Source organism: Blautia massiliensis (ex Liu et al. 2021) (assembly GCF_052064225.1).
Classification (GTDB): Bacteria; Bacillota; Clostridia; order Lachnospirales; family Lachnospiraceae; genus Blautia_A; species Blautia_A fusiformis.
On the sequence record NZ_JBQHWA010000008.1, the window covers coordinates 57,672 to 115,342 of the forward strand.

At 44.7% G+C, this 57,671-nt stretch carries 53 protein-coding genes, 1 pseudogene and 1 riboswitch (2 of these 55 cut by a window edge); of the genes and pseudogenes, 9 read left to right on the forward strand and 45 right to left on the reverse strand.

Annotation, left to right across the window (positions count from 1 at the left end; translation table 11 throughout):
* The 9 genes and pseudogenes from ACTNDQ_RS04630 to ACTNDQ_RS04670 all read right to left on the reverse strand — a co-directional run.
* Positions 1 to 22: the beginning of a hypothetical protein gene (locus ACTNDQ_RS04630; RefSeq protein ID WP_015525151.1), read on the reverse strand. The gene continues 236 nt to the left of window position 1, outside the view; the window shows 22 of its 258 coding nt (coding positions 1–22); the start codon lies at positions 20 to 22; the stop codon falls past the left edge of the window.
* Between the two features lie 159 nt (positions 23 to 181).
* A complete protein-coding gene (rhaD, locus tag ACTNDQ_RS04635; protein WP_278796596.1) occupies positions 182 to 1,012 on the reverse strand; it encodes a rhamnulose-1-phosphate aldolase in 831 nt (276 codons plus the stop codon).
* 407 nt (positions 1,013 to 1,419) lie between these two features.
* Positions 1,420 to 1,974 (reverse strand): class IV adenylate cyclase, encoded by a 555-nt coding sequence (cyaB, locus tag ACTNDQ_RS04640; protein ID WP_278796597.1) that lies wholly within the window; start codon positions 1,972 to 1,974, stop codon positions 1,420 to 1,422.
* 4 nt (positions 1,975 to 1,978) lie between these two features.
* Positions 1,979 to 2,326, reverse strand: coding sequence for a hypothetical protein (locus ACTNDQ_RS04645; RefSeq protein ID WP_015525145.1), 348 nt, complete (start codon positions 2,324 to 2,326; stop codon positions 1,979 to 1,981).
* 257 nt (positions 2,327 to 2,583) lie between these two features.
* Complete coding sequence (locus tag ACTNDQ_RS04650; protein WP_441063917.1) at positions 2,584 to 2,814, reverse strand: hypothetical protein; 231 nt, start codon at positions 2,812 to 2,814, stop codon at positions 2,584 to 2,586.
* Positions 2,815 to 2,837: 23 nt separating this feature from the next.
* The gene (locus tag ACTNDQ_RS04655) at positions 2,838 to 3,479 is read right to left on the reverse strand and encodes a GNAT family N-acetyltransferase (protein ID WP_148446934.1); all 642 of its coding nucleotides are present in this window, start codon (positions 3,477 to 3,479) and stop codon (positions 2,838 to 2,840) included.
* 200 nt (positions 3,480 to 3,679) lie between these two features.
* Entirely contained in the window at positions 3,680 to 4,690 is a 1,011-nt protein-coding gene (locus ACTNDQ_RS04660; protein ID WP_278796600.1) for a HAMP domain-containing sensor histidine kinase, read from the reverse strand.
* Positions 4,687 to 5,358, reverse strand: a complete 672-nt coding sequence (locus tag ACTNDQ_RS04665) for a response regulator transcription factor (RefSeq protein ID WP_288787062.1) — start codon at positions 5,356 to 5,358, stop codon at positions 4,687 to 4,689. Before ACTNDQ_RS04665 ends, ACTNDQ_RS04660 begins: the two co-directional genes overlap by 4 nt.
* A 10-nt stretch (positions 5,359 to 5,368) precedes the next feature.
* Positions 5,369 to 5,554, reverse strand: a pseudogene (locus ACTNDQ_RS04670) (purine permease); the annotation flags it as partial.
* Between the two features lie 310 nt (positions 5,555 to 5,864).
* Here ACTNDQ_RS04670 and ACTNDQ_RS04675 point away from each other — a divergent pair.
* A complete protein-coding gene (locus ACTNDQ_RS04675) occupies positions 5,865 to 7,247 on the forward strand; it encodes a citrate/2-methylcitrate synthase (RefSeq protein WP_441063930.1) in 1,383 nt (460 codons plus the stop codon).
* 220 nt (positions 7,248 to 7,467) lie between these two features.
* On the opposite strand, the gene ACTNDQ_RS04680 is transcribed toward ACTNDQ_RS04675, so the two are convergent.
* From ACTNDQ_RS04680 to ACTNDQ_RS04705, 6 genes are all read right to left on the reverse strand, one after another.
* Complete coding sequence (locus ACTNDQ_RS04680; RefSeq protein WP_278796603.1) at positions 7,468 to 9,141, reverse strand: alpha-amylase family glycosyl hydrolase; 1,674 nt, start codon at positions 9,139 to 9,141, stop codon at positions 7,468 to 7,470.
* Between the two features lie 174 nt (positions 9,142 to 9,315).
* Positions 9,316 to 9,546 (reverse strand): hypothetical protein, encoded by a 231-nt coding sequence (locus ACTNDQ_RS04685; RefSeq protein ID WP_015525138.1) that lies wholly within the window; start codon positions 9,544 to 9,546, stop codon positions 9,316 to 9,318.
* A gap of 75 nt (positions 9,547 to 9,621) precedes the next feature.
* The gene (locus tag ACTNDQ_RS04690) at positions 9,622 to 10,854 is read right to left on the reverse strand and encodes an MYG1 family protein (RefSeq protein ID WP_278796604.1); all 1,233 of its coding nucleotides are present in this window, start codon (positions 10,852 to 10,854) and stop codon (positions 9,622 to 9,624) included.
* 167 nt (positions 10,855 to 11,021) lie between these two features.
* Positions 11,022 to 11,441: a hypothetical protein gene (locus ACTNDQ_RS04695; protein ID WP_021652042.1), complete on the reverse strand. Its 420-nt coding sequence runs from the start codon at positions 11,439 to 11,441 to the stop codon at positions 11,022 to 11,024.
* 128 nt (positions 11,442 to 11,569) lie between these two features.
* A complete protein-coding gene (locus ACTNDQ_RS04700) occupies positions 11,570 to 12,811 on the reverse strand; it encodes a DNA polymerase Y family protein (RefSeq protein ID WP_278796605.1) in 1,242 nt (413 codons plus the stop codon).
* A gap of 42 nt (positions 12,812 to 12,853) precedes the next feature.
* Positions 12,854 to 13,402 (reverse strand): hypothetical protein, encoded by a 549-nt coding sequence (locus tag ACTNDQ_RS04705; RefSeq protein WP_015525131.1) that lies wholly within the window; start codon positions 13,400 to 13,402, stop codon positions 12,854 to 12,856.
* Between the two features lie 195 nt (positions 13,403 to 13,597).
* On the opposite strand from ACTNDQ_RS04705, the gene ACTNDQ_RS04710 reads away from it, so the two are divergent.
* Positions 13,598 to 14,128 (forward strand): hypothetical protein, encoded by a 531-nt coding sequence (locus ACTNDQ_RS04710; RefSeq protein ID WP_278796606.1) that lies wholly within the window; start codon positions 13,598 to 13,600, stop codon positions 14,126 to 14,128.
* 83 nt (positions 14,129 to 14,211) lie between these two features.
* Here the strand turns inward: ACTNDQ_RS04710 and ACTNDQ_RS04715 are convergent, their stop codons facing one another.
* The 29 genes from ACTNDQ_RS04715 to ACTNDQ_RS04855 form a co-directional block, all read right to left on the reverse strand.
* Positions 14,212 to 15,378 carry a D-alanyl-D-alanine carboxypeptidase family protein gene (locus ACTNDQ_RS04715; protein ID WP_279199789.1) on the reverse strand — a complete coding sequence of 389 codons (1,167 nt, stop codon included), beginning with the start codon at positions 15,376 to 15,378 and terminating at the stop codon, positions 14,212 to 14,214.
* Positions 15,375 to 16,550, reverse strand: coding sequence for an FtsW/RodA/SpoVE family cell cycle protein (locus ACTNDQ_RS04720; protein ID WP_015525128.1), 1,176 nt, complete (start codon positions 16,548 to 16,550; stop codon positions 15,375 to 15,377). Before ACTNDQ_RS04720 ends, ACTNDQ_RS04715 begins: the two co-directional genes overlap by 4 nt.
* 3 nt (positions 16,551 to 16,553) lie before the next feature.
* On the reverse strand, positions 16,554 to 16,793 hold the full coding sequence (gene minE, locus ACTNDQ_RS04725; RefSeq protein ID WP_015525127.1) for a cell division topological specificity factor MinE: 240 nt from the start codon (positions 16,791 to 16,793) through the stop codon (positions 16,554 to 16,556).
* 45 nt (positions 16,794 to 16,838) lie between these two features.
* Positions 16,839 to 17,627: a septum site-determining protein MinD gene (gene minD, locus ACTNDQ_RS04730; protein ID WP_278796609.1), complete on the reverse strand. Its 789-nt coding sequence runs from the start codon at positions 17,625 to 17,627 to the stop codon at positions 16,839 to 16,841.
* Positions 17,628 to 17,684: 57 nt separating this feature from the next.
* On the reverse strand, positions 17,685 to 20,582 hold the full coding sequence (locus ACTNDQ_RS04735; RefSeq protein WP_441063935.1) for a penicillin-binding transpeptidase domain-containing protein: 2,898 nt from the start codon (positions 20,580 to 20,582) through the stop codon (positions 17,685 to 17,687).
* Positions 20,567 to 21,094: a rod shape-determining protein MreD gene (mreD, locus tag ACTNDQ_RS04740; protein WP_021652034.1), complete on the reverse strand. Its 528-nt coding sequence runs from the start codon at positions 21,092 to 21,094 to the stop codon at positions 20,567 to 20,569. Before mreD ends, ACTNDQ_RS04735 begins: the two co-directional genes overlap by 16 nt.
* Positions 21,084 to 21,980 (reverse strand): rod shape-determining protein MreC, encoded by an 897-nt coding sequence (mreC, locus tag ACTNDQ_RS04745; protein ID WP_015525123.1) that lies wholly within the window; start codon positions 21,978 to 21,980, stop codon positions 21,084 to 21,086. Before mreC ends, mreD begins: the two co-directional genes overlap by 11 nt.
* A 13-nt stretch (positions 21,981 to 21,993) precedes the next feature.
* Positions 21,994 to 23,007, reverse strand: coding sequence for a rod shape-determining protein (locus ACTNDQ_RS04750; protein ID WP_021652032.1), 1,014 nt, complete (start codon positions 23,005 to 23,007; stop codon positions 21,994 to 21,996).
* 16 nt (positions 23,008 to 23,023) lie between these two features.
* Positions 23,024 to 23,731: a RadC family protein gene (gene radC, locus ACTNDQ_RS04755; RefSeq protein ID WP_278796613.1), complete on the reverse strand. Its 708-nt coding sequence runs from the start codon at positions 23,729 to 23,731 to the stop codon at positions 23,024 to 23,026.
* A gap of 105 nt (positions 23,732 to 23,836) precedes the next feature.
* On the reverse strand, positions 23,837 to 25,438 hold the full coding sequence (locus ACTNDQ_RS04760) for an NAD(P)/FAD-dependent oxidoreductase (protein WP_441063938.1): 1,602 nt from the start codon (positions 25,436 to 25,438) through the stop codon (positions 23,837 to 23,839).
* Positions 25,435 to 26,640 (reverse strand): NAD(P)/FAD-dependent oxidoreductase, encoded by a 1,206-nt coding sequence (locus ACTNDQ_RS04765; protein WP_441063940.1) that lies wholly within the window; start codon positions 26,638 to 26,640, stop codon positions 25,435 to 25,437. Before ACTNDQ_RS04765 ends, ACTNDQ_RS04760 begins: the two co-directional genes overlap by 4 nt.
* On the reverse strand, positions 26,637 to 27,911 hold the full coding sequence (locus tag ACTNDQ_RS04770; protein ID WP_441063941.1) for an aminotransferase class I/II-fold pyridoxal phosphate-dependent enzyme: 1,275 nt from the start codon (positions 27,909 to 27,911) through the stop codon (positions 26,637 to 26,639). Before ACTNDQ_RS04770 ends, ACTNDQ_RS04765 begins: the two co-directional genes overlap by 4 nt.
* Positions 27,912 to 27,932: 21 nt before the next feature.
* On the reverse strand, positions 27,933 to 28,886 hold the full coding sequence (miaA, locus tag ACTNDQ_RS04775; protein WP_059085844.1) for a tRNA (adenosine(37)-N6)-dimethylallyltransferase MiaA: 954 nt from the start codon (positions 28,884 to 28,886) through the stop codon (positions 27,933 to 27,935).
* Positions 28,887 to 28,913: 27 nt separating this feature from the next.
* Entirely contained in the window at positions 28,914 to 31,028 is a 2,115-nt protein-coding gene (gene mutL / locus ACTNDQ_RS04780; RefSeq protein ID WP_441063943.1) for a DNA mismatch repair endonuclease MutL, read from the reverse strand.
* 5 nt (positions 31,029 to 31,033) lie between these two features.
* A complete protein-coding gene (mutS, locus tag ACTNDQ_RS04785) occupies positions 31,034 to 33,667 on the reverse strand; it encodes a DNA mismatch repair protein MutS (protein ID WP_278796619.1) in 2,634 nt (877 codons plus the stop codon).
* Positions 33,668 to 33,879: 212 nt separating this feature from the next.
* A complete protein-coding gene (gene add / locus ACTNDQ_RS04790) occupies positions 33,880 to 34,878 on the reverse strand; it encodes an adenosine deaminase (protein WP_279200936.1) in 999 nt (332 codons plus the stop codon).
* A 101-nt stretch (positions 34,879 to 34,979) separates the two neighbouring features.
* Positions 34,980 to 36,770, reverse strand: coding sequence for an aminopeptidase P family protein (locus tag ACTNDQ_RS04795; RefSeq protein ID WP_279200937.1), 1,791 nt, complete (start codon positions 36,768 to 36,770; stop codon positions 34,980 to 34,982).
* A gap of 4 nt (positions 36,771 to 36,774) precedes the next feature.
* Positions 36,775 to 37,578, reverse strand: coding sequence for a bifunctional hydroxymethylpyrimidine kinase/phosphomethylpyrimidine kinase (gene thiD / locus ACTNDQ_RS04800; protein WP_441063946.1), 804 nt, complete (start codon positions 37,576 to 37,578; stop codon positions 36,775 to 36,777).
* Positions 37,575 to 38,255: an HAD family hydrolase gene (locus ACTNDQ_RS04805; RefSeq protein ID WP_173741506.1), complete on the reverse strand. Its 681-nt coding sequence runs from the start codon at positions 38,253 to 38,255 to the stop codon at positions 37,575 to 37,577. Before ACTNDQ_RS04805 ends, thiD begins: the two co-directional genes overlap by 4 nt.
* Positions 38,256 to 38,460: 205 nt before the next feature.
* Positions 38,461 to 39,873, reverse strand: a complete 1,413-nt coding sequence (locus ACTNDQ_RS04810; protein WP_021651456.1) for an amidophosphoribosyltransferase — start codon at positions 39,871 to 39,873, stop codon at positions 38,461 to 38,463.
* A 262-nt stretch (positions 39,874 to 40,135) separates the two neighbouring features.
* Positions 40,136 to 42,697, reverse strand: coding sequence for a heavy metal translocating P-type ATPase (locus ACTNDQ_RS04815; protein ID WP_441063949.1), 2,562 nt, complete (start codon positions 42,695 to 42,697; stop codon positions 40,136 to 40,138).
* A gap of 36 nt (positions 42,698 to 42,733) precedes the next feature.
* On the reverse strand, positions 42,734 to 43,045 hold the full coding sequence (locus tag ACTNDQ_RS04820) for a metal-sensing transcriptional repressor (protein ID WP_022427232.1): 312 nt from the start codon (positions 43,043 to 43,045) through the stop codon (positions 42,734 to 42,736).
* Between the two features lie 232 nt (positions 43,046 to 43,277).
* Positions 43,278 to 44,705: a tRNA (N6-isopentenyl adenosine(37)-C2)-methylthiotransferase MiaB gene (miaB, locus tag ACTNDQ_RS04825; protein ID WP_334303515.1), complete on the reverse strand. Its 1,428-nt coding sequence runs from the start codon at positions 44,703 to 44,705 to the stop codon at positions 43,278 to 43,280.
* A gap of 101 nt (positions 44,706 to 44,806) precedes the next feature.
* Positions 44,807 to 46,381, reverse strand: a complete 1,575-nt coding sequence (gene cls / locus ACTNDQ_RS04830) for a cardiolipin synthase (RefSeq protein WP_278797173.1) — start codon at positions 46,379 to 46,381, stop codon at positions 44,807 to 44,809.
* 80 nt (positions 46,382 to 46,461) lie between these two features.
* Entirely contained in the window at positions 46,462 to 46,638 is a 177-nt protein-coding gene (rpsU, locus tag ACTNDQ_RS04835; RefSeq protein WP_004222305.1) for a 30S ribosomal protein S21, read from the reverse strand.
* Between the two features lie 165 nt (positions 46,639 to 46,803).
* Positions 46,804 to 49,446, reverse strand: coding sequence for an alanine--tRNA ligase (gene alaS / locus ACTNDQ_RS04840; RefSeq protein WP_441063953.1), 2,643 nt, complete (start codon positions 49,444 to 49,446; stop codon positions 46,804 to 46,806).
* A gap of 86 nt (positions 49,447 to 49,532) precedes the next feature.
* A complete protein-coding gene (gene tyrS, locus ACTNDQ_RS04845; RefSeq protein ID WP_015524942.1) occupies positions 49,533 to 50,759 on the reverse strand; it encodes a tyrosine--tRNA ligase in 1,227 nt (408 codons plus the stop codon).
* A 612-nt stretch (positions 50,760 to 51,371) separates the two neighbouring features.
* Positions 51,372 to 51,860: a ribonuclease HI gene (rnhA, locus tag ACTNDQ_RS04850; protein WP_278795860.1), complete on the reverse strand. Its 489-nt coding sequence runs from the start codon at positions 51,858 to 51,860 to the stop codon at positions 51,372 to 51,374.
* Positions 51,861 to 51,937: 77 nt separating this feature from the next.
* Entirely contained in the window at positions 51,938 to 53,206 is a 1,269-nt protein-coding gene (locus tag ACTNDQ_RS04855; protein ID WP_441063955.1) for a cell wall hydrolase, read from the reverse strand.
* 174 nt (positions 53,207 to 53,380) lie between these two features.
* On the opposite strand from ACTNDQ_RS04855, the gene ACTNDQ_RS04860 reads away from it, so the two are divergent.
* The gene (locus ACTNDQ_RS04860; RefSeq protein ID WP_092070538.1) at positions 53,381 to 53,680 is read left to right on the forward strand and encodes a hypothetical protein; all 300 of its coding nucleotides are present in this window, start codon (positions 53,381 to 53,383) and stop codon (positions 53,678 to 53,680) included.
* 19 nt (positions 53,681 to 53,699) lie between these two features.
* Here ACTNDQ_RS04860 and ACTNDQ_RS04865 read toward each other — a convergent pair whose 3' ends face one another.
* Complete coding sequence (locus ACTNDQ_RS04865) at positions 53,700 to 53,834, reverse strand: hypothetical protein (protein ID WP_255363762.1); 135 nt, start codon at positions 53,832 to 53,834, stop codon at positions 53,700 to 53,702.
* 105 nt (positions 53,835 to 53,939) lie between these two features.
* On the opposite strand from ACTNDQ_RS04865, the gene ACTNDQ_RS04870 reads away from it, so the two are divergent.
* The 6 genes from ACTNDQ_RS04870 to folK all read left to right on the forward strand — a co-directional run.
* Positions 53,940 to 54,296 carry a hypothetical protein gene (locus tag ACTNDQ_RS04870; protein WP_278795848.1) on the forward strand — a complete coding sequence of 119 codons (357 nt, stop codon included), beginning with the start codon at positions 53,940 to 53,942 and terminating at the stop codon, positions 54,294 to 54,296.
* Positions 54,293 to 54,568, forward strand: coding sequence for a hypothetical protein (locus ACTNDQ_RS04875; RefSeq protein ID WP_015524936.1), 276 nt, complete (start codon positions 54,293 to 54,295; stop codon positions 54,566 to 54,568). Before ACTNDQ_RS04870 ends, ACTNDQ_RS04875 begins: the two co-directional genes overlap by 4 nt.
* A 219-nt stretch (positions 54,569 to 54,787) precedes the next feature.
* Positions 54,788 to 54,884, forward strand: a riboswitch (THF riboswitch).
* Positions 54,885 to 55,028: 144 nt separating this feature from the next.
* Positions 55,029 to 55,586 (forward strand): GTP cyclohydrolase I FolE, encoded by a 558-nt coding sequence (gene folE, locus ACTNDQ_RS04880; protein ID WP_015524935.1) that lies wholly within the window; start codon positions 55,029 to 55,031, stop codon positions 55,584 to 55,586.
* On the forward strand, positions 55,586 to 56,062 hold the full coding sequence (locus ACTNDQ_RS04885) for an HD domain-containing protein (protein WP_441063959.1): 477 nt from the start codon (positions 55,586 to 55,588) through the stop codon (positions 56,060 to 56,062). The genes folE and ACTNDQ_RS04885 overlap by 1 nt, the downstream gene beginning before the upstream one ends.
* A gap of 11 nt (positions 56,063 to 56,073) precedes the next feature.
* Positions 56,074 to 56,880, forward strand: coding sequence for a dihydropteroate synthase (gene folP / locus ACTNDQ_RS04890; protein ID WP_092070547.1), 807 nt, complete (start codon positions 56,074 to 56,076; stop codon positions 56,878 to 56,880).
* Between the two features lie 9 nt (positions 56,881 to 56,889).
* On the forward strand, positions 56,890 to 57,671 hold the 5' portion of the coding sequence (gene folK / locus ACTNDQ_RS04895; RefSeq protein WP_279198814.1) for a 2-amino-4-hydroxy-6-hydroxymethyldihydropteridine diphosphokinase. 49 nt of this gene lie beyond the right edge of the window; only the first 782 of its 831 coding nucleotides appear in the window; its start codon is at positions 56,890 to 56,892; its stop codon lies beyond the right edge, outside the window.

Genomic DNA, 57,671 nt, shown 5'->3' on the forward strand with positions numbered 1-57,671 from the left:
TCGCTTTATATAATTCTTCCATACCTTATCCATATCCTTTCTGAAATTAATTGGCTGATAAACCAGATATGTTTTTATCATACCAGATTTATCAGCAAAAATCAGCAAATATTTGGTTGTTTCTGATAAAGTTTCAGATAGGAGTACAGTTATATAATATAAAACTGTGTAGCCGAAGAATTTATTTTTTCTCGTAAAGGAATTCTTCCGGCAAAGTTACTTTGAAATCTTTTGCAAGAGCACGGAAGTCATTCGGTGTGATGGTCTGCAGTTTCTGCGGAGCCATGGATAAGATCTTAACCAGGATCTCTGCGGATTTTTCAACGGTATGAAGAAGTCCGAAGGTCAGGTCAAAATCCTCGCCTGAGCAGAACATACCATGATGCGCCCAGATAACCACATCATATTTTTTCATCAGTTCAGCGGTTTTGACAGCGATATCTCTTCCGCCTGGAACCATCCATCCGATAACTCCCACACCATCCGGAAATACTACCGGACACTCTGTTGCAGATTCCCAGAGTTCACGGGTGAATACTTTGTCATCCAGAGGAAGAACAAAGGTAAGTGCAATGGTATTGGTGGTATGTGCATGATAAATAACACGATGTCTTCCGTTGGTAAGTTTTTTCTTTACTTCATGGTTCATCAGATGAGTTGGAAGCTCACTGGTCGGACGACCGCCTTCCACAAGACCCCAGCGGATACGGTAGTTGGTTCCTGTCTCATCAAGCTCGATGATCGCAAGACATACTTCCGGGTCAACGATGATATTACGGAAGTATTTTCCGCTTCCTGTTACCAGAAAAAACTCTCCGGCAAGTCCCGGAACCTCAACACCGATAGGGGTCCATTCTCCTGGCGCGTTCAGTCGTGGACGGATCATCTCTACTTCTTCTGCTTTCAGACGATAACTTAAGTTTCCACCGTTTCTCTCGTGCCATCCCTGTTGATATCCATCGTCTGCCATTTTGATAAAGCCCTGTACGAATTTAGATTCAAGAATTTTCATAATATATTTCCTCCGTGTTTAAATGTGGTTTGTTGTTGCGTTTGCGATTGCTTCAATATGCTTTCTTGTTGTTTGTGACTTTATTATATGCCCGATTATGTGGATTTGTAAAGGGCTTTTTTGAAAAAATATCAATAAATCCACATGTAAAATGCAAAAAAACTTGTAAACATTCAATAAACCACATAAAAATAAACATAAAGCAACAAAAAGCACGAGTGGTCAATAGTAATGACATGTACATTGAATGTGGTTTGATGTTGCTTTGTGATGTGGGATTTATAGTATGGTAGATAAACTTGGAACGCCGAAGAATTGTAAGAAAAGAAAAACAGGAACATTTCCGTATTCTGTACCTTAGATACTCACACGAAAATATTCCTGCTGGTTTAAAAAAGATTTTTATTTTATTTTTTCGGAAGCATACTGAGATAAGAAGTCTGTACAGTGTCCGACATGTGATATCCCAATATGGCAAGCAGATCTTCCATTTTGGATAAAATTTCTTTCCGCTCACTTTCCTGCTCTGCGATCACCTCAAGCTCCAGAAAGTCTCCAAGTCCCTCTACCTGATCCAGACAGGCGGTAAATCTGCCACATTTCATATACTTTCGCGTTTTCATGACAGATGCTACCGGAGAAAAATCCAAATGGATGAGAATATTTTTAAGCACTTCTGCATCGGATACTTCTGTTTCCAGTTCCATTCGGGACATGGAGATTTTATCCAGTTTGGGCCCCTTAAAATTAATCTGAGTCTTAGAAATACCGGATCTGCAGTCTGTGCTTGTTCGGATACGCAGTGCTTCATCACGTTTTTTTACATCATGATAGACACTGTTAAAATAGGTATCTTCTTCCTGGATCTGTGCTGTCTCCTGAAATCCCTGATCTGTCAGAAATTTCAGGGTTTCCTTAAGATTCTTTAATGGAAGCTTGATCTCAATTTCAAACTGGGCCATGTGATTACTTCAGAATTTCTGCTTTTTTGTTCAGAAGTGCTTCGCAGGCTGCACATGCTGGGCAGTCACAGTATTTTGCACCGGAAGCTTTGATCTCCTCAGCATGAGCCAGGATCTTTTTTGCGTCATCTGCGCCAAATACCTGTGCGCCCATGTCAGAACCTGCAAAAGAGATCAGTCCGTCGATGGGCATGATATCTGCTTCCAGCTCTTTTACGTAAGCAGTTGCCGCATCTGCTTCTTTCTCAGTTCCTGCCGCATCCAGATAATTCTGTGCCGCTTCTTTTACTTCTTTGCATGCAGATGGTGCCTGAAGAAGATCCTGTGTTAATTCTTTAATTGTTTTTGCCATGATAATTTCTCCCTTCTGATCATAGCACTCCCAGAAATTACTGCATCAAGTTCAGCTGTGCAGAACATGAATGGTTGGAAGTGCTGTAATAACAGATAAAATCTGCCTGTTATGTATTGATAACAATATCATACCACAACCCTGGATTATTTGCAGAAAATATTGAGACGTTTTTTATAAAGGCATGCAGGAACATCCGATTCCCAGTCCGTCCGGGCCAATATGGCAGGAAAGTCCAAGGGAAAGATCATCACACATCACATCCATTCCCGGAAAGCTTTCCCGGATCTGTGAGATCCAGTCTGCGGTAACTTCCGCAGTGCTGCTGGAGGCAGCCATAAGATATACTTTTCCGGCATATCCAGGTCTTCATGAAACAGTTCTCCATTCAGATAAAAAGGCATGGGAAGGACATGAATATCCAGTTCCTCTGCTTCTTGTTTTAAAATGCCACTGTGGCTGTCAGCCATGATTCCAATTTTTTTCATTTTCCATTTATCTCCTGCGTAATTTATGAATGTGTTTCGCAACGCGGTTCTTTTTTATAAAGAGCTACACTTTCCCGGAAGCGTTTTTTGTTCAGCTCCCGCATCTGGGAAACCTCGTTTTTCTTTACGAAACCATGACTTTCCATAAAGGTTCTTTGATCCAGCTGGTCCATATATATGGAATAATCCGTATCCTTCTCTGTTGAAATCTGTTTGAGAAGCCCGGTACCGATTCCGTTTCTGCGGTAATCTTTGCTTACATAAAGAAAGAGGATATTTCCGGGAGTCGGTTTCTCCGGGGAAACAGTCAATTGTTTTTTCATATCCTGAAGTTTGTTAAAATGCTCCAGATTCTTCCGGCCTTCCTTAGTAAACTTCAGGCGCAGGAAATGATAGCCTTTTTTCAAACGGAAAACCGGGGCAAAATGGCCATGAGATTCTTTACCGGTAATGAGCACCCCAACTACCTGATCACGGTAGGTTGCCACGGTAACGCTATCTCTGTATATCATATAGGTGTAAAAGAAAAGTCTGGTCAGACGTTTTTCGGTATGTGTTTCCTCAAACTCCCAGCGGTCTTTATAATTTCTTCGGATAAATTCCCGGATCATTGAAAAATCTTCCTTTTCTGCTTTCCGGTAGGCAGGTGCTTTTTTTAATAACATAGTCCATATCTCCTGTATTTTTTCATAAATAACTATCCTATACTTTAAAAGATGATCTGCAACTTAACATCAACTGTTTCTCAACAATTGTTGAAGTTTATGAAAAAGTTTATATAAAATAAAAAAACAACGGAAGAACCTCATGAAAAATAAGGTGTCCGCTGTTTTTTGGTTTTATGGATATGTGTAAAATATTTGTTTTACAGTATAACAGTAAAACGACAGCCGCTTCCGGGAATATTTTCCACGGAAACGGTTCCCATACACAGGTTCAGGATCTGTTTTACAAGGGCAAGTCCAAGACCGTTTCCCTCCTGTTTATGGGAACTGTCGCCCTGGTAAAATTTGTCAAAGATATGTTTCATGGAGTATTCACTGATCTGGGGGCCTTCGTTTTCTATGGAAAAACGGATCTTTTCTCCTTCCGGCATCATCCGGATATAGATCGTACCACCACAGGGACTGAATTTGATAGCATTGGAAAGCAGATTGTCCCATACATGACAGATGAGATTTTCGTTTCCAAGATACTCCACATCCATCATGTCCACATCAAATTCAATTTCTTTTTCTGACCATTTCGGTTCCATCATAACAATGGATTGTCGGATCTGCTCATCCAGACGATACCAGTTCTGACGGGTCTGGATCGACTGGTGTTCGATCTTGGACAGCAGCAGGATATTTCCTGCCAGGTGGGAAAGCCTTCTGGTGTTAAAAAGGATTTTGTTGATGTACTGCTCCTGCTCTTCTGACATAGGCATGTCATCATCCTGCAGCAGAGTTGCATAACCCTCAATAGCACTGATGGGAGTTTTGAATTCGTGGGAAACATTGGAAACAAAGTCTGTCTGCAGAATCTCCGTTGCTTCCAGTTCCTGGACCATCAGATTGAAATTAGAATAAATATCCCGGATTTCCTTCATTTGCTTTTCCGTTTCCAGTCGGACGGAAAAATCACCTTCAGCAACCTGTTGCATGGCTTTTTTCAGCTTTAGTACAGGACCGAAATACCGGATACTGAGGAAGTTGTTAAGGACACCCCCTGCGGTCACGCTGGCCAGGATGATCCATACGATGTTCGGAACGTCTGAAATATGCAGCACATCCATAACAAGCCAGGATATCAGAGATACACAGACGAGCTCCGACATGATCATAAAGATAAAACGTAAACGAATGCTTAAATTTATGAAGGGTTTCTTTTTCATGCCTTTATCACCTTATATCCAACTCCACGGATCGTCATGATCTTAAAATCCGTATTATCGCGAAAGCGTTCCCGAAGCCTTCCAATGTGGACATCTACTGTGTGGGCATCGCTTGCGGAATCATATCCCCAGATATCATCCATAAGCTGTTGCCGGGTAAAGATTTTTCCCGGAAAAGAAACCATCTTATATAAGAGCATGAATTCTTTCTGAGGAAGTACCATACTTTCCGAGGAGGTGGAGACCGTCAGGGAATCGCACTCCAAAATGGTATCTCCGATTCGCTGTTTCCGCTCATTGCTCATCTGTGCTCTGCGGAGAAGTGCACCTACCCGCAAAACCAGTTCATTGATATTGACCGGTTTCACCATATAATCATCGGTACCGGACAGAAATCCCATACGCATATCATCAAAAGCATCTTTGGCAGTGACCATAAGTACAGGAATGGAATCTCCGGCATCTCTGAGTGAGCGGACCAGTTCATAGCCATCCATGTTGGGCATCATTATGTCCGAAATGATCAGATCGTAATAATCTTTTTCCAGGGCATCCAGCGCTTCCTGTCCGTCAGAGACCCCTTTTACTGTATAACCGTTTTTTAAGAGGACATGCCGGAAAAGCTGGCGGAGTTCCAAGTCATCTTCCGCAATGAGAATTTTAAACATTTTTACATCCCTATTCCTTGATCTTTTCAATGTCCATGTTTTCAGGCAGGATACAGCTTAAAACAATGGATATGATAAATACAACAGCAACTACATTTTGCGCAAAAACGGACTGTATGATCGACGGGAAAATATTCCAGATCCCGCTCTCACTTGCTGTGGTAAATCCGATTCCGACAGCAAGTGAAAGAGATAGGCGGCAGCAGTCCGATGTGAAACAAACTATTATTATAAGAAAAATTACGGAATAATCATAACATAGATTCGTTGTGGAAACCAGACGGATTTTGATGAATAAATGTAATAATAGATGAAATATGTCATATTATGAATATTTATACACGAAAAAAAGAAATACCCTCTTGCATTTTCGGAACTTTTACTGTAGAATTATTAACCAGGTAAACACAAATGTATGCCATACCCGAACACTGATTACAAAGATGTAACCAATCTTAACTGTATCAGTGTTTTTTAATATACAATGGGGAAACGAGGAAAAAATTATGGAAAAAAAGCATGAAATGATGAGTCTGGAGGACTCCGAACAGCTGAAAGGCAGAATGAAATTCTTTGAAAAGGAACTGGTAGAGAATCATCACATCGATCCCAACCTTTATGTGGAATACGATGTAAAAAGAGGACTTCGTGATTCCGCAGGTAAAGGTGTTCTCACAGGTCTTACTGAAATTTCCGATGTTACCGGCTATAAGCTGGTCAATGGCAGACGTATTCCTGCAGATGGTGCATTGTATTACCGGGGAATCGATGTGCAGGATATCGTAAACGGACTGAAGGACAGACGTTTTGGTTTTGAGGAGACGATCTATCTTCTGATTTTCGGTAAGCTTCCCAGCAAGGAAGAGCTTTCCAGCTTTCTTGACCTTCTTTCTGACATGGAGGATCTGGGAGGACGTTTTGTCCGTGACGTTGTCATGAAGGGAACCAATGCCAATATTATGAATGCTATGGAGCGCTGCGTACTTGCTCTCTATACATATGATGATAACCCGGAAGATATTTCTGTGGAGAATGTACTCCGCCAGTCTCTGGAACTGATCGCTAAGCTTCCTGAAATCGCGGTTTACTCCTATCACGCATACCGTCATTTCCGTAAAGACGAGACACTTTTTATCCGCAATCCGCAGAAGGGGCTTTCACTTGCCGAGAATATCCTTCTGATGCTTCGTCCGGACGGCAATTATACAGAGCTTGAGGCCAAGGTCCTTGATATCGCACTTGTACTTCATGCAGAGCACGGCGGTGGTAATAACTCTACTTTTACCACACATGTAGTAACATCTTCCGGAACAGACAGCTACTCTTCTACCTCTGCATCCATTGGTTCACTGAAGGGACCGCGTCATGGTGGTGCCAACCTGAAGGTCCAGAACATGTTTACAGATCTGAAGGCCAATGTAAAGGACTGGGAAAGTGATGAGGAGATCACAGCATATCTGCAGAAAATACTGAATAAAGAAGCATTTGATCATGCAGGTCTGATCTATGGTATGGGACATGCAGTTTATACACTCTCCGATCCGCGAGAAGTGATCCTGAAACGTTTTGCACAGGCTCTTGCAGAGGAAAAAGGAATGATAGATGAATTTAAGCTCTATGATAAGGTTGAGGGTATTGCCGGAAAACTGGTCATGGAACACAGAAAGCTGTTCAAAAATGTTTGCGCAAATGTTGACTTCTACAGTGGCTTCGTTTACTCAATGCTTGGTATTCCGGAAGAACTTTTTACTCCGATCTTTGCCATCGCACGTATGCCTGGCTGGAGTGCACATCGTCTGGAAGAGCTGATCAGTGCCAATAAGATCATCCGTCCTGCTTATAAGTATGTGGGGCATCATGCAGATTTTGTACCTTTTGATGAGAGATAATAAACAGAATGATAAAAGCAGTGGGGATTTCTGACCTATTTAAGTTGGAAATCTCTGCTGTTTTTTTGTTCTCCTAAATTACAGAAAAACAGGATCATAACTATACATAATATATATTATGTAAAATAAATATCTGTTTTCACAAAAAAACAAGGCTCACCGCATAAGATATGATCGGATTGCCTTGTTTTTTATGGAATCTTACTTTATTATTCTTTTCCTATCGGAAGCTTTTCAGCCAGTTTACAAGAGAATCATGCCAGATGTTGTCGTATACGGTCTTTTTCATCTGGTCATCTACGGGTCCGTTTCCTGCCATTTTTGCAAGGATAGCAGCCTGAAGTTCGCCTACTGTCATTTCTTCTGGTGTTTTGTGCGGATTTGGCGCAGTGACCGTTTCCGTTTCCTGTGGATTGGAGGATTCTGCTTCAGGAGTTGACGGAACATCCGCTGAGTTTGCTGTATTGTCAGAAGCTTTATCTGTATTTTCAGCGTTTTCGTTCTCTTTTGCTGCGGCAGTTTCCGGAACATTAGTCTGAACCGGCTTATATTCCGGCATATCTCCTGCAGGAAGCCAGATTTCACCGCTGTTTGCTGCAACACGGACACGGATCCGTCCGCCCTGTGCGGAAACCTTCTGACCTGTGAGGGCACCTACGTATTCCGGAGCACTTCCTGTTGGAAGGTTCATCTCTGAATCACTGTCATCATTATTCACAGTAACGATCACTCGTATGCCTTCCAGATCTCTTGCAAAGGCAAACTGACGGTTTGTAAGAGCCAGTTCTGCATAGGAACCGTAGCTTAATGCAGGAGTTCCCTGGCGGACCTTTCCGAGGGCTGCGATCAGTGCAGTACAGGGGTTCTTTGTTGCAGCATCCGCATAATCGTTAAGATCAAGTGCCGGACGTAAGCTGGCATCGGAAAATTTTTCTTTTTTTCCGTCAATACCAAATTCTGAGCCGTAATAAATGCTTGGAACGCCAGGTAAAGTATAAAGAAGTACATGTACAGGAGCAAAATGTGCTTTGTTCTGCAATTTGGTATGAATTCGCTCTACGTCATGGTTGTCCACGAAATTGTAGAGGTCCAGATCTCCCATATTCTGAAGATATTTTACTGTATGAGCGATTTCAAAATAGTTGTGGTCATTATGTCCGCTGTAAAGTGCCTTGTGAAGGGCATAGTTAGTTACACTGTGAAGAGTCTGTCCGTTTACCCAGCGGCTGTAATCTCCGTGAATGACCTCTCCCATAAGCCAGAAGTCTTTCTTAACCTCATCTGCGGTATGACGTAGAATACGCATGAAATCAAAATCCAGAACATCAGCGGCATCCAGGCGGATTCCATCAATATCAAATTCGGAAACCCAGAAACGGATCACATCACAGATATAGTTCTGTACTTCCGGATTGCGCTGGTTCAGCTTTACAAGAAGATTGTATCCACCCCAGTTTTCATAGGAAAAACCGTCATTATATTCGGTATTTCCGCCGAAATTTACATTACAGTACCAGTTAACGTAAGGGGAATGCTCACGGTTTTTCTGGATATCCTTAAAAGCGAAGAAATCACGGCCTGTATGGTTGAATACACCATCAAAGATCACGCGGATGCCTTTTTCATGGCAGGCTTTTACAAAATTGGTGAGATCTTTATTGGTTCCAAGACGGGAATCCAGTTTTTTGTAATCGGTTGTCTCATAGCCATGTCCGACACTTTCAAAAAGCGGCCCTATATATAAGGCAGTACATCCGATCTCTTTGATGTGGTCGATCCACGGCAGCAGTGTGTTCAGTCGATGTACAGGAGTTCCGTAATCATTTTCTTTTGGAGCGCCTGTAAGTCCAAGTGGATAAATATGGTAGAAGATTGCTTCGTTGTACCAGCTCATAATATTACACCTCTGTTCTAAAAATTTACAATTTCCTGATAATTAGAGAAATTACACAAATATCTTCTCTATAATACCAGATTCCTATAATATAATCCAGAATAAATCAGCCAGTTTTTCAGCGAAAAATCCGGTATATTGCTAATTGCCGGATCTTACCTGATGGACATATATTTATTCGTCAAATTCTGCAGTAACTATAAAGCCGCGTGGCGTATGCTCAATGCTTTTGATGATCCCCTCTTTGGATCTGATGCGGTCTGCGTTTCTGTAGCAGCCGGACATGGCTACTGCAGGCTCAATGATATAGCTGTAGTTCGTGGCAGAGAGAAATTCGGAGATCTTTACTTTATCTCCTACCTGGATCAGCCCCTGTCTTTCCATTTTAAATTTTTCTTCTCGCATAAACATGCCTTCTTTCTGTATAAATACGCAATGTGAATATATCTGTAAATACAATTAATTACACGTTTAAGATCTTTAAGAACCGGATGGAATCCGTACCAGAAGCTTCTGTCCGTCTTTTTCTACTGCTGTAAGAACGGGAATATGTTTTTTTCGCAGAGCATGAACGATGGGATACAGGGAAAACATGGCATTATCTGCAAAAACTGCTTCCGGTTTGCAGCTGAGGATTTCTTTAATCCTGTCTTTTATAAAGCTTTTCCATTCTGTCTTTTCCATGGAGAGTTCTCCGTAGATTCCGTTCAGAGTCAGCTCCGGTAATTGGGGAACCGGCAGATGTACGATCCTGGCAGAAGAAAGATCCGGAAGCTTTTGAAGCAGCATGTCTGTTTCTTTATTTCCGCCAAGGCTTACGATCACAGCTTCTTCATGGAAGGCGGCAAGACTGCTCCTGCAGGCAAGAACAGAATCCTCAAGGGTTCCGCAGGTCATGAGAAATCCTCCTTTATGACAAAAGGCTGCACTTTTAAGACCGGTTACCAAAGATAACTCCTCGCCTTCCAGGCCAAGCCAGGAAGAAGGAAAACTGCATTTGTAATTCATGGAATATTCTTTTTTCTGTGGCTGGATACAGTAACCGCCCCGGTTGGACGGAAAGATCACAAAAGCAATGTTGGTTTCCGAAAGGCGTTTTTGGCAGGGAATAAATTCCGGAAGTATAAGGATATTGGTATTTTCTGCCGGGGTATCGCCCGAAGCGAGGGAAGCAGCATGTTCTGTAAGAACTTCTTCCACCCGTCTGTCTGCACGTTCATTTCCAAGGTAACGCTCGAATTTATTTTCCAGGATCATGCCTGCCACACTGACTGCCTGGAAAAAGGCTTCGTCATTGCTGCTTTTGGAATCCCATCCCGGATTAAAATTTCCGATCAGTGTGGCAAGTTCATTTTTTTCACCGGTATTATCATTGATATCCAGAGGCTGGACAAAGGATTCATCGAATTTTAGTGCCAGCTCCTCACCTAGGATTTCCGGTCCAAGCTTCTCCCAGAGAAGGCCGAAGGCCGCATATGGGACGCCATTATCGCGGATACGGCTGTCTTTCTGATGATGATCATACTGTCCTCTGCCAATATCAAAAACAAGACCTTCATAGTTTTCAGGAACCTGGTTTCCACGTGTGATGGTGATCTCGGGATTCAGATATAAAAGCAGAGCGGCAGAAAAAACATCGTCTGCGTGAAATTTCCCGCTGTGGGTGAATGCGGATGCATTTTTTTGTTTGATTTTTTCCAGTAAATGATTCATATGAAACGCTCCTGTGTGTTTATTCTGCTCTTCAGTATACCACAGAAATGAAGAATAAACAAAGTTTCCTACAGTTAAAAAGGAATCCGTCCTGAAGACAGATCCCTTTAAAAATTTACGTTCTTTTATGCTTTATGTACAAAATAGGACGTTCATATTCAATTTTATTATAATGCGCAGATAATTTTATCCTGATATGCTTCCGGAACTTCTTCTTTATCCAGAGACATACTGATAATAAAGGAAACTTTGAAGGTTTCACCGATGGCACTTAACTGATCCAGTGTTTCGGTTGCATCCTTTCCTTCAAGCTTGGCTGTTGTAAGGAAGCTGTCCAGATATACCTGTTCCAGATCATGATCCTGAGAGAGGATACCACAGATAAATCCTACAAATTCGTCCGCATTTTTAACCGGAAATCCGGAAACATCGATAAGGCGGACCTTGTTGTTCAGCTCATACATGTGCTTGGTGCTCTTGTCTAAGTAAACAATACTGCCGTTGGCGTCCTTAACAGCTCCGTTTACTTTGTCTAACAGTACTTTTGTTTTTCCTTTGCCTTTCTTTCCTACGATCAGTTCAACCATCCTGTTTTCCTCCTTAGACACATATAATAATTTTGAATAAAATTGCTATTGATATGCTTCAAATTATAGTGCATTGTGAATAAAATTGCAAGGGCTTTTTGAAAAAAACTGGTAATTTTAATCAAGCTTTACTGCTCTCTTTCATTTTCCATTTGTGCTTTTGCTTTCCTTCCGATCCGGGCAGTGCTGTTCATGATACTGGCCCGGGTAATCTTGTCGTTTCCGTACTTCAGACGGATGGAATCCAGTGCTGCATCCAGTTTCTGCTGGCGTTCCTTCTTGTGAGTATCCTCAAAAAAGGACAGCTGTTCAAAGGAATCATCCGTAAGACCGGTCAATGATACTCCCAGGAGCCGGAGTGGCTGTCTCATCCAGGAATCCTGAAAGAGGTTTTGGGCATTTCTGTAAATCTCTTCTGTGATATCGGTGGCATTTGGCAGTTTAGTCTGATGAGATTTGTTTTGAAAATCCAGGGTACGGAAGGTTACAGAAATGCAGGTGCATTTTTTCTTTTTGCGGCGCATGCGGGCGGCCAGAATATCGCATTGTTCCAGCAGGATCGGAAGTGCCTGCTCCAGTGAGACCAGATCATCGTTAAATGTAGTTTCCAGACTGAATCCTTTTGCTTCATCAGGTTTTGCTTTCACAGGGGAGTCATCAAGGCCACGGGCATACTGATATAACTGCTGTCCTGTTTTTTCACCGAGAAGTGCCTGTATCTTTGCTTTTTTTTCATGAGCCAGATCTCCGATGGTTCTGATCCCTGCGTCCTGCAGTTTTTTTTCAGAGGATCTGCCAAGAAAAAGAAGCTCTCTCACTGGAAGAGGCCACATTTTTACAGGGATTTCTTCCGGAAATAAAGTATGCACCTTATCTGGCTTTTCGAAATCAGAGGCCATTTTTGCAAGAAGTTTATTGGTGGAGATGCCGATATTTACGGTAAAGCCGAGTTCTGTACGGATCTTATCCTTCAGCTCATGGGCAGTTGCCACTGGATCCGGGTAAATATAGGAGGTTCCGGTCATATCCAGAAAAACCTCATCAATGGAAAAGGATTCCATTACCGGTGCATAGGATCCACAGATTTTTTTGAAAGCTCTGGAACATTTATCGTATAATTCAAAGTCAGATGGAACGGCCACAAGATTCGGACATTTGCGAAAAGCCATAGCCATAGGCTCTCCTGTCTGGATTCCGTATTTTTTTGCAGGAATGGACTTGGCGACAACGATGCCGGTACGTTTACTGGGGTCTCCGCCAATACAGGAAGGGATGTCTCTCAGATCCGGAAGTCCCATCTTTACTCTTTTTGCTGCTTCCCAGGAAAGAAAAGCACTGTTTACATCAACATGAAAAATCAATCGTTCCATATAGGGTTCTTCTTTCAATTGTATAAAGTGTGTCTGTTATATCTATTTACAGATTTTTGCAGACAGCTGATCAAAAAGGTTCCGATATTCCTCTTCTACCTGTGAAAAAGGGTATTGCCGGTATTGGATCGGAACATGGACAACCGGTTTTGGAGTGTCCGGTGTTTCATTCAGAAGATATTTCAGGTCATACCAGAGCAGGTCATTGTCGATCTCCTTCAGCTTCTGCTCTTCTATGGCAGAAAGTCCGGATCCCAGATATTTCTGATAGATAATGTTTAAAAGAGCTTCCTCCTGTTTACGATACTCAGGAAGACTTTTCTTAAATGGTCTTGGAACATCGGACATATAACATTCGCTGGCATCGTGAAGAAGGGACGCCAGTATAAGACGGCCGGAATAGCCACGTGCTTCGGCTTCTTTGGCACAAAGGATGCAGTGTTGCCCTACAGAGAAAAAAGTCCTTACATGACCATTTCCGCGGCATAGAAGAGAAAGTGCGTGTGCAATGTCCTCAATGCAGATCAGCTCTTCGTCCGGATGTGTCGGATCAAAATGTTTTCCAGTGTATGTGGTAATGCAGTCGCCCATAAAATGTTACGCCTTTCTTTAAGCTTATGAATAAATATGATTATTTATTATAAACACCCAGAGAAAGTGTGTCTATATGATCGCGAAATAAATTTCGGGAACTGTTACAGAAAAACAAAAGAAATACATGGCTGTTTTACAAATATGAGTGATTCTGTGCTATAATACAAAAAAACGACAGGGAGATCATCAGCGATGAAACATATGGAAGAAATGAAGATTGCCGGATTAGCCATGGCATTATGTATCGTGATGCTGGGAATCTATATCGTCGTCCCAAAGGATGGAACGGTTTCTCATCTTACTGCTATTCCGGATAATAATGCGGCGGAGCCTGTTACAGATTCTACATCAGAGGGAACTGCTGATGCGGATTTTCCAATATATACAGAGGACAGCTACAGCAGTGAGCCCGAGAGTTCGTATTCTTATGACGATACTGGGGACGGAGATTCCTATACGGAAGAGCCGACTTATGATCCAGGTGATAATTCTTACGACGGCTATACGGATAGTGAAGCCAATGGAGCAGATACCTCGGATACTTCAGATACATCTTCAGATGGAACCGGTGAAGACGCAGGCAATTATGAAGATCCGGACAGTGGCTCCGGTGAAGTGGTCGATGACAATGATTACAGTGGTACTTCGGATACGGATCTTGATAGCAGTGAGACCGAAGATACCGGCAGTGATGGCACCGATGATATAGTAGAAATTAACTGAATGTAAAAAAAAGAATAAAAAAGCAGATCTGCGAAATAAAATTTCAAACAGATCTGCTTTTTTGTTTTTTGTATGGAATCCTGTCAGTTGATGTTCTGGAGCAAGGATGTCATTTCCTGATAAAGAACATCCTTTGAGGATGCACCCATGATGATGGAAATAAATGGCTTCCCATAAGCATTCTGGCTTAAAAGTGCCAGACAGTTACCGGCTTTATCGGTTGTTCCTGTTTTTCCTCCAAGGATAGTGACATCCTTAGGAGTTGCTGCCTCTCCGGTAAGATAATGATCTGTAGCGGGTAAGGTAGCACTTGCATCGGAGCCATCGGAATGCTTATAGCTAACTGTATAAGATGCCATTTGTGTGATGTCTGTAAACTCCGGATAATTCAAGGCTTCTTTCAGCATCAGATAAATGTCATAAGGCGTTGTATAATGATTTTCGTCCTGAAGACCATGGGGATTGGTAAAGTGAGTTCCTGTACAGCCAAGTTCTGCAGCAAAGCTGTTCATCATCTCTACAAATTTATCTGTTGATCCACCTATATGTTCCGCAATGGCAGATGCTGCATCATTGGCAGAATAAACAAGAAGACAATGAAGAAGCTGATCCATGGTAACCTGATCTCCCGCCTGGAAACCAGCTACCTGAGAACCGGATTCCAGGGTAACATTCTCCTGTGAGATTGTTACTGTATCGTCCATGTTTCCATATTTCAGTGCAAGCATAGCTGTCATGATCTTTGTGATGCTGGCAGGATAAACCTTGTTGTAGGCACCTTTTGCATAGAGTACCTTTTTATCACTGAGATTCAGAAGCACACCGGACTGGCTGTCATCCAGACTGACAGAATCCAGAGCAACATCTTTTGTAACAACACAGAGATCATGGGCGAAACCTGCCGCGCGCTGCTCTTCTTTGGAAGTCAGAGTATTATCAAATTCGGAGAATGCATTGAAAGAATTTGCAGGAGTGGAAAAATTTCCGCCCTTCAGCATGTAAACACCAAAACCGCCAGCTGTGCATAGTACGATCAGCAGAAGAAGGAGAAAAATGGTGTTGCGGATCCTTTTACGGCGCATCCGTTTCATCCGGGTATTTTGAGCTTTACGTCTGGCAGAAACAGTTCTGTCAGACGGCATGGAAGTTGTTTTTGTCCCCTTGGAAGCTGTATGTGCAGCCCGGGAAGTCTGACCTCTGGAAGGATTGCCAGAACGTATATGATTTTTTACAGGTTCTTTACGTGTCATAAGTATTCCTCTTTCCGAAAGTAGGTATCCGATTTCTGACCTTTTTTCTGTAATTCTTTATTATATGCACTGCTCTGCAGTCCTACATTGAGAACAAGTCCCATACCCATAAACAGACTGATCAGAGAAGTAAGACCATAGCTTACAAAAGGAAGCGGAGTACCTGTGTTTGGTGCAAGGCCGGTAGCAACACAGATGTTGATGAAGCTCTGTATGGAAACAATGCTTCCAACACCGCAGCATATGATCTTACCGGCAAGATCCTTGGCCCGCAGGCTCATACGGATACATTCAAAGGTGATCAGAAACAGCAGCAGTACGATCAGAGTACAGCCGATAAATCCGTACTGCTCTCCAGCCACCGCAAAAATAAAGTCGGTCTGATTCTCAGAAACAAAGTTTCCATCATTTACGGATGTAACACTGGTGTCATTACTGAAAGCACGTCCCACAAGCTCTCCGGAGGCGATGGCTGTTTTTGAGTTGTTCTGCTGTTCAATATCATCTGCGTATTCTTCGTTCTCCGGATACAGGAATGACATGATACGGTTTCTCTGGTAATCCTGTATCAGTTTCTGATCCGGCTGCACGATAATGGACAGAAAGATGATGGCCAGAGGAATCGCGATCAAGGCTACACCTCCGATGATCTTATAACTAAGTCCTGCGATGTAGATCAGAATACAGAACAGGACTGTTACGGTGATGGTGTTTTTCATATCCGGCTGTACATAGATCAGCATCAGTGGGATGACCAGAAGGACAGCTGATTGTATCAGAGTCTTTAAGGTATTCAGATCTTCCTCATGATCCATAAAAAATTTGGCAAAAAACAGGATAATGATGATCTTTGAAAGCTCGGTAGGCTGGAAACGGATAAAACCTAAATCCACCCATCTGGCAGCACCATTGGCGCTGGATCCGAAGAACCGGACAGCCAGAAGCATAACGATATTAAATCCATACATGATCCATTGAAAATTCAGCAGCCAGGAATAATCCATCAGTGAAAGGATCAGCATAAAGACCACACCGATGATCACACCCAGAAGCTGACGTGTGCGAAGGTAGTCGGCAGCTGTTCCTACAAGCTGAATTCCAATAAAGCTGATCGCCAGGAGAAAGATCACCAGTCGAAAATTGTAAAACCGCAGCTTATACTGTTTAATCATAAATTATGCATCTCTTTTCTTAAGTACGGGTATGACTGCATGCAGAACAGGTGGTTCCTGTGTGATCTGTATGGTCACCCCTGGTTCATCAATTACAACGTATTTTTTTACGGCATGTATCAGATCGTTCCGTAAAAGCTTCATCATCTGTGGAGAACAGTCTATGCGTTCCGATACAAGAAGAAGCTTCATCCTGTCGCGTGCATAGCCTGCAGAGTGGTTTTTCCCGGAGAAAAATCCCATAATCATTCCTCCTGTGATGAAAAATGTCAGACAGCAAAGCGTCTGTTATTTTCGAAAAATGCTGCCAAGACGGTGGAATACACCATTTTTTCGACGCACAGTAACATAAGGGACCTCTTCGCCCATAAGCCTCCGGCAGATATTGCGATACTCTTCTTCTGCCTGGGAATTTTTTCCGGATAAAGGTTCTCCCTGATTTGTGGAGATCACGATCTGTTCATCATCCAGGATCGCACCGATCAGATCTACAGCCAGGATTTCCAACACATCTTCTACGGACATCATATCACCTCTGGCAATCATTTCCGGTCGAAGCCGGTTGATGATCAGCTGGATATCCCGGAGCCCTCCGGACTCCAGCAACCCGATGATACGGTCTGCATCCCGGATCGCGGAAACTTCCGGTGTGGTCACGACCAGTGCACGGTCCGCTCCGGCTACTGCATTTTTGAATCCCTGTTCAATTCCTGCCGGACAATCCAGAAGGACATAATCGAATTCTTCCCGGAGATCATCGGTAAGCTTGATCATCTGTTCCGGAGATACGGCAGTTTTGTCCTTGGTCTGGGCAGACGGAAGAAGATACAGTTCTGAATGCCGACGATCCCGGATCAGTGCCTGTTTCAGGCGGCAGCTCCCATTGATCACATCAACCAGATTATAAACAATACGGTTCTCCAGTCCCATGACAACATCCAGATTTCGGAGTCCGATATCGGTATCTACAACTGCAACCCTTTTTCCCATGGCAGCCAGTCCGGTCCCGATATTTGCCACGGTGGTGGTTTTTCCAACACCGCCTTTTCCAGATGTAATGACAATGACTTCACTCATGTTTTCTGATTCCTCCTATAAAATGTTCCACACTTCTGGTATCCTCATAAAGTTTGTTTAGTCATTCGATACATTACTGGTATCGCTTGCTGCATAGCCAGTGAGAATGGTGCTTTCATCTGCAAGTCCGAAAATGTATTTAAAGATATCATTAGCTGCAAGGCAGGCATTACCGGATGCATATCCGTTTGCGATTCGTACAGATATTGCGTACTTGGGATCAGAAACAGGCGCATATCCGATAAAAAGTGCATTGTTCGGATGATAATAGTCAATCTCGGCAGTACCGGTTTTTCCTGCTACTTCAACTCCAAGTTCGTTAAACTGATCGTGAGTCTGCACTACACGATACATACCGTCATGGATGGCATCCCAGATATTGCTGGAAAGATCCAACTGTCCAGCTGTTTCGGAAGGATATTCCTTTATAAGTTTTCCTTTGGAATCCGTCACACGGTCCAGAAGGGAAAGCTTGTAGATCGTACCGGAAGTGGCGATCGTTGACGCATAGCGTGCAAGCTGGCTGGTCGTAAACGTATTGGTACCCTGTCCAATATAGGAAGGAACCGCGTTTTTGTCCGAAACCTGCGGAGAAGCCTCGGAAATTTCAATGCCGGTTTTCTGATCCAATCCCATGAGGGAAGCATATTTCTGAAGCATTCCAAGACTTCTGGCTTCAGAAAAATTACCTTCGGAATCTTTACCAAGTTCGAAACCGATCGTAGTGAAAAATACGTTACAGGACTGCCCAATGGCCTCACGGATATCAAGAGAACCGTGGCCCTGTTTATTCCAGCAGTTGATCGGAGGTGTTACAAGGTCAAAGCTTCCTGTACATTCAATATATGTGCCATCATCTATTACGCCCTCGGACATGCCGGCAACAGTAGATAAGATCTTTAAGGTAGATCCTGGAGCCGTCTTCTGCTGTGTTGCCTTGTTGAAGAACGGGCTGGAAAGATCTGTGGAAAGCTTTGCATAATAATCGGTGTCCATATTGTTGGTCAGACGATTATTATCATATCCCGGATAGGAAACACATGCGAGAACATTTCCGGTTGTAGTATCTGTGATCACCGCAGATGCAGAGCACGGAGCCAACGCAAGCTGGGCCGGTGTGATCTCAAGATTTGCGATCTTGCGATACATGAAGGTGTAGGCATCAAGACCACCGGAGGCCATTGTCTGATACAGCTCGTCTTCTTTTGAAAGAACGCCCTGTTCATAGAGAACAAGACACAGATCTTCTCCACTGATGGTGTCTTCCTGAAGCATATATTTATACAGAAGCTTTGAAAAGCCTGTATCTGTCTTCAGGTAATCAATGATATAGGCGGTAAGAGCTTGATAGATCTCTTCAGAATCCAGATATTCTCCGGAGGTTGAGATCTGGGAAATATCGATCCAGTTCTGACTGGCAGCATAGTTCAGATAATCCTTCAGACTGATACTCTGGTCATTTTTCCAGGCTTTGTATGTTTCATCTGCGGTATCAATGGAATCACTTTTCAGTACCTTCAGGGTATTGGTAAGAAGATCATCACAGATATAGGTAAGATATTCCTGCATCTGCGTATCTTCATCCTTATAGGCTGGAGGATTGTCACCTGTCAGCCTGTTACTTATTGTATCAAAAACCTGTTGCTGTTTTTGCTGAAATTTGGCGTATAAATTTTTTTCTGTATCGGAAGCATCTGCATCGCTGAATTTATTGATATCGATCACACTGTTTGCGATCAGTGCATTGTATACATCATAGATTGGGATGGTAATCTTACTTGCATCTTTCTCTGCTTCATAATCAAAGCTTTTATTTGGTGTCAGTTTAGAGAGAACAATACCGGCAACACGCTGTTCCAGGATCTGGTAAATACTCTTCTGCCAGTCGGAATCAATGGTCAGATAAACATCGTTTCCGGCCACAGGATCAACAGTTTTGGAATGGTCGATATCAAGGACTTTACCAAGATTATCAACTGTGACCGTTTCTTCTCCATCTTTTCCCTGAAGTTCAAGCTCCATATACTGTTCGATCCCGGCTTTTCCAACAACCGCATCATTGGAATAATCAGGATTATCCTTACGAAGGGTTTCCAGTTCTTCAGAAGAGGCCTGGCCTGTGTAACCGAGGATCGGCGCCATACTCTCATCGTCCACATATTTTCTGGTGGAATCTTCTACAATGTCAATACCCTGGAGAGCGGCCTGATTTTCTTTTATGGCTGCCACAGATTTTTCACTGACATTTGTTGCAATGGTCACCGGCATATATTTCTTGAAACTGTTGGTGTTCAGCTGATAGCGCATGATCGCAATTTCGAGGATTTCCTGTTTGGTAAGCTCTTCTGGAAGAGAATGTGCGGCAAGTTCTTCCGGGGTGTAGGCATCTTTTCCGTAAAGAACGATAGAAAATCCGCTGCTTCCGGTAAGATGATCCATTATCTGGGCTGCGGTTGCGTTTTTCTGCTCCTCACTGAGATCATCAATCTGTGCTTCTCCGTAAATATCCGCACGGAAACGGTTAAGAGTAAATCCTTCATCTACATCAAAAGCATAGTCGCCATGATCATTGACGGTAATATGAAAATTATCAGATAAGCTGTCCCCGTTTTTGGAAAGGATCTGTAATACCTGGTAGGCGATACCGTTCAGAGTCAGATTCTTTTCTCTGGTGTTGTTGTATGTACCGCTATCTTCGAATGTGACAGAATATGCAAGTACATTGGAGGCGACAACTGTGCCGTTACGGTCATAAATATTACCACGGGTGCTTTTGATCACGCGTGTTTTGGTGGTACGTGTCTGAAATTTACTGATGTAATCCTCTCCCTGTATGATCTGCAGACTGAAAAGCTGCCGGACCAGGACAGATGACAGAAAAATAAATACGATCACAAGAACTGTAGTACGTTTCAGACGGATTTTTTTGATGATTTTTTTTATTTTAATTCCCAAATAGACTCACTTTCTTTCCTTACAGTATCCATTAAGTGGTAGTTGATCCAGTAAAATACCCGGTATACGATGATGGTGAGAAAAACCGTATATACAATCTCGGGGATAATGATCCTGTATATGTAGGTCCAGAATCCAAGACGGCCTCTGAGCAGAAACTGGAGGCCATACACAGCCAGATTATAAAGAAGATCTGTTCCTGCTACAAGAAAAAGCGGAACTTTCAGATCATCATCATAAAAACTGCGGAATGCATAGCCGCTGATAAAACCTATATACATATAGATCAGTGCATAAAATCCAAACAATGATCCATAAAAGAGATCGACAAAAAGCCCGGAAAAAAATCCAGTCCACAGACCGACTTTTCTTCCACGCATAAGTCCCATGGATACACACAGGATCAAAAGCAGATTTGGAGTGATGGATCCAATGGAAATACGGTCCATTACTGTGCACTGAAGGAGAAAACAGACAATGATAGTGATAAATAATATAATCCTATTTTTCATTGGACGCATCCTCCGATTTGTCTATCGCGTCCTGTTTATTGGTGGTGATCACAAATACATCTTTCAGATGACCGAAATCAACCGGTGTAACGATCGTACCTGTTTTTGTCAGGTTATTGGGATCCTGCTGGATCTCACTGACATAACCAATAAACAGTCCTTCCACATATTTTTCACTGATGTTCGAGGTGACAATACGTTCTCCGACTGTTACCTTGTTATCCTGATCGTAAAGCTGCTCAAAGCTTAATTTGCCTTCATCGATCAGTTTCAGATCTCCAGTGACAACGCAGTTGTCGGAAGTACTGACTGCCATGGCACTGACATTGCTGCTGTCATCGATGATGGAACGGACAGTAGCCCAGGAAGGTCCCACTTCTGTAACGATACCCACAAGACCCTTTCCGGCGATCACGTTGTTATCAACCCGGATCCCGTTATTACTGCCTTTGTTGATCATAAAGGTATCATACCAGTTTCCGGGATCTTTGGAGATTATCCTTGCGGCAACCTTGGGATAGTCGGTATATTCCTGATCAAGATCGTAAAGTTCCTTCAGGCGTGTGAGCTCTGTCTGGTCCTGGATCAGGATGTTATTCTGTTCCGTAAGACTGTTGATCTGACTTTTCAGCTCTTCGTTTTCCTGAAGCACGTCCTGTTTATCACGAAGATTGTTTTTTACATTTCCAAATATATCGCTGACACCGGCGATCCCCTTTTCAAAGGGAACGATAAGAAAACCGGCTGCCTCCTGAAGTGGTGCGGAAGAGGTTCCGGAGGCTGCTGTAGCTACGATGCAGCTTCCACAGAAAAGTGTCATGATTACCAGAAGATGTTTACTTTTTAAATTAAAATGAAAACGCACTTTTTTTCGGATGTTTTTCATTATATATGCCCCTTTACAGTTTTTTCTGCTTTACCGGCTGGGCCCATTTGCGCAGGTTTCTGTCGCGGATGATCTTTTCCAGGCCGTATGCTGCAGAAGTTTCATACAGATCAGAAAGATTAAAGGCAAATCCGGTATAGCTAGCCAGATAGTTATCTATATAAGGAAGCCGTGTACTGCCGCCGGTCAGATAAATGCCTTCTTTTGCGATATGATAAGCGATCTGTGGCGGGGTACGTTCCAGAAAAGATTTCATTTCTGCTGCGATCTGGTTCACACAGTTGGCGATCCCTTCATTAACAACGTAGGCAGAAATAACTTCTTCTCGTGGAAGTCCGGAAATACTGTCGATCCCGACTACTTTTCGGGCTTCTTTTTTCTGATCATTCAGTCTTCCCATAACTACTTTCAGACGTTTTGCAGTTCGTGTTCCAATCTGAAGATTATAATGTTTTCGGATCTCGCTGCAGATAGATTCGTTCATCTGTCTGCCTCCGATGGGGATCTTACGGCTGATGATGATCTTGCCGTCGGTTATGATGGAAAACTCTGTACTCTGCGCACCGATGTTTACGATCATGCTGCCCTGATTCTTTTCAGGGTCGATTCCCATGGCAATGGCATCTGCAATAGGGGACTCCACCATAAAAACACGGTTTTTCCGCAGCCAGTGACCATTGACCAGATGATAGTATGCCCTCTTTTCGATAGCAGTCATATCAAGTGGTACGGAGAAATACATGTCTGCTCCGAGACCGGATGTATGATCGATCTTTTTTATCATGCTGTAAAGGACGATCTCCTGCAATTCCAGATTTGCCAGCATACCGAAAGCCATAGGAGAATTTACGGAAATATCCGCAGGTGATTTTTCAAACATTTCATAAGCTTCGTTCCCTATGGCAAGGATCCGGCGTCCTCTGTAGGCTACCATGTTCTTTTCTATGTAACTTTTGTTTCTGAAAAATGAATAGACTTTTACAGAGCTGCTTCCAAGGTCTACTCCGTAATTATTTCTAAAAAGCATAAATCTGTCCCTTCACTTAAGTATATTCATCAAAAATCCCTTTTTCGCGGAAACTGATATACCTGTGATCACCGATGATGATATGATCCAGAAGATGGATGCCGAGGAGTTCACCGCAATGATAGATCCGTTCCGTAACATCCAGATCAGCCTGACTGGGGGAGGGATCACCACCCGGATGATTGTGGACCAGGATCAGGTTCACCGCACGATATTTTACAGCTTCTACAAAGACTTCTCTTGGTGTGATCAGTGTGGCATTGACTGTACCGCGGCTTAAAAGCTGTTCCCCCGACAAATGGTTATGTCCGTCCAGCATCATGCAGTAAAGCAATTCCTGCTCTTCATGCCGGAGCCGCTCCATATAATATTTCGCAATGGTTACCGGATGGTGAAAAGACAATTCCGGTTTTGCAGCTGCGGTTGCCATACGCTTGGAAAGTTCCCCGATACATTTCAGCTGTATGGCTTTTACCTTACCGATCCCATGGATCTTCATCAGTTCCTGCATGGAAATATGAAACAGTCCAAGCAGGCCACTGTATCCGGTCTGTTTCGATAAATTCAGGATTTTATCTGCCAGAGTCAGGGAACTGGATCCCTGTACGCCACAGCGCAGGATCACGGCAAGAAGCTCTCGATCGCTCAAGGACTGTTCTCCTTCCCGCAGACATTTTTCATACGGACGCTGATAATCTGGCATTTCCATTATAGTATCTTTCATATGATTTCCCTTTTCGCTCTCGAAGAAGGGGATGCAAAATTGCAGAAGTTATTTTAGCATAAAAAAGCAGGGATGTACACTCTATCCCGGAAATTTCCACTTTTTTCACATTTTGTTTACAGGCAGGGCATAAACAGAAGCGACTGCTTCTGCCACCTTGATCCCGTCCATCGCTGCGGATGTAATGCCTCCGGCGTAACCGGCGCCCTCTCCGCAGGGGTAGATCCCTTCTATATTGGAAGTGAGCTTTTTCGGTTCCCGAACGATCCGTACAGGAGAAGAGGTACGGCTTTCCACTCCTTCCAGCAATGCATCCGGTCGGTCAAAACCGGAAAGCTTTTTTCCAAAAGCATGGATTCCTGCTTCAATGGAATCGCCGATCTCTTTCGGGAAAATGCTGCGGACATCGGTAAGTGTATAAGCTCCTTTGATACAGGGGATCACATCTCCAAGCCTGGTACTTTTCTGATGGGTACAGTAATCTTTGAAAAGCTGTACCGGAATTTTTCCGTTTCCGGCTTCCCAGGCAGCGCGCTCCAGTTTTCGCTGCAGAGCGATTCCGCCGAGAACTCCCTCTTCAGGAAAATCAGAAGGGTTTACCGTAACGATGATAGCACTGTTGGCATTATGGCTGTCACGTGCCTGATAGCTCATACCATTCACTGCAAGCATACCTTCTTCAGAAGATGCATTTACAACATATCCGCCGGGACACATACAGAAAGAATAAACGCCACGTCCGTTTTCCAGTGTATGGGTAACCTTGTAGCTGGATGCACCCAGACGGTCGTTTTCCGGTTCCCCGTAAAGATCCTGGTTGATCATGGTCTGCGGATGTTCCACACGTACCCCCACTGCAAAAGATTTCGGCTCCATGTTAATATTGTGTTTTTCCAGCATGGCAAACGTATCTCTGGCGCTGTGGCCGGGAGCAAGAATGCAGATTTCTGCCGGTATTTCCTCTTTTGCATTGACAATGACTGCATTAAGCTTCCGGTCACGGATCATCAGATCAGTTACTGTGGAACGAAAACGGAATTCCCCGCCCATTTCTTCAATCTGATGACGCATAAACTGAACGATACCTACAAGCTGATCTGTGCCAAGATGAGGCTTTTGCTGGTAAAGGATCTCAGAGGGAGCTCCTGCCTCCACAAATCGGGAAAGAACTTCCTTTCCTCTTCCAAAAGTATCTTTTACCAGAGTATTCAGCTTTCCATCGGAAAAAGTCCCTGCACCGCCCTCTCCGAACTGTACATTGGAATCCGGATCCAGGATGCCGTTTTTCCAGAAATTTTCCACGGTTTCCTGGCGTTTGTCTGCTTCTTCTCCCCGTTCCAGTACCAGTGGACAGTACCCGGCTTTGGCCAGGTACCAGGCACAGAATAATCCTGCAGGTCCGCTTCCGATCACTATAGGACGATGGGACAGAGTTTCAGAGCCAGATGAGGGAAAATGATATTTTTTCTCAGAGGTTAACATAATATTTTTATTGTGAACTTTTTTGAGAACACGGGATTCGTTATCCAGTTTAATATCTACAGTGTAGACAAATTTTTTGTCCTCTTTGTGCCGGGCATCCAGAGATTGTTTTCGGATCTCATAGGTGAACGGCTGATTTCCAAGACGAAGCATTTTTGCTATTTTTCGGTGAAGCTGCTCTTCTGTATGAGTGATGGGAAGCTTCAGCTGTGTGATCCGGATCATTTTTCTTCCTCCTTTGCTGCCCAGATACCGGCGGCAGCTCCGCTTGACCACGCCCACTGCAGGTTATAACCTCCGCAGGTACCGTCAATGTCAAGGAGCTCTCCGGCAAAATAAAGACCTTTATGAAGTCTGGACTCCATGGTTTTGCTGTGAACTTCAGACGTATCCACTCCACCGGAACAAACCTGTGCCTGTTCAAAGGAAAGGCCGTTTTTTACCGGGAGACGAAAATCGGTGATCCCGCGGATAAGATCCTTCTGTGCACATAAAACACGGATCAGTTTTTCAGGAAAAAGTCCGATGAGAAGTTCTTTTTCTGTTTTGTAAGGACAGGCTGCTTTTCTGTGCTCCAGGTATTCTTCCAGCTCTTTCCGGTTCAGTTCCGGAAAAAAATTTATGGAAAGCTCCACATTTTTGTTCTCATGGACGGCACGGATAGCATAGCGGGAAATCTGGAATACCGGGATCCCGGATACACCGTAATCGGTAAGCTGCAGCTCTCCCTGCTGGGAGACTGTCGGTGTGCCGTCTATATAAAGTGTTATCTTCCCTTCTGTCCGTACACCACTCCAGCCGGAAAAAGAATTTCCCCTACATTTCAGAGCTGTCAAAGCTGGAAGGGGTTCGATCAGATGATGTCCGAGACTTTTTGCAATTTCATATCCGCTTTCGCAGGAACCTGCAACGGAAGACGCACGGGAACCATTTGCAAGGATCACGGCATCACCACTGTAGGTCCATCCGTCCGTATGGATCTTCCACTGTCCGTCTGTAAAAGACACGCCGGTAACAGTCTGATTGGTTTTCAGCTTTACCTTCAGGCTGCGTGCCTTCATGACAAGAACATCTACCACACTCTGTGCCTGGTTGCTTCGGGGATAGATCCATCCGCTGCGGTCTGTGGTACAGATTCCCAGTTCCTGAAAGAATTTCAGAGTTTTTTCCACAGGAAACTGTGCCAGGGCATCTTTGGCAAATTCAGGATGAGATCCCCGGTAAGCGTTTTCATCCTGATTCAGGTTCGTCATATTACAACGGCCGTTTCCCGTAGCACAGATTTTTCTGCCGGGACGGTCATTTTGTTCCAGAACCGTAACTGCAGCACCGTATACAGCAGCCTGAATAGCTGCCATAAGACCGGAAGCTCCGGCTCCTATGACAAAGATCTGTTTTTTTAAGTCCGGTCCTTCGGATTTTTTCATAATCTCACAAGTTCCTTATCAACCATATACTGAAGAGATTTCAGGATTCCCAGCTTTGCATGCTCCCAGGTGAGACCACCCTGGAAATAAACTGCATAAGGCGGTTTCATAGGACCATCGGCAGAAAGCTCGATGGAAGAACCCTGGATGAAAGCACCTGCTGCCATGATCACCTGGCTGTCATATCCCGGCATATCCCACGGCTCCGGTGTTACAAAGCTGTCTACCGGTGCAGCAGCCTGGATACCCTGGCAGAATGCTACAAGACCCTCCGGTGTTCCGAGAGTGACCGCCTGGATGATATCCTGACGTGGCTCTGTGCTGTTGGGAACTACCGGGAAACCAAGCTTTTCGTAAATGTTCGCTGCAAAAACAGCGCCCTTTAAAGCTCCTTTGGTGATCATCGGTGCAAGGAAAAATCCCTGATACAGAGAACGGTTTACACCAAGAGTTGCACCGACTTCCATGCCCAGTCCCGGGCAGGTCATACGGTAGGAGGCATTTTCCACACAGTCTTTTCTTCCTGCGATATAACCACCGATAGGAGCAAGTCCGCCACCTGGATTTTTGATCAGGGAGCCGACCATGATATCTGCACCTACATCACTGGGCTCGATGGTATCAACGAATTCTCCGTAGCAGTTATCTACCATGCAGATCACATCCGGCTTGATCTTTTTTACAAAAGAGATCAGCTCACCGATCTGTTTTACGGAGAAAGAAGGACGGGTCTGATAGCCTTTGGACCGCTGGATGGTTACCAGCTTTGTTTTTTCATTGACTGCTTTTCTGATGTTTTCATAATCAAAGGTACCATCCTCGAGAAGATCCACCTGACGATATTTTACGCCATATTCCGCAAGGGAACCATTGGACGGGCGGATACCGATCACTTCTTCCAGGGTATCGTAAGGCTTTCCTACAGGGGAAAGAAGCTCGTCACCGGGGCGCAGGTTTCCGAAGAGAGCAATGGCAAGTGCATGAGTTCCACAGGTGATCTGCGGGCGTACCAGGCAGGCTTCTGTGTGGAAGGTATCGGCATAGACCTGCTCCAGAGTTTCGCGGCCAAGGTCGTTGTAGCCATAACCGGAGGAAGCTCCGAAACAAGCCTCACTGACACGGTTCTTCTGCATGGCGCGGATAACCTTCATCTGGTTGTATTCTGCAGTCTTATCAAATTTCTCAAAACGTTCTTTCAGGGAATCTTCCACAGATTTACCGAAATCGTAAACTGCAAAAGAGATTCCAAGCTGTGCATATAATTCTTTCATGATTATTTTTCCTTTTTTATTTTATTTGGCAGGGAGGATTCCCTTTTCCCTGCATACAGAAAGCATGTAGGAAAGGATCCTGCTGTCATCGTAATCAAAGTTATCTTTATCTACCCAGGTTACTTCGCCTTCTCTGCGGAACCAGGTAAGCTGACGTTTGGCAAAGTGTCTGGTGTCACGTTTCAGGACCCTTACGGCTTCCTCATAAGAATAGTTTCCGTCCATCCAGTCCAGGATTTCCTTATAGCCAAGCCCCTGCATGGAAACCATTCCCCTGTGGCAGCCCATCTCCCGAAGCTTTTTAACTTCTTCTGTCAGACCGTTTTTCAGCATTTCGTCCACTCTTGTGTCAATGCGTTCATAGAGAAGTGGGCGTGGTGCGTTCAGGACGAAATAAGCCAGTGCATAGGGACTGGTATGCTCCTTCTGTTCTTCATTATGTTCGGAGATCCTGGTACCGTTCTGTTTATAAAATTCCAGGGCACGTATCACCCGCTTGACATTGTTCTCATGGATATCTTCGGCTGACTTGGGATCGACCTTGGCAAGCATGTCATGGAGAAATGCAGGCCCCTTCTGCTCTGCCAGCTCTTCCAGCTCCCTGCGGTAATGTTCATCCTGGTCGGAGCTGGTAAAATCAATATCTCTGGTCACAGACTGAATATAAAATCCTGTGCCGCCTACCAGGATCGGAATCCGGCCTTTGTCATAAATTTTGTCCATGGCATCTTTTGCCATCTGCTGAAAAAGGACAATGTTAAAATCTTCAGTTGGCTCCAGTACATCCACCAGATGATGTGGGACGCCATCCATTTCTTCCGGCGTGATCTTGGCGGAACCGATATCCATATGGCGGTAAACCTGCATGGAATCCGCGGAAATAATCTCTCCGTTTACTGCTTTTGCAAGGGCAATGGAAAGCTTTGTTTTTCCCACGGCAGTAGGCCCGGTAAGCACGATAAGAGGTTTTTTCATATATTTCCTCCGTTTATGTTAAGTATCTTACACGATACGTTTGAATTTTTTTTCGATTTCTGTCTTACTCATGGCAATGATCGTTGGTCTTCCATGAGGACAGTTATAAGGATTTTCCAGTGTCAATAATTCATCGATCAGCTTATCAGCTTCCTGAGGTGACATGGAATGATTGCCTTTTACAGCAGCCTTACAGGCCATGGTCGCAAGCCTTGAGGCAAAAATTTCAAAGGCATCCTTGGAACCGTCTGCAGTGAGATGGTCCAGCATTTCCAGAAACAGCTCTTCTTCTGTCATTCCCAGAAGGCTGGAGGGAACCGCACTGATACTGTACTCCCTTCCGCCAAAGGGTTCGATCTCAAAGCCGAAATCCCTGAAATACTTTTTGTTTGCCTTCAGCAGATTCTCCTCCTCAAGGCTGAGTGAAACGATCAGTGGGGGACTTACATACTGGGACTGGATGTTCTGGGACTGAAACTGCTTTACGAATCGCTCATAATATACTTTTTCATGGGCAGCATGCTGGTCAATGATATAAAAATTATCCTCAAACTGTACCAGCCAGTAGGTATCAAACAGCTGTCCGATCAGTCTGTGGCGGCTTCTGGATTCAGGAGCAAGAAGCCGTTCTTCGAACAGTTCCAGCTGTTTTGGCGGTTCCTGTTCCTGCGATTTGATCGGCTCGTTGTCTACCTCAGGAGGTGCCGATTCAGCAGGCTTTTCAGAAATCATTTCATAATCTGCTGTTTCTGTAGCGGAATTTTCATTTCTTCCGTCTTTTAATGTTCCGGAAAACATTTCCTCTTCTTCTTTTGTGAAAGGCTGCGATTCATATACGGGATTTTCCCGCAGAGAATCCACACGTTTGTATTTATCTGCAGAAGAAGCTGAAGAATTGTGAGCTGTTTCAGCTGAACCATAGGAGGCGGTACCATTTGTTGGCTTATTATAAGGTATCGATGGAACCGGCGCTGTACTACGTACTTCAGAAGCTGTCGGTGCAGCATGGGAAGCTATATTTGCCGTCCGATTCGGGTGACCGTACATCTCCTGCCGCCGTTTTACTTCAAAAGGCTCCGGAATATTTCCTGGCTTTATCTGTTCTGTGCGGGATGTCGGCTCGTCTTTGCCAACAGATACCTGCGGGATCAGTTCTCTGTGGGTCAATACCTTGCGGACAGTTTCATAAATGGCCGTATAAACTTCGGTTTCTCTGGCAAAACGCACTTCTCTCTTTGCGGGATGCACATTAACATCCAGGTCATTGCCGTCCATTTCGATCCGAAGTGAGACAAACGGAAATTTATGCTGCATGACAAGTCCTTTATATCCGTCCTCAATGGCCTTGGTAATGATCTTGTTTTTTACATATCGGCCATTGATATAATAATTCTCAAAAGTACGGTTTCCTCTGGAAATCTCAGGTTTCCCCACAAAGCCCTCGATCTTCATGAAATCATTTTCGTAGGAAACATCCAGAAGCGCCTTGGCAATCTCCCGGCCGTAGACACTGTAGATCACATCTTTTACGCTGTAGTTTCCGGAACTGGAAAGCTTCACCTGACGGTTCTGGATATATTTAAAGGAGATTTCCGGATGGGAAAGCGCCAGCTGCTCCATCAGAGTATTGATGTAACCGGCTTCTGTCATATCGGATTTCAGGAATTTGCTCCTTGCAGGTGTATTGTAAAAGAGGTTTCGGATCAGAAATGTTGTTCCCTCCGGTGCCCCCATTTCCTCCAGAGACTGTTCTTTTCCGCCTTCGATCACATAACGGGTACCACTGATTCCGGAAGGAGTCTTTGTGATCAGCTCCACCTGGGAGACGGCGGCAATACTGGAAAGTGCCTCACCACGGAAGCCAAGAGAGGCAATGTGGGTCAGGTCTTCTACTTTTTCAATTTTACTTGTGGCATGGCGGAGAAAAGCAAGCGGAACCTGCTCTGCATCCATTCCGGAGCCATTGTCCGTGATACGGATCAGCTTTTTTCCGCCGTCTGTGATCTCTACAGTAATAGCGGTAGCACCTGCGTCAATGGCATTTTCCACAAGCTCTTTTACAACAGAGGAGGGGCGCTCCACGACCTCTCCTGCTGCGATCTTATCAATGGTATTCTGGTCTAAAACTGCAATTTTTTTCAAGGGTATCACCACCGGTTCTTAATTTTGTTCTGCAGGTTATAGAGAATATTCAAAGCTTCCATTGGTGTCAGATTCCCGATCTCCAGGTTTTTGATCTCTTCAATGATATCATTGTCCTGTACCGTGTCAAACAGTGACATCTGTGCCATATCTAACTGATCATAGGTGATCTTCTGCTTTTTCTTTGGAGCAGTCAGATCTTTTACAGCAGCAGTGATATCTGCATCACTGAGCTCCTCTACCAGCTCCTTGGCACGCTGGATCACGGAATCCGGAACACCGGCAAGCTTGGCTACCTGGATACCATAGCTTTTATCTGCTCCGCCTTTTACGATCTTACGCAGGAATACGATATCGTCGCCTTTTTCCTTGACAGCGATACAGTAGTTGTTGACACCGGAAAGCTTGCCTTCCAGTTCGGTAAGCTCGTGATAATGGGTCGCAAATAAGGTCTTGGCGCCGCAGAGTTTGGTGTTGCTGATGTGTTCGATCACTGCCCAGGCAATGGAAAGGCCGTCAAAGGTACTGGTTCCACGTCCGATCTCATCCAGGATCAGAAGACTTCGGGAAGTGGCATTACGAAGAATGTTGGCAACCTCTGTCATCTCCACCATAAAGGTACTCTGTCCGCTTGCAAGGTCATCGGATGCTCCCACACGGGTGAAGATCCGGTCAACCACACCGATATTCGCACTGTCCGCAGGAACAAAGCTTCCGATCTGTGCCATCAGTACGATCAATGCTGTCTGGCGCATGTATGTGGATTTTCCGGCCATGTTCGGTCCTGTGATGATGGAGATACGTTTTTTGTGGTTGTCAAGATACGTATCATTTGGAATGAACATATCGTTTTCGATCATCTGTTCCACAACCGGGTGGCGGCCATTTCGGATATCAATGAGGCCGGTCTCATTGATCTTGGGCCGGACAAAGTTATTCCTCTGTGCAACCAGTGCAAGGGAAGCAAAAACATCCAGAGCAGCTACTGCCTTTGCAGTACGCTGGATACGGACAACCTCAGCTCCAACCTGATCACGGATATCTGAAAACAGTTCAAATTCCAATGCATAAAGCTTATCTTCCGCTCCAAGGATCAGATCCTCCAGATCCTTCAGCTCCTGGGTGATGTAACGCTCTGCGTTGGTAAGGGTCTGTTTACGGATATAGTCTTCCGGCACGAGATCCTTGAAGGTGTTGGTAACTTCCAGGGAATAGCCGAATACACGGTTATATTTGATCTTCAGGCTCTTAATACCGGTACGTTCCCGCTCTCTTGCTTCCAACTCAGATAACCACTTCTTTCCATCTGTCCGGGAGCGGCGGAATTTATCCACATCTTCATTATAACCTTCCCGAATGATACCGCCGTCCTTCTGGGCAAGGGGCGGATCATCAGCAATGGAATTACGGATCAGAGCGGTAATGTCTGACAGTGGATCCATGTCTTCATTGATCTGCGTAAGCAGCGGAGAGTTAAATTCTGCAAGGATCTGCTTTATATAAGGCAGCATTTCCAGGGAAGAGGCAAAGGAAACCAGATCTCTTGGGTTGGCAGATTTGTAGCTGATACGGCTTATCAGACGTTCCAGATCGTAGATCGGATTTAAGTACTCCCGGATCTCATCACGATCCATAGGTTTTGCGTTCAGTTCTTCCAGGGCACCAAGTCTCTTTTCGATTTCCTCTGCATCGATCAGAGGCTGCTCCACATAAGAACGAAGGGTTCTTGCACCCATGGCAGTTTTAGTTTTATCCAGAACCCAGAGAAGAGAACCTCTTTTCTGCTTTTCGCGCATGGTTTCCACAAGCTCCAGGTTACGACGGCTGGAGCTGTCGATGAGCATATATTTTTCAGCAGAGTAAGGGCGGATGCTTGCCATATGGGAAAGTGCGGTTTTCTGTGTTTCCTTCAGATACAGGAACAGTGCACCGGAAGCAATGATCCCGCTGTCATAATCTCCGATCCCGAGACCTTCCAGATTTCCGACGTGAAAATGCTCTTTCAGGGTTTTCTGGCACAGCTGGTCGTCAAAGTACCAGGGATCCAGAGCAAATACACAGATCCCAAGACGCCCCTTCAGATCCGCTACATCCACACCGCTTAAAAGAAAGGCGTCGTTGCAGATGATCTCGGCAGGTGTGAATTTATTGATCTCATCCAGAAGCTTCTGTGGTTTATCCAGCTCTGTGAGAAAGCAGTCACCGGTTGTGATATCTGCAATTGCACAGCCAAAATGCTCTCCAATGGAGACAATGGACATCAGATAATTGTTTTTTGACTCGTCCAGTGACATGGTATCCAGAGTAGTTCCCGGTGTGACAATGCGGACAACCTCTCGTTTAACAAGACCCTTGGCTTTTTTCGGATCTTCTACCTGTTCGCAGATGGCAACCTTATAGCCCTTTTCGATCAGCCGGTTGATATAAGTTTCCGCAGCATGAAAAGGAACGCCACACATGGGCGCTCTCTCTTCCAGTCCGCAGTCTTTTCCTGTAAGTGTAATTTCCAGTTCCCTGGATGCAGTCAGTGCATCCTCAAAGAACATTTCATAAAAATCGCCCAGACGGTAAAAAAGGATACAGTCGCTGTACTCTTCTTTGGTCTTTACGTATTCTTTCATCATCGGACTTAATGCCATTCTGTTAAAATCTCCTATTCTATACGGCATGACACCGTTTTATCTTAAGTCTGACCATGTTCCGCTCTGTAAGAACATGGTCAGGTAAATACTTGTATTATGAAACTTTTTCAATTCTATCATAAAAGGATTTTGGGTTCAAGATGGGGTAATGAGAAATTTTCTATCCGGGTGTCCAGGGCTATCCTTTCGGCTGATAGTTTTCATACGGTTCAGAAAAGAAGCTGTTCTTTCAGTTTCCGTTTTCTGTCCCTGGAAGTAAAGGCTGCCTCTACAGAATTCAGAAGCAGCAGCCTTTTCTGCTCCTGGGTAAGATCTAACAGAGATTCCATATATCGGAATTCCCGGGAAAGGGTTGTTCTTTCAATCGCCGGATCATCGGTATTTAAGGTTACCTTAAGTCCCATTTCGAGAAATGCTTTCAGCGGATAAGCAGACATTTCTTCCACAGCTTTTGTCTGGCGGTTGCTTGTAGGGCACATTTCCAGAAAAATCCCCTTATCCTTTACAAGCTGTATCACTTCCTTATTTCCCGCGATCCTAACACCATGACCGATCCTGACTGCCCCCATATGGACAGCTGTTTTTACATCCTCTGCATTTCCGGCCTCGCCTGCATGGATGGTAAATGGAACCTGATATTCTCTTGCTTTTGCAAAAAGCGCCTCGTAATTTTCTGTTGGAAAGAGTGCCTCGGCTCCTGCAAGATCGATAGCAACCACGCCGCCATCTTCAACAAGATATTTTTTTGCCAGCTCCAGAGTTTCCAGATTTTCTTTCTGGTTAAGAGCACCGCGCATACAGCATAAGATCAGATTACCGGGGATGGGAGCTCTTTTCAGACCACGTAATGCAGCGTGGATCGCTGTTTCCTGAGTCATTTCCTTCTGTGTATGAAGCTGTGGGGCAAAACGAAGTTCTGCGTAGATCACACCGTCTTCTTTCATTTCAGAAAGGATAAGATAAACAGCCTCTTCCAATGCCTCTTCTGTCTGAAGAAGGGAAAGAGGCAGGTCAAAGCATTTCAGAAAATCATTGAGATTTTCGCAGGTATCCGGCACAGAAAGGAGAGAAAGAAGCTCTTCATCTGTGGCAGCCGGAAGCGTGATCTGCTGCAATGCGGCAAGTTTTCTGGCTATCTCTGTGGTAATGCAGCCGTCCAGATGTGCGTGGAGATCGATGTAGTGATCAATTCTATTTTCTGTTTTCATAGGCGCTAAGTACCTCCCTGGTTGGATTTATTCTTATCCCTGAAATGGTTTTGCGTTTCTTATGGTATCTGTTGGAAGGAATTATTAAGGTGAATTCCGGGTTATATTTCCTGTGTGGCTTTTTTTAACCAGGATTGCTCTTCTTCATTCAGATACGGAGAAATCTTTTCGTATACAAGGGCATGATACTGATTGAGCAATTTGCGCTCTCCTGCTTCCATCTGTTCCGGATCGATACCTTCCAGATCAAATGGGACCAGAGTCAGTGGCTCAAATTTCATAAACTGGCCGTAGGATGTTTTTTCGGCTTTTTTGCAAACTACAAGATTTTCGTGACGGATGCCGAATTCATTTTCCGCATAATATCCCGGTTCATCGGAGGTGATCATCCCTTCTTCCAGAACAGGAGCCGGAAGCTCGGCAGGGCTTTTCCAGCGGAAGCTCTGCGGTCCTTCATGTACATTGAGAAGGTATCCTACGCCATGGCCGGTTCCGTGGTTGTAATCCTCTCCCATAGCCCAGAGAGGTCCTCTAGCCAGGGCATCCAGATTCAGGCCGGTACAGCCGTAACGGAATTTTGCTGCTGCCAGGTTCAGGTGTCCACGGAGTACTGCTGTGAAATATTTTTTTTCTTTTTCAGTAACCGGGCCAAGTACAACGGTGCGGGTGATATCAGTAGTGCCCTCCAGATAATGTCCGCCTGTATCCATCAGAACCAGCCCTTTTGGCTCCAGTGGAATATTGGTTTCTTCTGTTGCACTGTAATGAACAATGGCTCCATGTGCACCGTAGGCAATGATGGGATCAAAGCTGTTTCCCTGAAAATTCTCCTGTCCGGAACGGAATTCATAGAGCTTATCAGCAGCGGAAAGCTCGGTGATCTTCTGTTTTTCCGCATTTTTCTTCAGCCAGTGGATAAACTTCACCATTGCAACGCCATCTTTGAGGTGGGCAGTCTTTTCATTCTGGACTTCGGTTTCATTTTTGATGGCTTTTGGGAGAAGGGTCAGATTTTCACCGTCCAGGATCGTTACCGGCTTTGGAATACTGCTGACCAGTCGGCTGTTTACATTGCTTCTGGAAAGAAATACCTTTTTCTCTTCGGGGATCGTCTGTACATAGGTGTAAATATCATCATATGGATAAATGGCAATACCGTCTTTGGAAAGTGCTTCCTTAACAGAATCCGAAAAGGCTTTTTCATTGACAAAAAGACGGAGCTCACTGTCATCCAGCACAAGATAGGAAAGAACTACCGGGCAGCAGTGGATATCATTTCCGCGGATATTTAAAAGCCATGCAATGTCATCAAGGGAAGTGAGGATAAAGAGGTCTGCGCCCTTCTCTTTCAGTTTGCTGCGGATCTCACGGATCTTGTCTGCTCTGGATCTTCCGGCCCATTTTTCGGATAATTCCATTACCGGTTCACAGGAAAGTGCCGGACGATCATCCCAGATATTTCCGATGAGATCCTCATTTACAGAAAAATGTACCTGTTTTTTCTGAAGGATTCTTTCTAGCGTCTCTGCTTCTTCTGCGCTTACGGTACGGCCATCGAAGCCGAGACACATTCCCTCTTTCAGATTTTCTTCCAGGAATTTGTGGATCGTTGGTACGTCCGGTTCTCCCATCTTAAACAGAGTAACCGGAGTTCCCTCTAACTGCTGTGCAGCCTGGATAAAATATCTTCCGTCTGTCCAGAGTCCGGCCATGTCCTGCATGATCACGGCAGTTCCGGCAGAACCGGTAAATCCGGTGATGTATTTTCTGCATTTAAAATAATCCCCAACATACTCAGAACCATGAAAATCATCGGTCGGAACCAGATAAGCATCGATTCCCTTTTCCTTCATTTGTTTTCGAAGAGCTGTGATCCGTTCTGTAACTGTCATAATCTTATGCCTCCTCTGTATAACTGTTCTTTATCGCAAAGCCATGATCCATAGGGCCGCTTCCCTTTCCCAGATCCAGCATGGCAGCAAGGGCTCCGGAAATATAGTCCTTGGCACGGTTTACAGATTCCACCATGGAAAATCCCTTTGCAAGGTTGGAAGTGATGGCCGAGGAAAGAGCACATCCTGTTCCGTGGGTGTTGGGATTGTCGATCCTTTTTCCCTCAAACCACTGATATGTTCCATTCACATAGAGAAGATCATTGGCATCATTGAGCTTATGTCCGCCCTTGCAGAGAACTGCACAGTGATACTGCTCGGAAACCTGTTTTGCAGCTTCGATCATATCATCGGCGCTTTTGATCTTCCGTCCGGTAAGCACCTCGGCTTCCGGGATATTGGGGGTGAGAAGATCTGCAAGAGGAAACAGTTCTTCCTTCAGAACATCCACCGCCTCCTCACTGATCAGTCTTGCACCGCTTGTGGCAACCATAACCGGGTCCACCACGATATTTTTTGCCCGATACTGTCGGAGCTTTCCTGCGATCATATGGATCAGATCACTTTCGGAAACCATTCCGATCTTTACTGCATCCGGAAAGATATCCGTAAAAATACAGTCCAGCTCCTGACCCAGGAACTCTGCGGTTGCATTCTGGATGGCTGTGACACCGGTGGTGTTCTGGGCAGTCAGCGCGGTGATGGCACTCATGGCGTATATTCCGTTTGCCATCATGGTTTTAATATCGGCCTGGATCCCGGCTCCTCCGCTGGAATCGCTGCCTGCGATGGTTAATGCTGTTTTCATCTTTGGTTTCCTCCGTTTTCTGTGAATATATAGTTCTGTAACTCTGTCAGATCCCGACAGTAGATATAGGCATCCTTTTTCAGCTGTTCCTGATCCGGTTCTCCCAATGCGTCATAAATACCGGCAGTCAGAAATCCTGCATTTCCGGCAGTCTGCAACGCGTAGAGTGAATCCTCCACAACCAGCGTCCGGGATGGCTCCGTTCCCAGTGCTTCTGCAGCTGTAAGATAGACCCTCGGAGAATGTTTGCTTTCTCCGATCTCACTGGTGGTATAGATTTTATCAAAAAAGGAAAGAAGTCCGTTTCTTTCCAGCGCCCGGCAGATATGTTCCCTGGGGCTTGAGGTTGCCACTGCAGCCGGGATTTTCTGTTCTGCAAGGCATTGAAGAAGTTCTCTGGCACCTGATTTTGCCGGGACCTCTTCAAAATAGTATTTACGGATCCGGGATTTCAGATCCATCACGATCTTTTCTTCGGAATACGCAAGAGTAAACCTGTTTTTCAGCCAGTCCGCTCCCTGCTCCATACTCATGGGAAAAAGGATTTCGTCCATTTCCGCAACCGGCTGATATCCCAGATCTGTAATATATCGTTTTCCAAGCTCCTTCCAAACAGAGAGCGAATCCAGAAGGACGCCGTCTGCATCAAATATCACGGCTTTTATAGGAAAAATCATGTTTATACTCCTGAAAAATTTTTTTGTGATACTCTGTCATTGGAACATTACGAAATAATTTCCCATGACATAAAAAACTGATATAAAAAACGCGGATATATCACAAAAGATATATCCGCATTTATTATAAGCCGCAGATATCCAAAATGCAACCGGGAGTTAAGGAGGCTCATCTGAAACAGCAGCTCTATTTTCAAAACATTTTTTATTCTTTACCGTTAAAACAATATGTGCATACATTACAAGGATCGATCCCAATGGATTCCAGAAGATCATCCAGTCTGTGATAGCGAAGGGTGGTAAAATTCTGCATCTCGCAGATATCCTGTACCATCTGCTCGTATTTCTCTGTATGTGGATCTGCATATTCATCCAGAACTTCCTGCGGACAGTTGGGGCCTTCTCTCTTCTCGATCACCTGACGGGTGATCAGCTCCATCTCAGATTTGGAACGTGAGAAGTTTAAATATTTGCAGCCGTACATGATTGGCGGGCAGGCAGGACGGACATGAACCTCTTTGGCTCCGCTGCGGTACAGAAATTCGGTTGTCTCGCGAAGCTGGGTGCCACGTACGATGGAATCGTCTATGAGAAGAAGTTTTTTATCCTTGATCAGCGCACGTACCGGGATCAGTTTCATTTTGGCAATAAGGTTACGCTGGTTCTGATTGGTTGGCATAAAAGATCTGGGCCAGGTTGGTGTATATTTAATGAATGGTCTTGCGTAAGGAATGCCGGATTCATTGGCGTATCCGATGGCATGGGCAATGCCGGAATCCGGAACACCGGCTACAATGTCCGGGTGCACGGAATCGCCGTCTCTCTTTGCAAGCATGCTTCCACAGCGGTAGCGCATCTCCTCTACATTTACGCCTTCATAAGAGGCTGTCGGATATCCGTAGTAAACCCAGAGGAAGGAACAGATCTTCATTTTCTTTCCGGGCTCAACCAGAGTTTTGACTTCGTCGGCTGTTACGAATACGATCTCTCCGGGGCCAAGTTCTTTATAATCTTCGTATCCAAGGTTGATATAGGCATGACTTTCAAAGGAAATACAGTATGACCCTTCTTTGTGACCAATTTCCACAGGAGTTCTGCCCATCTTGTCACGGGCTGCATAAATTCCGTCTTTTGTCATAAGAAGCAGAGTCATGGAGCCGTCGATCAGTCCCTGTACGTACTGGATACCTTCCACAAAATTGTCCTTTTCACAGATCAGTGCAGCGATCAGTTCGGTCACATTGACTGTTCCGTTAGTCATCTCCTGAAAATGTACCTTGGTCGTATCATACAGTTGCTGCAGAAGTTCATCGTAATTATTGATCTTTCCCACAAAAGTGAGGGCAAAGCTGCCGATCCTGGAACTGAACAGAAGGGGCTGAGGCTCATAATCAGAAATACATCCGATTCCCATATTTCCCTTCATGGAACCCACATCTCCGTCAAATTTTGTACGGAAAGGTGTGTTCTCAATGTTGTGGATGGCACGGTCAAATCCATGTTCTCCGTAAACAGCCATACCTCCGCGGCGTGTTCCCAGATGAGAATGGTAATCCACTCCGTAAAAAAGCTCCAGTACACAGTCATCCTTCGATGCTACTCCAAAAAATCCGCTCATAATGCGCTCCTCTCTACTACTATGATGTTAACGATTTCTGTTATCGTTCCTATATCCATAATCGCTATCAGTATAGCATAAGAGAATTGAAAATAAAAACCAATTTGGCGGATAATCCTGCTTTTTCAGAATAAACTATAAAGATATTAGCCGGATTTATAGAAGTGGAAAATTTTTTCTGTATGAGACAAAAGAAACAGCTCCGCTTTTACAGAACTGTTTCTTTTGGCCATTTGGCAAATATGTGGTTTAAAAATCCGGTTTATTCCTGGGTGATTCCCTTAAACTCATAACCGGCTTCCTTGATCACTTCTTCAACCTTTGCCTCGTCAACCTTCTCAGGTACAGAGAATACAGTTGTTCCGTTCTCGTGGGAAGAAACTACGTCTTCTGCTCCGAAAGCTGCCTGGATGGCTTTGTTTACGTGTGCCTCACAGTGTCCGCACATCATTCCTTCTACATTGACCGTTACCTTTACCATTGTTTTGTTCTCCTTTTCTTCTTTTATATTTTCATCATGACTGATGTGTAATGTTACCGGATTTTTGATTTCTTTGTCTTTTGCTGCATTGTGGATCTGAAACAGATTCAGACGCAGCGCATTTGTTATAACACAGAAGCTGGAAAGACTCATGGCCGCAGCTCCGAACATCGGATTCAAGGTCCATCCGAAAAGCGGGATCCAGACACCTGCTGCAAGGGGAATGCCGATTATATTGTAGAAAAATGCCCAGAAAAGATTCTCATGGATATTCCGAAGTGTGGCGCGGCTTAAACGTACTGCCGCTGGAACATCGCTTAACTGGCTCTTCATCAGAACGATATCTGCCGCATCAATGGCAATATCTGTTCCTGCACCGATGGCAATTCCGATATCGGCTCTTGTAAGTGCCGGCGCGTCGTTGATACCGTCACCGACCATGGCAACCTTTCCCTGCTCCTTCAGAGCGCGGATCACACTTTCTTTTCCATCCGGAAGAACTCCTGCGATCACATCGTCAACTCCTGCCTGAGCTCCGATGGCTTTTGCGGTACGCTCATTGTCACCGGTAAGCATAACTACACGGATTCCCATGTTCTGAAGCTCTTTTACTGCACGGGGACTGTCTTCCTTGATCACATCCGCAACTGCGATGATTCCCAGAAGTTTACCGTTTCGTGTGAAAAGAAGGGGCGTTTTTCCCTGCTCTGCAAGCTGCTCGGCTCTCCTGTTAAGGTCTGCGGAAACCTTTGTCTGGCTGCTGATAAATTTCATGCTTCCGCCTGTCAGCTTGTCACTTCCAAGTATAGCGGAAAGTCCGTTTCCCGGAAGTGCCTGGAAGCCGGTTACTTCACCTGTGGCAAGGTTCTCTTCCTCGGCTTTTTTGAGAACTGCCTTTGCCAAAGGATGTTCGCTTTTTTTCTCCAGTGCACAGGCCAGAGTGAGAAGCTCTGTTTCTGTAACTCCCTCAGCCGGGAGAATATCTGTTACCTCCGGCTGACCGCTTGTAATGGTTCCGGTTTTATCCAGTGCGACGATCTGGACTTTTCCTGCTTCCTCCAGGGAAACGGCTGTTTTGAAAAGGATTCCGTTTTTGGCACCCAAACCGTTGCCGACCATAATGGCAACCGGTGTTGCAAGGCCAAGTGCGCAGGGGCAGCTGATGACCAGAACGGAAATCCCCCTTGCCAGAGCATAACCGAAGGTCTGTCCTGCAAGAAGCCAGATGATCGTTGTGATCACTGCGATTGTGATCACTGCCGGTACAAACACACCGGAAACACGGTCTGCGATCTTTGCGATCGGTGCCTTGGTGGCTGCCGCATCACTGACCATTTTGATGATCTGGGAAAGGGTGGTATCCTCTCCCACTCTGGTCGCTTCGCATTTGATAAATCCGGACTGATTCACAGTTGCCGCAGAAACCATATCTCCGGTTTCTTTATCAACCGGGATACTCTCGCCGGTCAGTGCGGATTCATTGACTGCGGTGGTTCCTTCCAGGATCACTCCGTCCACCGGAATATTCTCTCCCGGGCGGACGACAAAGGTTTCTCCTTTCTGAACCTGCTCAATAGGAACGGTAAGTTCCTGTCCCTTTCGTACCACGACCGCAGTTTTGGGTGCCAGATTCATAAGGCTTTTAAGCGCATCCGTTGTCTTTCCTTTAGAACGGGCCTCCAGCATTTTTCCTACGGTGATCAGTGTCAGGATCATGGCTGCAGATTCAAAATAAAAATCCATCATGTAATTCATAACTGCAGCAAAATCTCCATCTGCCTGTGCTCTTGTCATGGCAAACAGTGCATAGACGCTCCACAGGAAGGATGCCATGGAGCCAAGAGCTACCAGAGTATCCATATTTGGGGAACGGCGCCACAGACTCTTAAATCCATTGATGAAAAATTTCTGGTTGATCACCATAATGATACCAGCCAGGAGCAGCTGTACCAGTCCCATGGCTACGTGATTGCCGTCAAACCATTTCGGCAGTGGCCATCCCCACATCATGTGCCCCATGGAGAAATACATCAGCACCAGCAAAAATCCCACGGATGTGATAAGACGTTTCTTTAGGATCGGAGTTTCATGATCTTCCAGCGCTTCTTCTGCCGTAGACATGGAAATCTTCGCTCCGGCAGCTCCGCCCTTTAAGGATGCACCATATCCGGCGGCTTCCACTGCGGCAATGATCTCACCGGATGAAGCGGTTCCTTCAACTCCCATGGAGTTGGTCAGAAGACTGACGGAACAGCTATTCACCCCCGGAACCTTCGATACGGCTTTTTCCACACGGGCAGAGCAGGCGGCGCAGCTCATACCAGTTACATTATATTGTTCCATTTTCTTTCAGTACCTCCTAAAATCCAGTTTGTCCCTTTATTTCATCAGCTTCTGGAGGGTTGCTACCAGCTCATCAATGGTCTCATCCTTACCTTCCCGGATATCCCGGGCAACGCAGGTGCGGATGTGGCTGGCAAGCAGCTCTTTGTTGAACGCATTCACTGCAGCATTGACTGCAGCGGACTGAATCAGGATATCATTACAGTAGGCATCATTCTCCATCATTCCTATAATGCCTCTGATCTGGCCTTCAATACGTTTCAGACGGTTGATCAGCTTTTTTTTCTCCTCCTCTGAACGTGCAGTGTGTTTTTCACAACAGCAGGGACAGGCTTTCTTTTCAGACATAGGCTGTCTCTCCTTTCCCATAAATACCCTCATGGGGTATCCTCTATATATGGAATAATATATACCCTCATGGGGTATTTGTCAATAGAAACAGTATTTTTATAATAAAAAAGCCCGCTCATTCGATAATGGCAATGAGCGGGCAATATAAACTTATAATTAGCTGAATCAGGTAAGTCCCCAACGGGGTTGTGAAAAGCAATAAGCAGTGGGTGAGGACTTGTCTATAATTCTACTCTTCCACGATATGTCCGAAATAATAGAATCCCTTGCAGGTATCCAGGCTTACTTTTACATATTTGCCGATGAGATCTTTTTCTCCCGGGAAATGAACCAAGAGATTATGCTGGGTACGTCCTGTAAGAGTACCCTTCTCCCGGTTTTCGTCTTCTACCAGGATTTCCTGAATGGTTCCCTGGAAACGGGAGGAATTTTCCCGGCCCTTTTCCTGTACCAGGGTAAGAAGACGGCTGAAACGGTCTTTTACCACATCCTCCGGCACCTGATTTTCCATGCCGGCTGCAGGGGTTCCGCTTCGTTTGGAATAAATAAATGTGAAGGCAGTATCGTAATTTGCTTTTTTTACAACATCCAGTGTTTCCTGGAAATCTTCTTCTGTTTCTCCCGGAAATCCGACCATGATATCTGTTGTCAGCGAAATATCCGGGATCGCCTTACGGATCTTATCTACCAGCTCCAGATATTTCTCCTTGTCGTAACGGCGGTTCATTTCCTTTAAGACTCTGCTGCTTCCGGACTGCAGCGGAAGATGCAGATGGTGACAGATCTTCTGGCTCTCTGCCATGGTCTGGATCAGCTCATCGGACAGGTCCTTCGGATGGGAAGTCATAAAACGGATACGCTTCAGCCCTTCGATCTTTTCCACTTCTTTCAGAAGTTCTGCAAAGGTCACCGGTGTTTCCAGAGTTTTTCCGTAGGAGTTTACATTCTGACCAAGAAGCATGATCTCAGTAACGCCATCTGCGACCAGTTCCTCGATCTCGCGGATGATGGCCTGTGGCTCGCGGCTCTTTTCTCGGCCGCGGACATAAGGAACGATGCAGTAGCTGCAGAAGTTATTGCAGCCAAACATTACGCTGACTCCTGTTTTGAAGGAGTATTTGCGGGAAGTTGGCATGCCCTCTATGATCTCATCGGATTCCTTCCAGATATCAATGATCTGGTCGTCGGTCTGCAGCGTCCGGTAAAAAAGCTCCGGGAATTTGTGGATATTATGGGTTCCGAATACAAGATTTACATATTTATAATCCTTGCGGATCTTTTCCACTACGTGATGCTCCTGCATCATACATCCGAACAGTACGATCTTCATATCCGGGTGCTCCCGCTTGATGCTCTTTAAATGTCCAAGATGTCCATAGATCTTCTGGTTGGCATTCTCGCGGACTGTGCAGGTGTTAAACACAACTGCATCGGCATCTTCGGTATCTACCATCTCATATCCCATTTTTTCCATGATGGCCGCAATAGACTCTGTCTGGATGGAGTTCATCTGGCATCCTTCATTCTGGATGTGGAAGGTGGGACGTTTCGTACTGCTTTTGGCAAGAAGCTCTTTACATTTTTCAATGTACTGAAGCTGGATCTCTGTTTCTTTGTTCTGGCTCAAATCAATTCCTCCAATAACTAAAAATTTCATATGTATCTATAAATTATTTTTCTTTAGACAATATCAGACGGGAGCATTGAACTCCCGTCTGATATATCATACAGAATTTACGGTTGTCTGTCAAAGAGTTTTTATAATAGCGGTGCAAAAACTCTCAGTACGTTTTGAATGGCACGTACCACAATATTTCTCTTCTGGCAGAATGCCAGATCAATGGGATCACAGTACTCCAGGGTTTCTGTAAAATCATCCCGGATGTCCAGGATCACATCATTCTTATACATCCAGACACCATCTTCAAAATGCAGATAAAGGCTTCGGTAATCCAGATTTATGGTTCCTACGACGCCTACTTTATCATCACAGACAAAAGATTTTGCATGTAAAAATCCCGGCTGGTATTCGTAGATCTTTACACCTGCTTCCAGAAGCTGTTTATAATAAGACTGTGTCAGCAGGAAGACCATTTTTTTGTCCGGGATACCTGGTGTCATGATCCGGACATCCACACCGCTTTTTGCAGCGAGGCACAGGGCGGTCATCATCTCATTATCTATGATCAGATATGGTGTGCAGATATAAACATAGTTTTTGGCGCGATTGATAATATTAAGATAAACGTTCTCTCCTACGATCTCATCGTCCAGGGGGGAATCGCAGAATGGCTGGACATAACCGTTTCCCGGAAATTCGTTGGGGTGCCACCTGTGCGGAACATAATTTCCGAAATCAAGAGAAGTATCTGTTCTGGTAACGATTCCCCACATATACAGGAACATAGCTGTCATATTCCAGACGCCTTCTCCTTTCAGCATAACGGCTGTATCCTTCCAGTGGCCAAACCGTTTTCGCTGATTGATATATTCGTCAGCCAGGTTGATGCCGCCGGTAAAACCGGTCCAGCCATCGATCACACAGATCTTACGGTGGTCACGGTTATTCTGGATTATATTAAGAATCGGACGGAACCGGTTGAATACTTCGCATTTGATTCCTCGCCGGCGCATCTCCTGATCATACTTGTATGGCAATGTGGTAAGGCAGCCGAAGCCATCATAGATCAGTCGGACATCCACTCCTTCTTTAGCCTTTTTTTCAAGGATATTAAGGATCGTCTGCCACATTACCCCGTCATTTATGATGAAATATTCGATAAAAATAAAATGCTTTGCCTGCTCCAGTTCATGCACCAGAACCGGAAACATATCATCTCCTACCTGAAAATACTCTGCTGTGGTATTCTCGTGAACCGGATATCTTGAATACTGCCAGATGTAATCCGACTGGATCCTCATGGAACGGTCGTCTTCGTTTAAATGTTTTCTTGTGAGCTCTGAGCCTTCCAGGTATTCAGCAGTTTCATCAATAAGATTCTGATAATGCTGCTCCATTACAGCGCCGATCCGTGACTTACCGAAAAGAAGGTACAGGGAAACACCAAATACCGGAAAAATAAGGATCAGCATCGTCCAGGCGAGCTTATAAGATGGATTGATCTTTTTATTTACGATCCACAGAACAACCAGAAAACCTATGGCCTGCATTCCGATCGTCACCCATCTGGAGTATTCCATAAGCCGGAAAAGGGCGATCAGCAGCCATGCCAGCTGCACAACAAGAGCCAGAGCTACATAAAAAATTCGATTAAATAATAATTTAAGGAGCGATCGCAATGGTTTGATAATCAGTTTAATAAACAAATTCATATTTCTTTCCTTCGTCAAACGTTCCTGTTTCTATTTAATTAAAAATCCCTGACCATACAGCCAGGGATTTTTGCGCACAATTAATTATATTTACGTTTTCTTGCGGCTTCAGATTTTTTCTTACGACGAACGCTTGGCTTCTCGTAATGCTCTCTCTTACGGATTTCCTGCTGGATTCCCGCCTTAGCACAGCTTCTCTTGAATCTGCGAAGAGCGCTATCTAAAGTCTCGTTCTCTTTTACGATAACGTTTGACATAGACTCACACCTAACCTCCCTCCAGTTGTAGATTGTGCTAAAATACAACTGTCTGGGTATTTTTCTTGCACGAGTGTTATTATATAGCATAACAAGTGCTTTCGTCAACATCTTTTTCGATTTTTATGAAAAAAATGTCAAAATTGTAAATCACGCACAACTTTGTTATTTTGTGAGCTGTTTTTCAAGGATTCCTGCTGCTGCGTCCATAGCTTCCTGGGCTTTTTCCGGATTCTTTCCGCCGGCCTGTGCCATGTTCGGACGTCCGCCGCCGCCACCGCCAACGATCGCTGCCACTGCTTTGATCAGGTTTCCTGCATGAGCGCCTGCTTTCTGAGCTGCATCCGTTGCCATTGCAAGAAGATTAACCTTGCCGTCGTTTACTGCTGCAAGAAGGACAACACCTTCGCCAAGCTGCTCTTTCAGTTTATCACCCAGGTCTCTGAGACCGTTCATGTCAACGCCCTCAACTTTGGCTGCAAGGAGTTTTACGCTGTTTACTTCAACGACTTTATCCATGACATCGCCAAGTGCACTCTGGGCAGCTTTGCTCTTGAGGGATTCATTTTCGCTCTGAAGAGCCTTTACCTCAGCCTGCAGGTGACTGATCTTTTCTACAACCTCGGCTGTATTGGCCTTTAATGCTTTTGCAGCCTCATGGAGAAGCTCTTCCTGCTTTCTGTAGTATTCGATAACTGCTTTGCCGGTAAGTGCCTCAATACGGCGTACACCAGCTGCGATACCGGATTCGGAAACGATCTTAAAGAGCATGATGGAGCTTGTATTCTTTACATGAGTACCACCACAGAGCTCTTTGGAAAAGTCTCCCATGGATACTACACGTACCTTCTGGTCATATTTCTCACCAAAGAGAGCCATTGCTCCGGATTTCTTGGCTTCTTCCACATCCATGACATCTGTATGAACATCAAGACCTGCCTGGATCTCTTTGTTTACAAGCTCTTCTGTTGCCTGGAGTTCTTCTGCTGTCATAGCCTGAAAATGAGCAAAGTCAAAACGAAGTCTGTCCGGAGTTACCAGAGAACCCTTCTGCTCTACGTGGGAACCAAGAACGGTTTTCAGTGCTTTCTGAAGAAGATGTGTTGCACTGTGGTTTTTCTCGGTATCTTTTCTTGCTTCTTCGTTTACCTTCAGGGATACTGTCTCACCTGAGGAAATCATACCGGATTCCATATGTCCTACGTGGCCAAATTTACCGCCGCGGAGTTTGATGGTGTCCTCAACAACAAATTTACCGTTTGCAGTCTCGATCACACCGGTATCACCTTCCTGTCCACCCATTGTTGCATAGAAAGGAGTCTGCTCTACAAATACGGTACCCTTCTGTCCCTCTGTGAGAGAATCTACGATCTCTGTTTCTGTGGTAAGGACAGTAACCTTGGAATCAAAGGTAAGATGATCGTAGCCGACGAATTCTGTTGTTACGTTTACATCAATATCATCGTATACGGTTGCGTCTGCACCCATATAGTTGGTTACTTCACGGGCAGTACGTGCCTTGACTCTCTGTTCCTCCATTGCTTTCTGGAAGCCTTCCTCGTCAATGCCGTAGCCTTTTTCCTCAAGGATCTCTTTTGTAAGGTCAAGAGGGAATCCGTAAGTATCATAAAGCTTGAATGCGTTGTCACCGGAAAGAGTCTTTTCACCTGCTTTTTTCATATCCTCTTCCATGTCGGAAAGGATACGAAGTCCCTGATCGATAGTTTTGTTGAACTGATTCTCCTCATTTGTCAGTACACGGAAGATGAACTCTTTCTTCTCCTCAAGCTCCGGATATCCGGCTTTGGAGCTCTCGATCACCTGTGCACTTAATTTTGCAAGGAAAGTTCCCTCGATGCCAAGAAGACGTCCGTGACGTGCTGCGCGGCGGATCAGACGGCGGAGAACATATCCACGTCCCTCATTGGTTGGCATGATTCCATCGGAGATCATAAATGTTGCGGAACGGATATGGTCCGTGATCAGACGGATGGAAACGTCATCTGCATAGTTTTTCTCATATTCTTTATGTGCGATCTCGCATACAAGATTACGAAGTGCACAAATTGTATCTACATCAAAAATAGAATCAACATCCTGAACAACTACAGCAAGACGCTCAAGTCCCATACCGGTATCAATGTTTTTCTGTTTCAGGGTTGTGTAGTTTCCGTTTCCATCGTTCTCGAACTGTGTGAAAACGTTGTTCCATACTTCCATGTAACGGTCGCAGTCGCAGCCTACCGTACATCCGGGTTTGCCACAGCCGTATTTTTCGCCACGGTCATAGTAGATCTCAGAGCATGGACCGCATGGACCTGCGCCATGCTCCCAGAAGTTATCCTCTTTTCCGAAACGGAAAATACGTTCAGACGGAATCCCTACTTCTTTGTTCCAGATATCAAAGGCTTCATCATCATCCAGGTAAATGGATGGATAGAGACGGTCTGCATCAAGCCCTACAACCTCAGTAAGAAACTCCCATGACCAGTGGATGGCTTCTTTCTTGAAGTAATCACCAAAAGAGAAGTTACCAAGCATTTCAAAGAAAGTACCGTGACGTGCGGTTTTACCTACATTTTCGATATCTCCGGTACGGATACATTTCTGGCAGGTTGTCACTCTTGTTCTTGGCGGCTTCTCAGCACCTGTAAAATATGGTTTCAGCGGAGCCATACCTGCATTGATCAGCAGAAGACTCTTATCTCCCTGAGGAACCAGGGAAAAGCTTTTCATTACAAGATGGCCCTTGCTCTCCATAAAGTCAAGGAACATCTTACGAAGTTCGTTCACTCCGTACTTTTTCATGTTGTTATCCTCCTTGTGTCAACCCTACCTGTCAGCATTTCCGGAATGCCGTAGCTTTATCCCGGAAATGTCACAGATATGGGAAATTATTTTACACAGATCTTTTTGAATTTTTTCTTGCCTCGTTTCAGAACGATCCCGTCCCCTGCAAAAGCATCCTTCTCAACCGTATGGTAAATATCGGTGAGCTTCTCACCATCGATGGATACACCACCCTGCTGGATCGCACGGCGACCCTCGGAACGGCTTGGTACCAGCTCTGCTTTTACAAGAAGTGTGATCAGGTCGATTTTTCCTTCCTCGTCAAAATCTTCCTCTGAAAGCTCTGTTGTAGGCATATGAGAAGTATCTGCACCTGAGAACAGTGCGCGGGCACCCTCCTGTGCTTTCTTGGCTTCCTCCTCACCGTGTACAAGCTCTGTCAGCTGGTATGCAAGGATCTCCTTGGCTTTGTTCAGCTCGCTGCCTTCCCATTTGGCCATCTCGTCGATCTCCTCAAGAGGAAGGAAAGTAAGAAGACGCATACATTTGATAACGTCAGCATCGTCTACATTTCTCCAGTACTGGTAGAAATCGAACGGGGATGTCTTATTCGGATCAAGCCATACAGCTCCGGACTGTGTTTTTCCCATCTTCTTGCCCTCAGAATTGAGAAGCAGTGTGATGGTCATGGCATAGGCATCCTTGCCAAGCTTACGGCGGATCAGCTCGGTACCGCCAAGCATGTTGCTCCACTGGTCATCGCCACCGAACTGCATGTTGCAGCCGTATTTCTGGTACAGCATGTAGAAGTCGTAGCTCTGCATGATCATGTAGTTAAATTCCAGGAAGCTTAAGCCTCGCTCCATACGCTGTTTGTAGCACTCTGCTGTCAGCATACGGTTTACGGAAAAGTGAGCACCTACCTCACGGAGAAGCTCTACATAGTTAAGGTTCATAAGCCAGTCAGCATTGTTTACCATAAGAGCTTTTCCATCAGAGAAATCGATGAAACGGCTCATCTGCTGCTTGAAGCAGTCAATATTGTGCTGGATGGTTTCTTTTGTCAGCATCTGACGCATATCGGTCCTTCCGGACGGGTCACCGATCATCCCTGTTCCGCCGCCGAGAAGGGCGATCGGACGATTTCCTGCCATCTGCAGTCTCTTCATCAGGCAAAGAGCCATGAAGTGACCTACATGAAGGCTGTCTGCTGTAGGGTCAAAGCCAATATAGAATGTGGCTTTTCCGTTATTTACCATCTCTTTGATCTCGTCTTCGTCTGTAACCTGTGCGATCAGGCCACGTGCTTTCAGTTCTTCCCAAACTGTCATTGTTCTTTCCTCCTGTATAGCTTTTATGTTTACGCTTTTATTAAAGTTTATAATTTACAGTATCAGCGTAAAAAATAAAAATGCCCGGTTCCTGTCCGTTTAGGACGAGAACCGGGTCCCGTGTTACCACCTAAATTTACAGAAAACTCGCATTTCCTGCCTCATAAAGTGAATCTACATCCCGTTATATCCATATATATCAAGATATAAAACCACTTCAGCACAATAACGGGTGCCATTCCGTCGCAGCCTATCTATAATACGTTATTATTATAAAGTTTATAATTTACAGTATCAAGTCCCGATTCGGTGCGCAGCTCCGGGATGTATTCACAAAAGTTCTACCCTGCGCCTCTCACCTGCCGGCTGCTCTCTGTGGGGTTTTCCTCAAGCTACTTTTTCCCTTCCAAGCCTTTTACTATACTATATGAAGTATACAAACTGCTTTTTTGTTTGTCAAGAAATTTTAATATTGCTTTGACAACTTAAAGTGGCAGAATGTTACTTTTTACTCTGTTCTCAGTAACACGCTTCGCGATGCACAGAATTTACGCTGATCGCATAAATTCGCGCGGTATGTTTCGGGTTTTCTGTGAGTGATAAGTGGAACTTTTATTTCTGTAAGCCATTTATTCCTTCATCTACGTAAAGGTCATTGCCGTCTGCCGCTGATGTGGCAAGCTGATCACACCGTTCATTTAACGGATTATCTGCATGTCCCTTAACCCAGTGGAAGCTTACCTGATGCTGCTCCTTGGCCTTTAAAAGGCGTTTCCAGAGATCTACGTTCTTCACATCTTCGTTTTTTCCACGTTTCCAGTTTTTCTTCAGCCAGGAATCGATCCAGTGCTGATTAAAAGCATCTACCAGATATTTGGAATCGGAATACAGATCCACCTGGCAGGGGCGGTTCAGTGTTTCCAGTGCTACGATGGCTGCCATCAGTTCCATCCGGTTGTTTGTGGTTTTTTTGTAGCCTCTGGACAGTTCACGTTCATGTAACTGGCCTTTGGTATCGATGTACTGAAGAATTGCTCCGTAGCCTCCCGGTCCATCCGGATTTCCCCGGGCTGCACCATCCGTATAGATTTTTACCTGCATATTTGCTTCTCCTTAAATTTTCAATTTTATGTCCATACGCCTGTTTGTTCAAAGATTACTGCCGGAGACTATGTTGCTTATACCCAGTCTACAAAAAATGTATGGCCTTTATAAGTTTCATATTTCACTTTGCTGAAATTCAGATTCTGGTTCCAGAAATAGCTGGTCATCATGAAATACATATAATTAAAATCTTTCTGTTTAAATCCTCTGAGTGTTCTGGCTTTGCCGGAAGTGACATGTTTATTGAAAATAGTCATTGCTTCTCTTGCAGCCTGATAAGCAAGAGTACGGTTTTCAAACTGACCATTGAGACGTTTGAGAAGGGCCCCGTTCCGCACTACAGAATACTGTGGGGTTGTGCTGCTTCCGATATTCTCATAGATCACACCTCGTATCGTAGATGGAAATTCCTTGTCTGATTTGATCGTACGATTCAGAACACAAAGTGCTACTGCTTCCATTCCGATCTTGCCCTGATCGCCTGCCTCCGATTCACAAAGTGCGGCCAGCAGTGCTTCATCGGATGTCTTGCCGTTGGCTATTCCAGGATGGCTCTTATATTCTTTTACCATAGTGTAATATCTGCTGTTTTTGGTATCGTAAACTTTGACATTTCCATTGCTGACATTTACATTTGGTTTGGTAGTCTTCGCAGTGGCCACACCGTCTGCTGCGATGGAGTATGTAATTCCATTCACTGTTACGGAGGTACTTACTGCCATGACACCGTTGGATTTAAAATAATAGTTCTTCTGATCGATCGTCTTCAGACCAGTATACATATAACCGGTACTGGTGGCAAAATAGTAGCTGATATTTTTGGATTTGTTTTTTACCCATTTGGTTGCCATATAACCGGAAGTTTTGTAAAAATAACGTTTCTGCCCTTTGCTGTTGGTGAGCCAGCCGGTTGCCATAATGCCTCCGCCTTTTGTGAAATAACGTTTCCTTCCCTTGCTGCAGTTTACCCAGCCTGTGGTAAGCTTACCTGTTTTGGGGTTGAAATAGCGCTTATGGCCTTTGGAATCTTTCATCCAGCCGGTTGCCATAACACCCTTGCCTTTTGTAAAATAGTAGGTATATTTGCCATTGACCTTCATCCAGCCCTTTACCTGTACTCCGGTCTTTGTGTTAAAGTAGTACTTGTATCCGCCCAGGGTCAGCCAGCCTTTCTGCTTGCTCCCATCACTTTTTATGTAGTATGTTTTTCCATCGACAGTTTTAAAGCCTGCAGTGGCAGCCTGTACCTCTTTTGCAGAAGCAGAAAAGACTGTGCTTCCCACGATCAGCAGCATGGCAAGCATCAGACCCTTCAGCCATTTTTTTGTTCTGAAACTCTTCATAATTTTCCCCATTTCCTGTTTTAGATATAAAAGCTAGTTTGTCTCAAAAATTACAAAAATGTTACATTTCGTTTATTATATCGTAATGAATAAACACTGTCAACTTTTTTGTAACTGTGGACGGACTCCTGCCATATGATGAAGTGTAAATAAAATTTGCTGGAGGACTTATCGATGAGTGATTTAGCGGCTACCAATTGTGGATGTGATTGCGGATGTGGTTGTGATTCCGGATGCAGCACAGGATGTGGATGTAACAATAACTGTGGCTGTAATAATGGCTGCGGAACTTCCCTGTTTGGAAACGGTGGAAACAGCTGCTCCTGTATCCTTTGGATCATCTGTCTGATGTGTTGCTGTGGAAACAACAGTGGCTGTGGCTGTAATAACAACGGCTGCAACGACAGCTGTTGGATCATCATCCTTCTTCTGCTTTTGTGCGGAAATGGATGCGGCTGCAACAATTGCTGCTGATCTTTTGAAAAGGCAGAGGTCATTTCCTCTGCCTTTTCTGCTGCCGTTTTTCTGCTTCCTCCTGTTTCTGTTTTTTCTCTTCCAGACATTTCAGATCTATCTCATAAAAAGAATTTCCATCAATGACAAGTTCCTGTTTTTTTTCAGATTCCATAATCACATTCCTTTGAAAAATTTCTTCTATATATAATATGACCAGAGAAGGTTTCTGTCATATTTCTTTCTGCAAATTCATAGATTTCAGGAAAAAGGATTTTTTATGGAACAGGAGCCTATCGCACGTACTGCTCTGGATGAAATGGTGGAAAGTGACCAGGATCAGATGCTGAAAGCAATGATCCCGTACCTTCCTTCTTCCGGGCAGCGGTTTTTATCTGTGTATACGAAAGTCCGGGAACTTCAGAATACCATGTCGCTTTTTCAAAGCAGCCGTAGAACAGCCGATCTGCAGGCTACCGGTTTTTCCGGCACCGATCCTCTGGAAATGCTGCAGGATATACGTAAGTGCTGTGGCGGAGAAAATCGCCGTCAGATCGATCATATCACCAGTCTTATGGCTACGATCCAGATGCTTCAGATCATGAATGAAGATTCGTCAGGAGGTGAGAATCCATGAGCGATGACTGGAAAAATAATCCCCGGCTTTCCGGAATGGACCCTCAGAAGCTTTCCATGCTTCAGGGACTGGCAGATCAGGGATTGGGGAAAAATCCGTCCGAACTTCTGCCTTTTATCATGGGCGCAGCTTCTAAAGGAAAAAATGCGGGCTTAAATTTCAGCTCTGATGAGATCTCCACTATCATAGAAGTTCTGAAAATGGGGAAAAGTCCGGCAGAGGCAGCTAAGCTTGACAGAATTGTGAATCTGATGAAAATGATACGTCATTAACAGCTCTGTGATCCCGGAACAGCGGTTTTCTGTTCCGGGATTTTCTACTTTGTAATTCTTTTTATATTTGTCGGAATATAATCTGCAAAAATCTGACATATCCATAGATTCTATCGCATAATTCATAGAACATATTCCCTATTTTTGTGATATTTTTTTATCATTTTCCCTTTCTTCTTATATCAGTATATGGTATACTTGTCCGTGAAATGAATGATATGCAAAATAGGATTTTATGCGTCAAGTGTTTGGCGAATGGGGAGTTGTCGCCAGAACGAAAAGTACGTCTTACGGTATGAAATCCGCACCCGTTGCAACAATATAAGAGAATATCTCATATTGTGTAGGGCTTTTTCGACATACGTTCTATTACAATTGGAGATATCTTTTTTTATGCGCAAAAATAAAAGAGACAGTCTCCGAAAAACGTGATTTTTTTAACAAATGGAGGTTGTTATTTATGGTAGACAAAGCAAAAGTTGAAGAGGCGATCAAGCTTCTTCTCGAGGGAATCGGCGAGGATGTAAACAGAGAGGGACTGCAGGGAACTCCGGAACGTATCGCCCGCATGTGCGAGGAAATTTATGGCGGACTTGATAATGAAGCGGATGAACATCTTCAGAAACAGTTTCATGTAGAGAACAATGAAATGGTTCTGGAAAAGGATATTACCTTTTATTCCATGTGTGAACATCATCTTATGCCTTTTTACGGTAAAGCTCATATCGCATATATCCCAAATGGCAAGGTTACCGGCTTAAGCAAGCTGGCCCGTACCGTTGATGTGTATGCAAGAAGACCGCAGATCCAGGAACGTCTGACTGTGCAGATCGCAGATGCGCTGGAACGTGTTCTCGCTCCTAAGGGAATCATGGTTATGCTGGAAGCGGAGCATACCTGCATGACCATGCGTGGAATCAAAAAGCCGGGAAGCAAAACGGTTACGACTGTTACCAGAGGTGAATTTAAAGAAAATATGGAGCTTCAGAAACAGTTCCTTGCTATGGTCAAGGACTGATGGACAGAGTGAATCAGATCTGGAATCATCCGCTCTATCAGAATGAGCTTAATAAGCTTCAGCTTCTGGAGACTGACCGTGAATTCTGTAGACATACACCGGAGCATTTTTTGGATGTGGCACGCCTTGCCTATATCCGGGCACTTGAGGAAAATGCTCCTGTTTCAAAGGAACTGATCTACTGTACTGCCCTTCTTCACGATATCGGACGGGCCAGACAGTATGAAGATGGCACTCCTCATGATGAGGCCGGTGCTGCTATCGCAGGACAGATCTTAAACGAGCTTGGATTTTCTATGGAAGAAATGGAAGCGATCATTGCGGCAATACGTGGTCACAGAGCTCAGACGGATCCGACAGTTCTTGGAAAACTGCTCTATACTGCGGACAAAAGCTCCAGAAACTGTTTTTCCTGTAAAGCAGAGCCGGAATGTTACTGGCCTTCTGCTAAAAAAAATATGACGATCCAATATTAGGAGGTTTTTCCATGAAAATCGGAAATCGTGAGTTTGATGTAAAAAACAAAACATATATTATGGGTATCCTAAATGTCACACCGGATTCTTTCTCAGATGGCGGAAAATGGAACGATATGGATCATGCCCTGAAACATACAGAAGCTATGATCGCCGAAGGTGCTGATATTCTTGATATCGGTGGGGAATCCACACGTCCGGGGCATACACCGGTTGGCGCACAGGAGGAGATCGAGCGTATTCTTCCTGTTATCGAAGCAGTAAAAGGGCGTTTTGATATCCCCATCTCTGTAGATACCTATAAGGGATGTGTTGCGGAAGAAGCCCTGAAACACGGAGCAGATCTTATCAATGACATCTGGGGACTGAAATATGATCCTGAAATGGCTCCTGTCATTGCCAGATATCAGGCTCCCTGCTGTCTGATGCATAACAAAGATAATACTGAATACAATAATTTTATTGTGGATATGCTGGCAGAAACCCAGGAATGTGTCAATATTGCCAAACGTGCCGGTATTGCCGATGATAAGATCATCCTTGATCCTGGTGTCGGATTTGGTAAAACCTATGAGATGAACCTGATGACCATGGATAATCTGGAGCTTTTCCGGAAGCTGGGATATCCGGTGCTTCTTGGTACCTCCAGAAAATCCATGATCGGACTTGCCCTTGATCTTCCTGTAGATCAGCGTGTAGAGGGAACTCTTGCCACATCGGTGATTGGTGTTATGAAGGGTTGTGCATTTGTCCGTGTTCATGACATCAAAGAAAATAAACGCGTCATCCAGATGACAGAAGCTATTCTGGGACGTTAGGAGGAACTGATGGATAAAATCGAAATCAGAGATCTTGAGATTTTTGCAAACCATGGTGTGTTTCCGGAAGAAACAGCTCTCGGACAGAAATTTGTTGTTTCTGCTGTTATGTATACAGAAACACGTCCGGCAGGGCTGACAGATGATCTTTCTGCTTCCATCAATTATGGAGAAGTCAGTCATATGATCACCGATTTTCTTCAGAAAAATACTTATAAACTTCTGGAGGCTGCTGTGGAGAATCTGGCAGAGACGCTGCTGCTTTCTCTCCCTCTTCTTAAAAAGATCACCCTCCGTATTGAAAAGCCCTGGGCTCCGGTAGGCCTTCCGCTGAAAACCGTTGCTGTGGAAATTACCCGAGGCTGGCATACGGCTTATATTGCTTTTGGTTCCAATATGGGGGATAAGAAGAAATACCTGGACAATGCGATCCAGGGTCTTCGGGATATGAAAGAGATTGTTGTTGAAAAGGTTTCCGAGTATCTTGTAACGGAGCCTTACGGGGATGTGGAGCAGGATGAGTTTCTCAACGGAGCGTTAAGAGTACGGACGCTGCTTTCTCCGGAGGAGCTTCTTGACAGGCTGCATGTGCTGGAACAGGCTGCGGACCGGAAAAGGATCATTCACTGGGGACCAAGGACACTGGATCTGGATATTCTGTTTTACGATAATGAGATCATTGATACAGTGGAACTACATGTGCCTCATATTGATATGGAAAACAGGGATTTTGTTTTGGAGCCTATGGTGGAGATCGCACCGTATCTTCGGCATCCGGTGTTGAATTTAAC

Bases quoted from the DNA above. Each gene is read 5' to 3' on its own strand.
- rhaD (WP_278796596.1), bottom strand. From the start codon at position 1,012: ATGAAAATTCTTGAATCTAAATTCGTACAGGGCTTTATCAAAATGGCA.
- cyaB (WP_278796597.1), bottom strand. From the start codon at position 1,974: ATGGCCCAGTTTGAAATTGAGATCAAGCTTCCATTAAAGAATCTTAAG.
- ACTNDQ_RS04645 (WP_015525145.1), bottom strand. From the start codon at position 2,326: ATGGCAAAAACAATTAAAGAATTAACACAGGATCTTCTTCAGGCACCA.
- ACTNDQ_RS04650 (WP_441063917.1), bottom strand. From the start codon at position 2,814: ATGAAAAAAATTGGAATCATGGCTGACAGCCACAGTGGCATTTTAAAA.
- ACTNDQ_RS04655 (WP_148446934.1), bottom strand. From the start codon at position 3,479: ATGTTATTAAAAAAAGCACCTGCCTACCGGAAAGCAGAAAAGGAAGAT.
- ACTNDQ_RS04660 (WP_278796600.1), bottom strand. From the start codon at position 4,690: ATGAAAAAGAAACCCTTCATAAATTTAAGCATTCGTTTACGTTTTATC.
- ACTNDQ_RS04665 (WP_288787062.1), bottom strand. From the start codon at position 5,358: ATGTTTAAAATTCTCATTGCGGAAGATGACTTGGAACTCCGCCAGCTT.
- ACTNDQ_RS04675 (WP_441063930.1), top strand. From the start codon at position 5,865: ATGGAAAAAAAGCATGAAATGATGAGTCTGGAGGACTCCGAACAGCTG.
- ACTNDQ_RS04680 (WP_278796603.1), bottom strand. From the start codon at position 9,141: ATGAGCTGGTACAACGAAGCAATCTTCTACCATATTTATCCACTTGGA.
- ACTNDQ_RS04685 (WP_015525138.1), bottom strand. From the start codon at position 9,546: ATGCGAGAAGAAAAATTTAAAATGGAAAGACAGGGGCTGATCCAGGTA.
- ACTNDQ_RS04690 (WP_278796604.1), bottom strand. From the start codon at position 10,854: ATGAATCATTTACTGGAAAAAATCAAACAAAAAAATGCATCCGCATTC.
- ACTNDQ_RS04695 (WP_021652042.1), bottom strand. From the start codon at position 11,441: ATGGTTGAACTGATCGTAGGAAAGAAAGGCAAAGGAAAAACAAAAGTA.
- ACTNDQ_RS04700 (WP_278796605.1), bottom strand. From the start codon at position 12,811: ATGGAACGATTGATTTTTCATGTTGATGTAAACAGTGCTTTTCTTTCC.
- ACTNDQ_RS04705 (WP_015525131.1), bottom strand. From the start codon at position 13,402: ATGGGCGACTGCATTACCACATACACTGGAAAACATTTTGATCCGACA.
- ACTNDQ_RS04710 (WP_278796606.1), top strand. From the start codon at position 13,598: ATGAAACATATGGAAGAAATGAAGATTGCCGGATTAGCCATGGCATTA.
- ACTNDQ_RS04715 (WP_279199789.1), bottom strand. From the start codon at position 15,378: ATGACACGTAAAGAACCTGTAAAAAATCATATACGTTCTGGCAATCCT.
- ACTNDQ_RS04720 (WP_015525128.1), bottom strand. From the start codon at position 16,550: ATGATTAAACAGTATAAGCTGCGGTTTTACAATTTTCGACTGGTGATC.
- minE (WP_015525127.1), bottom strand. From the start codon at position 16,793: ATGGGATTTTTCTCCGGGAAAAACCACTCTGCAGGCTATGCACGCGAC.
- minD (WP_278796609.1), bottom strand. From the start codon at position 17,627: ATGAGTGAAGTCATTGTCATTACATCTGGAAAAGGCGGTGTTGGAAAA.
- mreD (WP_021652034.1), bottom strand. From the start codon at position 21,094: ATGAAAAATAGGATTATATTATTTATCACTATCATTGTCTGTTTTCTC.
- mreC (WP_015525123.1), bottom strand. From the start codon at position 21,980: ATGAAAAACATCCGAAAAAAAGTGCGTTTTCATTTTAATTTAAAAAGT.
- ACTNDQ_RS04750 (WP_021652032.1), bottom strand. From the start codon at position 23,007: ATGCTTTTTAGAAATAATTACGGAGTAGACCTTGGAAGCAGCTCTGTA.
- radC (WP_278796613.1), bottom strand. From the start codon at position 23,731: ATGAAAGATACTATAATGGAAATGCCAGATTATCAGCGTCCGTATGAA.
- ACTNDQ_RS04760 (WP_441063938.1), bottom strand. From the start codon at position 25,438: ATGATCCGGATCACACAGCTGAAGCTTCCCATCACTCATACAGAAGAG.
- ACTNDQ_RS04765 (WP_441063940.1), bottom strand. From the start codon at position 26,640: ATGAAAAAATCCGAAGGACCGGACTTAAAAAAACAGATCTTTGTCATA.
- ACTNDQ_RS04770 (WP_441063941.1), bottom strand. From the start codon at position 27,911: ATGAAAGAATTATATGCACAGCTTGGAATCTCTTTTGCAGTTTACGAT.
- miaA (WP_059085844.1), bottom strand. From the start codon at position 28,886: ATGAAAAAACCTCTTATCGTGCTTACCGGGCCTACTGCCGTGGGAAAA.
- mutS (WP_278796619.1), bottom strand. From the start codon at position 33,667: ATGGCATTAAGTCCGATGATGAAAGAATACGTAAAGACCAAAGAAGAG.
- add (WP_279200936.1), bottom strand. From the start codon at position 34,878: ATGAAAACAGAAAATAGAATTGATCACTACATCGATCTCCACGCACAT.
- ACTNDQ_RS04795 (WP_279200937.1), bottom strand. From the start codon at position 36,770: ATGACAGTTACAGAACGGATCACAGCTCTTCGAAAACAAATGAAGGAA.
- thiD (WP_441063946.1), bottom strand. From the start codon at position 37,578: ATGAAAACAGCATTAACCATCGCAGGCAGCGATTCCAGCGGAGGAGCC.
- ACTNDQ_RS04805 (WP_173741506.1), bottom strand. From the start codon at position 38,255: ATGATTTTTCCTATAAAAGCCGTGATATTTGATGCAGACGGCGTCCTT.
- ACTNDQ_RS04810 (WP_021651456.1), bottom strand. From the start codon at position 39,873: ATGAGCGGATTTTTTGGAGTAGCATCGAAGGATGACTGTGTACTGGAG.
- ACTNDQ_RS04815 (WP_441063949.1), bottom strand. From the start codon at position 42,697: ATGGAACAATATAATGTAACTGGTATGAGCTGCGCCGCCTGCTCTGCC.
- ACTNDQ_RS04820 (WP_022427232.1), bottom strand. From the start codon at position 43,045: ATGTCTGAAAAGAAAGCCTGTCCCTGCTGTTGTGAAAAACACACTGCA.
- miaB (WP_334303515.1), bottom strand. From the start codon at position 44,705: ATGAAATTTTTAGTTATTGGAGGAATTGATTTGAGCCAGAACAAAGAA.
- cls (WP_278797173.1), bottom strand. From the start codon at position 46,381: ATGAATTTGTTTATTAAACTGATTATCAAACCATTGCGATCGCTCCTT.
- rpsU (WP_004222305.1), bottom strand. From the start codon at position 46,638: ATGTCAAACGTTATCGTAAAAGAGAACGAGACTTTAGATAGCGCTCTT.
- alaS (WP_441063953.1), bottom strand. From the start codon at position 49,446: ATGAAAAAGTACGGAGTGAACGAACTTCGTAAGATGTTCCTTGACTTT.
- tyrS (WP_015524942.1), bottom strand. From the start codon at position 50,759: ATGACAGTTTGGGAAGAACTGAAAGCACGTGGCCTGATCGCACAGGTT.
- rnhA (WP_278795860.1), bottom strand. From the start codon at position 51,860: ATGCAGGTAAAAATCTATACGGATGGTGCAGCCCGGGGAAATCCGGAT.
- ACTNDQ_RS04855 (WP_441063955.1), bottom strand. From the start codon at position 53,206: ATGAAGAGTTTCAGAACAAAAAAATGGCTGAAGGGTCTGATGCTTGCC.
- ACTNDQ_RS04860 (WP_092070538.1), top strand. From the start codon at position 53,381: ATGAGTGATTTAGCGGCTACCAATTGTGGATGTGATTGCGGATGTGGT.
- ACTNDQ_RS04865 (WP_255363762.1), bottom strand. From the start codon at position 53,834: ATGGAATCTGAAAAAAAACAGGAACTTGTCATTGATGGAAATTCTTTT.
- ACTNDQ_RS04870 (WP_278795848.1), top strand. From the start codon at position 53,940: ATGGAACAGGAGCCTATCGCACGTACTGCTCTGGATGAAATGGTGGAA.
- ACTNDQ_RS04875 (WP_015524936.1), top strand. From the start codon at position 54,293: ATGAGCGATGACTGGAAAAATAATCCCCGGCTTTCCGGAATGGACCCT.
- folE (WP_015524935.1), top strand. From the start codon at position 55,029: ATGGTAGACAAAGCAAAAGTTGAAGAGGCGATCAAGCTTCTTCTCGAG.
- ACTNDQ_RS04885 (WP_441063959.1), top strand. From the start codon at position 55,586: ATGGACAGAGTGAATCAGATCTGGAATCATCCGCTCTATCAGAATGAG.
- folP (WP_092070547.1), top strand. From the start codon at position 56,074: ATGAAAATCGGAAATCGTGAGTTTGATGTAAAAAACAAAACATATATT.